Here is a 57,671-nt window from a genome sequence, read left to right on the forward strand (position 1 = left end):
TTGAACATAGTTCAGGAACAAGCGTAAGAAAACGAACACATGTATCAAGAAAAGCAAATATGCGTATCAAATCAATATTACACATGGCAGCACTGGTTGCTATTCAATCAAATAAAGAAATTACAGAATTCTACGATCGTAAAATAAAACAAGGGAAAGCAAAAATGAATGTTATAAACGCTATTCGAAATAAATTAATACATCGTGTATTTGCATGCGTTAGAGATAATAGAAAATATGAATATATTTATACCAATGCACTTGCATAAACCATAGAAATCCACGGCGATTATTCGTTGTGACACAAATTAGAGAACGATAGCGACATATTTCATCGTCTTTGTACTCTATAATCAGTACTGAGTATTTATCTGTACTTCCTTCGTCTAGCACCTAGTACCTAGCAACTCGAAACTCCCTTGCTTCCTCAAAAATTAATTCCTACCTTTGTTCTGTTATTGGTTTATTTCATAATCTGAAATAATTAAAAGGGAATTCGGTGTAAGTCCGAAACAGTTCCCGCTGCTGTAAGCTCATATAACGTTGTATTTGATTTAGCCACTGTCCCGATAGCTATCTGGACGGGAAGGTAAATACAACAGAGTAAGTCAGAAGACCTGCCAGAAACACATATTCGAAGCTTTCGGTGAAAAGGCTAGCGGATAAGTTCTTCATGCAGAACTCTCGTCTGCACTGTTGTATTTATCTCCTTTATACTAACCACAAGCTATCGAATGATTTAACTAAATCATTTGATGCAGGCATTGTACGTACTTATTCGGGGTTTATTCATTTGTCTGATATTGATATTATCAGGCAATCAATATCTCCATGCACAAACTTCAACGGATTCGACATATGAAGCAGATATCATTCATATTAAAGGATACCGATACGAAGATTTTTCTGCAGGCAATAAATCCATTGTTATTGATTCAACTTACTTAAAGCAGAACCCTGGCTCTCTAGCCGACGTACTTTCAAATCAATCTTCTGTCTACATCAAATCATACGGTGTAAGTTCTATAGCAAGCATATCGATCAGAGGTGGCTCTGCATCGCAGACTCAGACTACAATGAATGGTATGATCATGAACAGTCCAACCACCGGACAGGTCGACTATTCTACAATCCCTTCTTTTGTATTTACAAATTTACGCGTGCAGTATGGCTCGCAAGTTTCACTGATGGGCAGCGGAGCGATCGGCGGAAGCATTCATTTATCGAATGACGCAGATTTTGTTAAACGAAAACAACTCAGCATTAGCTACCAGCAAGCCAGCTTTGGTTCTATGCTGCCCATTTTATCTACACGTATAGGAGATTCTATACAGCAATTGTATGCAGCCGTATATTGCAAGCAGACTACAAATGATATTTTTTATTTTGATCAAGGTGAGAAAAAACAACTCAACCACGCCAAACAAAAACAAGCCGGCATGTATCTGGATTATTCCAGACGCATTAAAAATCACACACTGAAATACTGGCTATGGTATCAGCAATTCGATAAACAAATACCTGGCACAATAGGAGTGCCGTTTTCAGATGCACAGCAATACGATAGAAACTGGAAGCAAGGCTTGCAATGGATGTATGCAAAAAGAAGAACGGTCATTCAAAGCAGAGTAGGATATCAATCGGATAAAATGAATTACCAATCCGATACAACAAACATACATTCAATTATAAATAGTCAGCTCATTCAGGCTGAACTGGAATATAGATATCAACTAAATTCGAATGTATTGCTTTTAGCAGGAACACAAGCTATTTTTCAAGAAGCCAGTTCTGATAATTTTTCAGAACCAACGGTGCATCAAAATAAGATCGGATTCTTTCTTTCTTCAAACATTAAATTATTTAATAAGAAACTCATTCTTGTTCCAGCCATCCGTAAAGACTGGGTAAACACATGGATACCGTTTACACCATCACTAGGCATGGATTATCATCTGTGTTCTGCAATGAAGTTTCACGGACTAGTATCCTATAATTACAGAGTTCCTTCCTTGAACGATCTGTACTGGAATCCCGGTGGTAATGCATCTCTTAAACCTGAGAGTGGCTGGGGATATGAAGCAGGAGCGGCATTCGAAAAAAAGATTCATAAGCTTACATTTTTTCAGGATGTTACCATCTATACACGAATCATAAAAGATTGGATCTTATGGACTCCAAGTTATGGCATCTGGACCCCCGATAATATTCAACAGGTATGGTCGAGAGGATTGGAGTCTGAAACACGGTTAACAATACCGGTTACAAATTTCATGATTCAATTCAGAAATTCATTTGCTTATACAAAGTCTACCAATGAATCCGATCTGGCATCTACCGATGATCGAAAAGGAAAGCAATTGATCTATGTTCCGCTATATAAAAACTCCTTTACCACAGCAGTTAATTTTAAGAAAATAAACATAGGTCTTATATACAATTATACGTCATGGAGTTTTATTACTTCTGACAATTCAGATTATATAAATCCCTATCATCTATTTGATACATATGCAACATTCAATTTCAATGTTCCAAAATCTAAATCAACACTATCAATTAATGCCCGCATCAATAACATCTTAAATACTTCTTATGAAGTAGTGGCAAGTCGACCAATGCCGCTACGCAATTATCAATTAACATTATCTTATACATTTAATTAATACTATGAAAAAACTATACACATGTTTGTTATTACTTGTGCAGTCCGTTTATGGATTTGCACAAACTACATCAACCTTCGAAGCACTTCCATTAGATGGAAACGGATACTGGATAGGAGCAGATGGCTCGGGTGGATTTACAAATGGAGATGCATATTTTCAAACTATAAATGAAGGGTGGTGGTCTACAGGTTTTGCGTATTCAAACAAAACCGATGTAACTACTGAAGGATATACAAATCAATACAGTGTCTTTACTGGCAGCGGTGTTGGTCGTTCAGAAAAATTTGCAATCGGAAAGAACGGATCCGTTATTGAATTAAAAAATGCAGCAAAAACAAATGACGTAACCGGTTTTTATGTTACTAATACAACGTATGCGGCACTTGATATGATCAACGGATCTGGTTTCTCTAAAGCATTTGGAGGCCCTACTGGTAATGATCCGGACTACTTCCAATTAGCAATAACTGGCTATAGAAATAATGTAGTAATTAGCGATACTGTAAAAATAAAATTAGCAGATTACACATTTGCTGACAATTCAAAAGACTATATATTAAATACATGGCGCTGGGTAGACTTAAGACCATTGGGTGTGGTTGACAGTTTGATTTTTCTTTTGACTTCATCGGACAATGATCCCGTATACGGAATGAACACACCAAACTATTTTGCAATAGATCACTTCAATGAACCACTATATGATTTAGCAGTGGTGAATGGAGGTACAGAAGCAATTTCTAAAGAGAGTACGTTGTTCAAATCATGGGCTACTACATGTACAGTAACCAGAGGTTATCTGGATATTGCTAATCCAGGTCTTGGCTACGCGAGCTATGGTAAAGATGTAAATGGTACTCTTAAAGCAGGTGTGAATGGATTGGTATCATTAGGAGATAACGGAGTTGCGATTCTTGAATTTGCTAAACCAATTAAAAATGGTGCAGGTCCGGATTTTGCAGTATTTGAAAATGCATTTGATCTTGGTACAAATCAGTTTTTGGAATTGGCTTTTGTTGAAGTCAGTTCAGATGGTGTAAACTATGTTCGTTTCCCATCTATATCGAAAACAGATTCCAAAACACAGCTTGATAACAATGCACAAATGGATGCTTCTCTGATTTACAATTTAGCGGGTAAATATGTTGCGAACTACGGAACACCATTTGATCTTGAGCAATTGAAAAATTACTCTTTACTAGATGTAAATAATATCACACACGTAAAAATAATTGATGTTATCGGAACAATTGATTTAACACTTTCCTCTAAAGATTCATTAGGCAACCCGATCAATGATCCCTATGCTACAGCATTTGCGTCATGTGGTTTTGATTTAGATGCAGTAGGAGTGATCAACCAGAATGATCTTGCTACGTCTATCAGTAAATCAAATTCATCTATTTTAGAAATTTATCCAAATCCATCCGCAAATCAATTTAATATTTCTTTATTAGACGTATCTTTCGTTGGTCAGCAATTATATGTATACGATGTAAATGGTATCCTTGTTGAAAATCAGATCATAACTGAAACAACAATCCTGGATGCTACTGCATGGGAAAATGGAATCTATTATATTCGCGTTGGAAATACCGCAGAAAAAATTATTAAGATCGACTAATGAAAAACCGAATCATTCGGCTGCTTATTATCATAAGCATTTTCTATTCATGTAAACCACCGGCAAAGGAATCAGATCCTTTGCCGGATTTACTGCAATCGGGTATGTTCGTAGTGAATGAAGGCAACTTTCAGTCAGGAAATGGAAGTGTTAGCTTTTATGATTCAACAAATAATCTAGTTACACAGGATATTTTTTTCCTAAAAAATAACAGACCTGCAGGAGACGTTTGTCAACAGTTGGCCTATTTTCAAAATCAATTTTATCTGGTCGTTAATAATTCAGGTAAAATTGAAATATTGAATTCAGATTTTATAAGTACCAAAACAATTTCAGGTCTTACATCCCCAAGATACATGGCCTTTGCTTCAAGTACGAAAGGATATATAACAGATTTGCATGCAAAAGGGGTTTCGATACTCAATACAAGTTCACAGACGATTGAGAAAAAAATACGCATCAATTACTGGACAGAAGAGTTGTTGAACTACAAAGACACATTCTATGTAACAAGTCCGGAGAGCAGGTATTTATATTTAATTGACAGTAAATCAGAATCCCTGAAAGATAGTATTAATATAGGTTACGGAAGTTCATCCATTGCAATTGATAACAATAATTTTTTATGGATCTTATGCAACGGAAATGAAGCTCTTTCCATTTTACCATCTATTGTCTGTCTCAATCCACAAAACAGACAAATCGTTCGCACGATCAAGGCTTCTTCCTATTCAATTTTTGCATCTAAAATTAATTTCAATAAAATAAATAATTGTATGTATTGGATCGAACAGGATATCTACAGAATCAATACGACAACTCCTTCATCTGTAAAAGAAATTATAATTGATGGTTCAGGAAAAACGTTTTATGGATTGGCTGTTCACTCTTCAAATGGTGATCTGATTGTAAGCGATGCTGGTGATTTTTCTCAACGGTCTACCATATACACCTATACAAAAAACGGCCTCGAAAGAAATTCCTTCAAGGCCGGTATAATCAGTGGATATATACTTATTAAATAATACTAGAATACAAATCCAAGACGTAATCCGGCTTTAGGAGTTATGCCGGTATAATCCTGAGCTTCTAAGATCCAGAAAGTCCGGTCATCTTTGTTATAAAATGCAGGTGCTGTATTGTTAGATATTTTTAGTCCGCCTCCAACAAACATATCCATTACAAATGCATTTCTTATCACCCATTGAAAACCAAATACACCGCCGCCATCAAAGGATTCTATGTTGTATTTAAAAGATACGGGGATTACTGTTCCATTTGTACTTTGTGTGTGAATTTCAAAATTATTTTTACAGTAACGGAAATAAGGTGCAGCATATAAGCCACTCATTACGGATTGACCTTTCAGAAAATAAAATTTCAGCATTACTTCAGCAAGGCCACCATAGGCTTTGTCTGTATTATTTGATGTAACATACGTATTGCCGTTGTAATATGTACCATTATAATCTGAATCCTGTGATGCAGCCATCATCCCCCCGGTAAGCTGCAAAGTGGTGCCTTGACTTAAATATCTTTCATAAGATAATGCGAAGGTTGAAACGAAAAAGCTTGTAGGATTAACCTTTAAAGAATTTTTTTTAGCTACGATTGCATCTTCCGTTTGAGCAAATACTGTTCCTGCTGAACTCAAAATAGAAGTGATGATAATAACTCCTTTCAAAAAAATAGACGACTTAAACATAGATGGCTGTTTTATTTTAGTTAGATTGAAATTAAATTAAATTTGCTGTAATTAAAAATACTAAAGATTAACGAATCAAACTATGCTTTTGCCCTATATTTGGATTGTTTTTTTATTCATATTCTTTTTATTGGGATTAATTCGAACTTTTATTTTATCTGAAATAGATGTCGAATTCTTAAATCATAATGGTTTAGTAACATTCCGATTACGTATACAAAATGATGCTATTAAAGGATATTCATTCTATTATCGAACGTATTTTCTTTGTATACAATGAAAACACATAAACTACCGCGATCTTTTTATTTACGAGAAAATGTACAGCTTATCAGTCAGGAATTGCTTGGGAAAGTATTAGTATCTTTTATTGATGGTAAGTTAACCTCCGGTATAATAACTGAAACAGAAGCATATCAGGCACCTGAAGACAAAGCTTCGCATGCATTTGGCAATAAAAAAACACCTCGTACAGAAGTATTTTACATGGAGGGAGCAATAGGTTACGTATATTTGTGTTACGGCATCCACAACTTGTTCAATGTTGTTACCAATAAAAAAGGTATTCCTCACGCAATACTGATACGTTCTCTTGAACCACTTGAAGGCATTGAAACAATGATGCAGCGAAGGAAGAAAAATAAATTGGACAAAACTCTTACAGCTGGCCCCGGAGCATTGTCTCAGGCATTAGGTATAAATAAATTACACAACAAAATTTCCTTATTAGGAGATGATTTGTGGATAGAAGACCGAAACATTCACGTTGATTCAATCCATGCAACAACACGCGTAGGAATAGATTATGCGGAAGAATATAAAGATAAACCCTGGCGTTATTACATAAAGGGAAATAAATGGATCAGCAAAGTCTGATTTATAATATTTCAAGAAGAAAAACTGTAACCAATTACTTAAAAACCATTATTCATTTATACCAATACAAAACATATCTATGAAATTCATTCAAAAAATAATTTGTATTTTTTTAGTCTCATTAAGTATACTGGCCAACGCCCAGGAAGGCAACAGCTGTCCGGAAGATTTATTTCCGTATTACGATAAAGAAAAGAAAGCATGGGGATATGCAGACATGATGGGAATGATGGTAGTAGAACCCATCTTTACAAAAGTATCTCCATACAGCAGCAACAAGGCCATTGTTCAAAAAGGAAGCTTATGCGGCGTTCTCGATTGTAATGGAAACCTGATCATACCTGTTCAATATAAAAAGATCTTAAACTTCAGATACAATAAAGCCTGGGCCATGAAAGACAGTCTCTGGGCACTGATCGATGATAAAGGAAGAAATGTATTGGCTCCGCAGTATTCAGAGATCTATTCCATTCAGGGTACAGAATTGACCTGGGTAAAGAAAGCAGGCTTATGGGGATTATTTGATGAAGAAAATAGTAAATATATCATTATTCCACAGTATACAGTTGCACAGGTAATGTCGCCCAATTGTTCATTGATACAAAAGAATGGCAAGTTAGGTGTAGTCAATCACGTTAACGGCGGCTTTTTGCTAGAACCAAATATCGAACACGTGAAAAAGATTTCTCCACGCGACATTATTTTCGAACAGGATGGTAAATGGGGTATATTCAATAACATAGGTAAAGTAACATTGAATCCGTTATACGATTCAATAGATGTTTTCAAAACAAGTATTCTGATTGTTAAGAATGGCGCTAACTATGGACTTACCGACCTTGCCGGAGGAATTTTATTACCTGCAGAATATCAATCCATCGCACCATATAGTAATGGATATTTCAGAATTAAGAAAAATAACTTGTACGGTTACGCATCAATAAAAGGAAAAGTTTATATAACACCTAAATATCCTCAAGCAAGCGACTTTTCTAATGGTACAGCTATCGTTCAACAAAATAATTTATTCGGAATTATTGATCTGAAAGATTTTTTTGTGATTAAACCAATCTATACATCTTTAAAATTATCCGATACAAAAGAGTATTATGTTGGTTCTGAAAAAGCCAATACTGAAAATTTATTACTACCGGTTACATCGAATATTTTTAATACCTATACATTTGATAAAGTTAGTCTGACTGATTCACTCGAAAGTATTCAGGTAAACCAAAATAACGTTTGGTTTTACTTCAATGGAAAAAATCAAGCTAAAAAATTTGATATCGTTTTTGATGAAACAGGATCGTTTTCAAATGGTATTGCTACTGTAAAAAAAGATGGTAAAGTTGGCATCATCAATAGCGCAGGCGCTTATGTGATGCAGCCCAATTATTCAGCAATTGAAAAGCAACAATTAGGAATTACATCGTTTTACATTGCTACAGAAAATAATAAAAAGGGATTGTTTAATGCAGATGGCAAGCGCATTCTTGCTTCCGATTATCAGGAAATTATTCTTGCCGCTCCAAACCATTTAAAAGTAAAAAAAGATAATGTTTGGTCATTGCTGCGAACCGATGGTACAGTAGTATCTACACAGGTCTATACCTTTATGGATACAGGCAACGCAACGCCGATTCCGGTAACACGTTCAAAAAAATGGTGTTTACTAAATCAGGATGGAGTAGAAACAAAATTGATAAAAGCAGTGTCTATCAAACAGGATCCTACAAATGCAAGGAACTATATTGTTGACACTGGCAAGTCTACCTACATCATAAATAAACTGGGAGAGAAGCAATAAGTAACCCGTTCACTTTATTAAAAAAAATCGTACTTTTGTACAACTTATAATTGTAATACAAAATTCTTATGACAACAGGAGAAATTCACACCGACAAAGGTGTAATGAAAGTAGAATTCTTTGATCAGGACACACCTATAGCAGTAGCAAATTTTGTTAAATTGGCTAAAAGCGGTTTCTACGACGGTTTAAAATTCCACCGTGTAATTCCTGATTTTATGATTCAAGGTGGATGTCCGGATGGCACAGGTGCAGGTGGGCCAGGTTATACAATCAAATGTGAAACTAAAAATCCAAGCCAACACCACGACCGTGGAGTATTATCTATGGCACACAGAGGTAAAGATACGGGCGGTTCTCAATTCTTCATTTGCCATAGCCGTAAGAATACAGGGCATTTAGACGGTGTCCACACAGCCTTTGGTAAAGTAACTGAAGGTATTGAAATCGTTGACCTGATCAAACAAGGCGATAAAATCCAAAAGATTGTTATCAACTAATTTAAAGTAAAATATAACAAACAAAAGCCCTGTTTCTTTAGTTAGAATCAGGGCTTTTGTTTATATAACTTTTGCATAGCCCATGGCTTTAGCAATGGGTATCTTGTTTATTTATGAACCAAGTGTAATCATAGTTCATGGTTATCCCACCCTTATCCCATAGTTAAGCGATATATAAGCCACCGTTATCCCACCTATAATCCGCCTATAATTCATCTTTATTCCGCCTACAGGCATATGCTATAAATAGCCAAATTACTGCTGCTATCATTGCTTCCCACAAAATAACATAAATAACACATTAACAAACACTTAATAATAAATAAAACAATACATTGGCTTGCTGTGGATAATACAGGCTTTACCCCTCAGAGATTTTTTGTAAATTGTTCCTGCTACAAAATTTAACATACCCAATTACATGGCAGCTGAAAAACCTGTATATACCGAAGATAGTATCCGTTCACTCGATTGGAAAGAACATATCCGTTTACGTCCGGGTATGTACATCGGTAAACTGGGCGACGGATCCGCTCAGGATGATGGTATCTATGTTCTTGTAAAAGAGATCATTGACAACTCCATTGATGAGCACATGATGGGGAATGGTAAGCAGATTGACATCGTAATTACAGATAAAAAAGTTGAAGTACGCGATTATGGCCGTGGTATTCCATTGGGTAAAGTAATCGACTGCGTATCAAAGATCAATACAGGTGGTAAATACGACAGCGGCGCTTTCCAGAAATCCGTTGGTTTGAACGGTGTTGGTACAAAAGCAGTGAATGCACTTTCAGCATACTTTAAAGTTCAATCCATCCGCGAAGGCAGAACGAAAATTGCAGAGTTTGAAAAAGGTGAATTAGTTAAAGATTATAAGGAAACATCGACAACCGAAAAAAACGGTACGATGATTACCTTCACGCCGGATAATAGCATATTTAAAAACTTCTATTTCATTCCGGAGTTTTTAGAAGAACAGTTGTGGAACTATGCATTCCTGAATGCAGGCTTAACCATCAACTACAACGGTAAAAAATACTTTTCTGAAAATGGGTTGTTGGATTTATTGAAGCGTAAAGCAGATGTCGAATCCATCCGTTATCCCTTTATACATCTGAAAGGTAATGACATTGAAATGTGTATTACACATGGAGAACAATATGGTGAAGAATATTATTCGTTTGTAAACGGACAATACACAACACAAGGAGGGACGCATTTAGCTGCATTCAGAGAGGCTTTAGTGAAAACAGTAAGAGAATATTATAAAAAAGACTTCGATGCTTCAGACGTGCGTTCATCGATTATAGGAGCCATTGCAATACGCGTACAGGAACCTGTCTTTGAATCTCAAACGAAAACAAAACTTGGATCCCAAAACGTAGCGCACGAAGGTCCTACGGTACGAAACTTTGTAAATGATTTTGTTAAGCGTGAACTGGATAATTACCTGCATCAGAACTCTGTTGCAGCCGATGCATTACTAAAACGTATTCTGCAATCGGAGCGTGAGCGAAAAGACATTGCAGGTATTAAAAAATTAGCAAACGATCGCGCGAAGAAAGCCAATCTGCACAACAAAAAATTACGCGACTGCCGGTTCCATTTAGACGATGAAAAATCGGATAAACGTTATGAGTCAACATTGTTTATTACCGAAGGGGATTCTGCCAGCGGTTCAATTACAAAGTCTCGTAAGGTAGAAACGCAGGCTGTATTTAGTTTGCGTGGTAAACCGTTAAACTGCTACGGACTTACTAAAAAGATTGTTTACGAAAACGAAGAGTTCAATCTTCTTCAGCATGCACTAAATATCGAAGATGGCTTGGAAGGATTGCGTTACAAAAACGTTGTCATTGCTACCGATGCCGATGTAGATGGCATGCACATTCGTTTATTGTTAATGACATTCTTCTTACAGTTCTTCCCGGACTTAGTTCGTAATGGACACTTGTTTATTTTAGATACACCTTTATTCAGAGTGCGAAATAAAAAAGAAACGATCTATTGCTACAGCGAAGACGAAAAACAAAAGGCAATTACTAAATTAGGTTCTAAGCCGGAGATCACCCGATTCAAGGGTTTGGGAGAAATTTCACCAGATGAATTTGGTAATTTCATCGGCGAAGACATCCGTCTGGACCCGATTATACTTACAAAAGAAATTACAATTCCTAAATTGCTTTCTTACTACATGGGTAAAAATACACCTGAGCGTCAGCAATTCATTATTGAAAACCTGAAGTTTGAAAAAGATGTTCCAATAGTTGATGAAGAAAAAGTGCCGGTAGAAGTAGTATAACTCATAAACATAATTCATATTGAAAACACACATAGATAGATACTATGTGTGTTTTTTTTTTATATTTAATCTTTCAATTTTATTACCCCGTCTTTTCATAGTTACACATTGTTGTAACGTTTATTCTTATAAAAGTTATGCAGCAAAACAAAAGTAAAACAGAATATCAGGCACTGCAATTCTCACTGTATACGATCGTTGCATTAATGATCTGTAGTCTTATTTTTAATGAATTAACAGAATCAAACATCATTGAAGTCGATGCAGGATCATATGTGATCAGTGGCATTATCGGATTAATAACCATTTACATTTCAAAATTACAAACCAGACCAAAAGATGAAAATCATCCCTTGGGTTTTTCGGGGTATGTACCCGTATTAAATTTAATACGCAGCTTCATGGTTATTTTAATTTGTATAAAAGCAATTGGTGAGTCTATAGGTAGCATTGTTAGCGGTCCGGAGCCAACCGATCATACAATAATGTTCAGCTACGCAGCAGTCACATTATTCTTTAATGTATGTGCATATATATATGTCAATAGACAAGGTAAAAAGATTGACTCTGCTTTATTGAAGACCGATGCATTGGATTGGAAAACAGATATTGTTTTTAATTTCTCCATCATACTTGCAGTGTGTGTTTCTTACGGACTTCAATTCACTACCTATAAAACCTATGCAGACTATGTCGATCCAGTGTTCTGTATTATTTTTTCAATAGCAATGGCATACTATCCAATTGTCTTATTTTCTGAGAATATTAAGATACTCGCCGTTACTTCTATTGATAAAGAAACGCAAACACAGATCATACAATCCTTTCATGATCGCATAGATGTTATTCAGAAGTATAGTCCTGCCTTCACTGTTATTCACGTTGGTGGTGTATTGTGGGTGAATATTGAGTTGAATGTACGACAAGAAGATGAACCTATAGCCCTGGATTATTTAGCAATTAAAAATACTGGTGAGTCTATTCTAAATGAAATTACTCCAGATAATAAAATTTCATTTTTATTTAATCGAATTGAGAAATAGTTGATATAGATATAAAATTAAAATATCTATATATCAGATACTTATAATACATTTAATATTATTTTGTTATTTTTTTTAATCCCATACAATATTTTTCAATATTGTCCGACTATCCTATAGAAGGAAATAAAACTAAAAAATGCCAAGTAGTCAGGAAGCACACATTGAACAGGTTTTTAAGAACCAACGTGGAGGTCTGTTAGGATTTATTCGCAAGCGTGTATCCAGACTGGAAGATGCAGAAGATATTCTGCAGGATGTCTTCTTTCAATTTGTTTCTGCATACGAAAGTATTGAGTCTATTGATAAAGTGAGCTCTTGGTTATTCTCTGTAGCCCGCAATAAGATCACAGACAAATACAGAAAGAAAAAGCCGGATGCATGGTCTGATTTAGCCTTTCAAGGTAAGTCTGAAGACTCTGAAATGCTTATGCTGGAAGATATTCTTCCGGACTTCAAGAACACACCCGAAGACGTTTATGCGCGTAACGTAATTTGGGAAGCAATTGAAGTAGCAATGGCAGAGATGCCTGCAGAGCAGAGACAGGTAATGCTGTTACACGAATTTGAAGATAAATCCTTCAAAGAGATCAGTGATATAACGGGGGTAAGCGTAAATACATTATTATCCAGAAAACGCTACGCCATTTTATCACTAAGAAAGAAGTTACAAGAACTTTATAATGAATTATAATTAAAACATTTAATCTAAAATAGTATTAAACACATACGCATATGAAAAAGCACAAATTAATCATCATCGCAAAGATAGTTATCGGTGCACCGTTGCTGATATTTGCCTTAGGTTTTATAACGATGTATTTATGGAACTGGCTTGTACCAACGTTGTTTAATGGGCCTGCAATCAATTTATGGCAAACCTTTGGTATTGTTCTATTGTCTAAAATTCTTTTCGGAGGATTTAAAGGAAAAGGTGGATGTTGCTGTGGTGGCGGAAATCCACGTCAGGCATGGAAAGAACACATGAAAGCGAAGTGGGATAATTTATCAACTGAGGAACGTTCAAATTTAAGAAGCAAGTTCTTTAATAAATGTAATTTCAATTCAGACGAATCAAGTGAATCTGCTAAATAAGTAATCGTATGGAATTATTTTCTGTAAATTATCAGTTGAAGATATCCATTAATAACAATGGTGAATTCACCGGTGAATACATTACTCGTACTGAGTCCATGACAAATACAAGTAATTATTTACCAGAAATTTTAACAGACATTTATGAGAAGCATCGTCATGAATGGCTGATGGGAGTGGAGATACGTGAAGTGAACAGATTCTATTCAGCAGAACTTGAATCTGCAACATTCGCAGCTACGGTATAATTAAGTAGGAGCATATTATATGCTCTTACTTTAATGGTATATACAATAATAAATTCAGCTGAAGTAAATTATCTTTCTTGCTTTTATTTCCCCATTGAGAAATATTGTCAATGTAATCTGTAAGCGGATTTAAAAAGCCTGCATCTACACCAATTCCATAACCGTTTTTTAAATAATACGTGCCGCCAATTTTTATCGGCAGCATCAATGAAACATTCGAATAGATTTCACCTGCAGCTCTTGTAGAAAATTGATTTGAATAAGAGTTTTTAAATTCATCTTTTGGGTCATATCTCAACAATGCAATACCAGGACTTACATAAAGACTATAATTTTCTTTTTTGAAAATATTGATTCGTAGTTCATATCCTAAACTAATTAAAGATGTTTTGAAATACGTATTCGGAGTAGTGGTTTGTGTTGAATTAAAAACATAGGAATCATTGTTGCCTCTTACACCGCCTATCATAAGGTGTATATAGCCATTCACTCGTTTCTTCTTATTAAAGACCAAACCAGTATGAAATGTGCCACCCCAGCTTTCGAATGAATTTGTTAAATCTCCTCTGTAAGATGTTCCGCCAAAACCCAATGTGAGATACAGATTTTTTTGAGTTTGTTGGGCAAATAAATGTGTGGGAAAAATAAATACGATAATAATACTTATTAAAAATACATTTCGCATAAGTAATTCATCTTTGAAGTTGAATTAAGAATAAATAAAAAGACCAGTGAAACACTGGTCTTTTTTATTTTATTAAAGTTTAGAGAAATCAAATGTCTCAAGAAAGGCTGTTGTAAATTTCCCGGATCTGAATTGAGGATCATCCATCAATTTGATGTGGAAAGGAATAGTTGTTTTTACACCTTCAATAACGAACTCCTGTAAAGCACGTTTCATACGGTCACAAGCTTCATCACGCGTAGGAGCGTTTACAATAAGCTTAGCAATCATCGAATCATAATTAGGAGGAATTGTATATCCTGTATAACAATGACTATCTACACGCACTCCAAAACCACTAGGCATATGGAAGTTTGTGATCTTACCCGGAGATGGTCTGAAACCATGTGCCGCATCTTCCGCATTGATTCTGCATTCAATTGAGTGACGTAGAGGAAGATAATTTTTCTTCTCTAATTTTTCGCCAGCTGCAACTCTGATCTGCATTTTTACAAGATCAACACCAGTAACTTCTTCTGTAATTGTGTGTTCAACCTGAATACGGGTATTCATTTCCATGAAGTAAAAATCTCCATGCTTGTCTACCAGAAATTCAATTGTACCGGCACCTTCATATTTAATAGACTTAGCACCTTTAACAGCTGCTTCACCCATTTTATTACGTAAACGTTCTGTAATAATAGGAGATGGAGTCTCTTCAACCAACTTTTGGTGACGTCTCTGAATTGAACAATCTCTTTCAGATAAGTGAACTACCGTTCCGAATTTATCACCTAATAACTGAACTTCAATGTGACGCGGTTCTTCAATGAATTTCTCAAGATATAAACCATCGTTACCAAATGAAGCACCAGCTTCCTGTTTCGCATCGTTCCATGCTTTTTCAAATTCGCCATCGTTACGAATAATACGCATACCTCTACCACCACCGCCAGCAGTAGCTTTCAGGATCACAGGGTATTTTACTTTATTCGCTAATTTAATGCCTTCTTCAATATTACTTAATAAACCATCAGAACCCGGTATACATGGTACACCAGCTTTTTTCATGGTATCTTTAGCTGAAGCTTTATCGCCCATGGAGTTAATCATTTCGGCGCTTGCTCCAATAAATTTAATTCCATAATCTGCACACACCTGAGAAAATTTAGCATTTTCAGATAAGAATCCATATCCAGGGTGAATGGCATCTGCATTTGTAATTTCCGCAGCAGCAATAATATTTGGTATGCTCAAGTACGACTGATTAGAAGGAGCAGGTCCTATACAAACCGCTTCATCTGCAAAACGTACGTGTAAACTTTCTTTATCAGCAACAGAATATACAGCAACCGTTTTAATTCCAAGCTCTTTACAAGCGCGGATTACACGTAATGCAATTTCTCCTCTGTTTGCTATTAATATTTTTTTAAACATATATCTTTCCCGTAAAATGAACTACTCAACACTATTAATTACTTAGGTTCAACTAAGAATAATGGTTGATCGTATTCAACTGGAGTAGCATTCTCTACTAATATCTTAACAATTTTACCTGAAATTTCAGATTCAATTTCATTAAACAATTTCATTGCTTCAATTATACAAACAGGCTTACCTGCTTCGATAACATCACCAACATTAACAAATGAAGGAGTCTCCGGATTAGAAGAACGATAGAACGTTCCAATCATTGGTGATTTAATTGTAATTAAATTAGAAGCTTCAACTGCCGGAGTTGCCTTAGCAGGCTCTGCAGCTGGTGTAGCAACCTGTTGTACTTGTTGTGGCAGTGCTTGCTGAACAACTTGTTGTGGTAATACTGGCATTACAATATCCGCAGCTTTAACAGCATTATTCGGATATTTTTTAACATTTATTTTAAATTGTTCTGTTTCAATATTTACTTCTGCTAACCCTGAGCTAGCGATAAAGTCAATCAACTCCTGAATTTCCTTTGGTTTCATCAGTTTCTTAATTTAAATTTTATTAACTGTTTAAAATTTTAACAGTTTCTGTTAACGATGTAATGTATAAATTTTCAGTATTCTTAATTTCAATTCTATTTATTTTACTTGGGATCGTATCCCCATTTCAAATAAACAGAGCCCCAAGTAAAGCCACCGCCAAATGCAGCCAACACAAGGTTGTCACCTTTTTTCAATTGCTTTTCATAATCCCAAAGTACAAGTGGGATAGTAGCACTTGTGGTATTTCCATAACGCTCAATGTTAATCATTACCTTTTCAGGTCCAACATTCATGCGGTCTGCAGTTGCATTAATGATTCTTTTATTTGCCTGGTGAGGAACCAACCATTGCACATTGTCGCCGGTTAATTGATTGCGCTCCATAATTTCAGCAGCAACATCTGACATGTTTTTAACAGCAAATTTAAACACGGTTGCACCTTCCTGATGTGCAAAATGTTCGCTGTTCATTACAGACTCAAGTGTAGCAGGATGACGGCTTCCGCCCCCTTTCATGATTAAATATTGTGCACCTGAACCATCGGTTTTTAATACACTATCAACCACTCCAAAGCCTTCATAATTTGGTTCTAATAATACAGCACCTGCACCGTCACCAAATAGTATACATGTATTGCGGTCTTTGTAATTAACGATAGCAGACATTTTATCTGCACCAACTACAATGACCTTTTTGAACTTACCACTTTCTATGTATTGTGAACCTGTTACCAATCCAAACAAAAAGCCTGAACAAGCTGCATTCATATCATAACTGAATGCATTTTTTAGTCCGCACATATCCGAAACTAAATTTCCTGTAGCAGGAAAAACGTAGTCTGGGGTAGTAGTACAGCAAATTAATAAATCGATTTCGGAAGGGTCGGTATTTGTTTTCGCAAGGAGGTCTTTTACTGCCTTCTCAGCCATGTGAGAAGTACCTAAGCCTTCGCCCTTTAAAATGCGACGTTCTTTTATACCTGTTCTAGAAAGAATCCACTCATCAGATGTTTCGACAAGCTTTTCTAATTCTTGATTTGTTAAAATATAATCCGGTACATAACCTGCAATACCGGTAATACATGCATTTACATTGCCCATCTTCTAGTTGTTGAGATTAGCTGTAAGCGTTTTTAATTTTTTCTGAGATTTTGGCATGTGTTAATTGGTATGCCTGGTGCATCATATTCTTAATTGCTTTAGGAGATGATATACCGTGTCCAATTATTACATTACCATTAACCCCTAGAATAGGACTGCCTCCAACTTCTTCATAATTAAACATATTAAAGAAATTGTCATTAAATCCACGCTTAGAAACTAAATCATAAAACGTTTCACCCATCTTAAGAATGATATTGCCTGTATAACCATCACAAACAATGACATCTGCTTTACTGCAAAATAGATCTCTGCCTTCCATGTTTCCAACGAAGTTTACAGAATCAATTTGTTTGATCAGCTGATGTGCAGCCAATGTTAAAATCGTTCCTTTTTCTTCTTCTTCACCAAGATTCATAAGACCAACTTTCGGACTTTCAATGCCATAAATATACTTAGCATATAAAGAACCGATCACGGCAAATTGAGCAAGCATCTCAGGCTTACAGTCAGCATTGGCACCTACATCCATGATAATAGCAAAACGTCCTGATTCTTGAGGCATAAAGCCAGCAATACCAGGACGAAGAATACCTTCAATTGTTTTGATACTAAACATAGAGCCAACAAGCATAGCACCAGTATTTCCTGCACTACAAAAAGCATCAATTTCTTTTTGCTTCAGTAGTTGAAAACCAATAGATATACTTGAGTTTGGCTTTTGCGAAAATGCCTTTGTAGGATGTTCGGCCATGGTTATAACCTCATCAGCATGAACAATTTGTATTCTGCTTTTGTTACCTTCAAGCTGAGACAAATGTTCACGGATTACCTGCTCCTTACCAATGAGAATAATTTCTGCATCGGAAGGGAGAGAGTCTGAGGCTAAGATGGCACCCTCAATGATAGCCTTGGGAGCAAAATCTCCTCCCATCGCATCTAGTGCTAATCTCATCAGATTATACTGCTACGGCTTTTTCAATAGCCAACTTACCTCTATAGAAGCCACATTCAGGGCATACTATGTGAAGAAGCACGGGTGAATTACAATTAGAGCATTCAACAAATTGAGAAGCAACCGCTTTGTAGTGAGTTCTTCTCTTGTCTCTCCTTGTTTTGGAAATTTTGCGCTTAGGATGAGCCATTTTCTTATTACTAGTTTAACTTACTTTTATCTTTTAAACTCTTCAATGCTAACCATCTAGGATCAATCAGATCTTCGGTAGGAGAGTCATTCTTTTCTTCACCTTCTGTATCAGTTGAATAAATTAATAATGTTTCTTCATCATTATCAACTTCTTCTTCCTGAAAACGAGGATGAAGTTTTTTTATCGGTACTTCTAAATTAATAAACTCATAAACATACTGAGCAATATTAATTTTGATTGTTTCTCTTTTAATCCCTATGATTTCATCTGTTATTTCACCTTCTTCTTCTTCAGAAAACTGAAATATCAAAGGGTATGCAGAATCAATAGAATATTCAAACGGATCTAAACTTCGATCACATATAAGTTCAACATTTCCTTTTATCGAAATATTCATTTTTATATGTAATGGAGTCTTTTCTAAATCCACAATAACATCTAATAACCCCTTCTGGATTATACTATCTTCAAACAGCGTAAAGAAAGATGATTCATCAAGCTTGAAATTATACGTATGAGGTACATGTTCTTTGATATGCACAATTTCAATATCAAATGCTCTTAACTTATTCATCTCAATCACCCATTTAATAGGTTGGGGTGCAAAGTTATAATATTCTTATGACTTAAAAAAGGGTTATTCATTCATATTTCCCCTTAATTACTCATTTATCCTTACTTATTTACTAACAAGCTGTTTTTTACGAGGTCGCAAGCAAGATAAACAGCTGATCTGAATGATTCCTCAGCAACTAAATTCTTTCCTGCAAGATCGTACGCAGTACCATGATCCGGCGATGTGCGGATAAATGGCAACCCACCGGTAAAATTAACCCCTTCATCAAAACAAAGGGCTTTAAACGGCGTTAAGCCCTGATCGTGATACATCGCTAAAACTCCATCAAACTTAGTATAGTGATGCTGCCCAAAGAAACCATCAGCCGGAAAAGGTCCGAATAATAACGTTCCTTTTTCTTTCGCTTCTTTGATAACAGGAGTGATCAAATTTTGCTCTTCCATACCCATCATACCGTTTTCACCTGCATGTGGATTAAGGCCCAAAACTGCAATTTTAGGTTTCGAAATACCAAAATCTTTTTTCAGAGATTGATACAATAAATTGATTTTAGTTAATAATACTTCTCTTGTAAGGGAAGTAGCTATCTGAGCTACAGATATATGAGCGGTAGCTAAAGCAACTTTCATAGTTGGGCTTACCATAACCATCAAATTATCTTTAACTCCGCAACGCTCTGCTAAATATTCTGTATGTCCAGCAAATTTAAATCCTTCCTGCTGAATGTTTTTCTTATCAATAGGAGCTGTAACAATTGCCTGTAGTCCGCCAGCCAAAGCGTCGCTGACAGCTTTTTCAAGAGATAAAAATGCTGCTTTACCAGATTCTTTTGATGGCTGACCAGGTGTAACTTCAAAGTCATCCTCCCAACATACAAGCAGATTGATCTTTTTAGATTGAACTTCCTGAATGGATCTAATGGAATGGAAATTTAATTCATCGTATGCACCTAATATTTTTTTATAACGGGCAAACAATTTATAATTACCATAAATTACTGGAATACAAACTTTTAATATTCTTGGATCGGAAAAAGTTTTAAGAATTAATTCAGGCCCGACGCCATTGAAATCACCTAAAGTAACCCCGATTACAGGTCTGTCAAAAACGTTTACTGGTGTCATATAACCTACTTTATTCAATTCAAAGATAATCAAAAGATGTTAGCAAGCCCGAATAATAACTTAGAATATTCCATTCTTTGAAAATTTATATTGTTTATTTTTTAACAATTTGGTTACCTATTGCACACAAACTAGTATAAATCAATAACTTTAAGTAGTTATTTAACAACTAACCATTTTAAAAATCTTCTTTAACAATTCTTGCTCGTCTTGATTAAAGTAGTAATGTTCCCCAAAAAGCCTCTTTCGCCGGAGGCTTTTTGCATTTGTTTATAGTACAATATTTTTTTCTTTAAACTTTACTCAAGGTTAATACTCTTTGCTTCTTCAATGCATATGAATAGATGAAACTAATTGTAACTTCGCATAAAATATTTACGGCAGAGATACAGATGGAAAAGGTAAAAGCGAAGAAGCATTTAGGACAACATTTTTTAAATGATCAGCAAATCGCTAAAGATATTGTGGATGGCTTAACGCTGTATGGTGATTATAAAGAGGTTTTGGAAATTGGCCCTGGTATGGGTGTATTAACTCAATTTTTATTACAAAATACAAACTATCATACACGAGTAGTCGATATAGATGGCGAATCCATTGAATATTTAAAAAAAGTTTTCCCTCTTAAAGATGCGGATGTTATACATGCTGATTTCTTAAAAGCGAATTTAAGCGAATGGTATCCCGATAAATTTGCCATCATAGGTAATTTCCCATATAACATTTCAACAGAAATTCTATTTAAGGTTCTAGATCACAGAGAGCAAATACCTGAAGTGGTTGGGATGTTTCAAAAGGAAGTAGCAGAACGTTTTGCTGCAAAGCATGGGAATAAAACTTATGGCATTACAAGCGTATTGCTGCAGGCATATTATGATATTGAATACTTATTTACCGTACATGAAAATGTTTTTACACCTCCACCTAAAGTTAAATCGGGAGTAATACGCTTGAAACGTAACAGCCGCGACACATTACCTTGCAACGAAAAAGATTTTTTCAAAGTAGTTAAAGCAGGTTTTGGAATGCGACGTAAGACATTAAGAAATGCGCTCAAAGCAATCAATGTGCACAACATTTCTATGGATTTACCTATCTTTGATAAAAGAGCGGAACAACTTTCTGTTGAAGACTTTTTTATGTTAACCAACATGATGACTGGCAAATAAGATTATGGCATTCGAACTAACAGAAGATTTAATAAACGAGCTTAAAGAATGCTTCAATAGTGACGACCAAAACAGTCGGATACTTGATTTGGTAGCTGAAATACCGGAGCAGGATTTGTCTGTTATTTTATATGAACTGGATACAGACGAGTCTGTGGCCTTGCTCGATATATTAAGCACTGAAAAAAGTGCGTTGGTTATTTCAGAACTTGATACAGATATTCGTTTAAAAATACTAAAGAATTATACGCCTGAAAAAATAGCAGGCTTTATTGAATACATTGATTCGGATGATGCTGTAGATATTATCAATGAGCTCTCCATTAAAACAGGAGAGGAAGTAATTGCCTTTATTAAAAACCCTGAAAAGGCTGATCACATCATTGATCTGTTGCATTATGATGAAGATTGTGCTGGTGGCTTAATGGCAAAAGAATTAATAAAAGCCAACCTAAACTGGACAATCGATCGTTGTATTGAAGAGATCAGAGCGCAATCAAAAAATGTAGATAAAATCTTTTCAATTTACGTAGTAGATGATAACATGCGTTTGCTTGGTATTTTATCATTGAAAAAATTACTTCTTGCTGATGAAAATTCACTCATAGCAGACATCTACGAACCTTCTATTGAAAGCATTGAATCATATAAGAGTGGTACTGAAGTTGCTGAATTGATGCAGAAATACGATTTAGAAACAATACCTGTTGTAAATGTTCAAGGTAAATTATTAGGCCGGATCACAATTGATGACGTAATCGATTTAATTACGGAACAAGCAGATCTTGAACGTCAGATGATGTCGGGTATTTCTAACGATGCAGAAGAGGATGACTCGGTTTGGCTGCTATCAAAAAGTAGATTACCATGGTTAATTGTTGGTATGCTTGGAGGTATTTTAGGTGCCCAATTTATCGGTCTGTTTGAAAATGTGATTCACCAGGTAACCGCAATGGCCTTCTTTATCCCTTTAATCACAGCTACCGGCGGCAATGTTGGTATTCAATCTTCATCTATGATTGTTCAATCTTTGGCCAGAGATTCTAGTTATGTCGGAATGGAATTTGATCGTTTTTTGAAAGGATTTGTTGTATCATTAATTAACGGATTAGCATTAGCCTCCTTAGTGTTTTTATTCAACTTTGTTTTAAAACAAGAAATTAATTTAGCCATTACCGTTTCCATCGCACTCTTTTGTGTGGTTTTAGTATCATCGTTTATGGGTACAATTACACCACTCATTTTGTATAGATTTGGGGTAAATCCTGCCTTGGCTTCAGGTCCGTTTATTACTACTGCCAATGATCTTCTGGGCTTAGGGATTTATTTTTCTGTAGCACATTTACTATATACATTTTAATTTTTTATGCGAATGAGATGCTTAATTGTTGATGATATAGATCCTATTCTTTTTGAGTGGCTGAATAAAGCACAGATTCAATTTGACTATAAACCTGACTGGACAAAAGAACAGTGTATTGAAGCTCTTCCAAACTATGAAGGTTTAATTGTTAGGAGTAAATTTAATGTCGATAAAAAAATTATTGACACCTGCTCAATGCTTAAGTTTATTGGCAGAGCAGGAGCTGGCGTAGACAACATCGATAAAGATTATCTTCACGACAAAGGCATTGTTTTATTTCATGCATCAGAAGGAAATAAAGTTGCAGTAGGAGAACACACCCTTGGATTTATTTTATCTCTTTTGAATAACATTGTTCGGGCAAATACGGAAGTTAAGAACGGTATATGGAAAAGAGAAGAAAACCGTGGGCATGAACTTGCTTCTATGACTGTAGGATTGATTGGCTATGGCAATATGGGAAAAGAAACTGCTAAACGTCTGGCTGCTTTTGGTTGCAAAGTAATTGTGTATGATAAATACAGAAGAAACTATTCATGCAAAAATGCTGAACAAGTAAGTTTAGAAATCTTACAGGAAAAAGCAGATATTATTAGTTTACATATCCCCTTGAGTGACTTTTCAAATGGTTGGATCGATACAGATTTTTTTAATGCGGTTGCAAAACCATTTTGGTTAATAAATACATCCAGAGGAAAAATTGTAAAATTGAAGGATTTAAATAAGGCACTTTTATCAGGAAAAGTTAGAGGGGCAGCCTTGGATGTTCTTGAAAATGAAAAGTTATCCACGCTTTCAGATCAACAGCAAGCTGATTTCCAACTATTAGCTCAAAATCCAAATGTAATTCTTACACCACATATTGCAGGTTGGACTTTTGAGTCTTATACCAAAATAAGTAAGGTTTTGGGAGAGAAAATATATCAATGGTCTATAAACTATTTAAATAAGCCTATAAAACTTAATACTCCATAGGGTTGAAGAATCGTAAAAGTATTCTTATCTTTGTTAAAACGGTACGCACAGGTGCACCGTTTTTTTATTTATATAGATATAAGAACGTACATTAATTATGAGTAGTAAAATTTCATATTATACTCAAGAAGGACTAAAAAAATTAACTGATGAGTTGAGCTACCTTAAAACAAAAGGTCGTTCAAGTATTGCTGCACAAATTGCTGAAGCACGTGATAAAGGTGACTTAAGTGAGAATGCAGAATATGATGCAGCTAAAGATGCTCAAGGTTTATTAGAACTTAAAATTTCGAAATTAGAAGAAATTGTATCTAATGCGCGTGTTATAGACGAAAGTACAATCGACATTTCTAAAGCTTCTATTCTGACAAAAGTTAAAATAAAGAATAAAAAAACTGGTCACATAGTAGAATATCTACTTGTTTCAGAAGAGGAAGCAGATTTAAAAGCTGGTAAAATTTCTTTAAAATCACCTATCGGAAAAGCATTATTAGGCAGAGAAATAGGTGATCTGGTATTAGTTGATGTACCAGCTGGTAAAATTGAATTCGAAATCTTAGATATTGGCAGATAAGCTTATGCCTAGCATCTTTACTAAAATAATCAATAAAGAAATTCCTGCACATATTATTGCAGAGAATGATTCTTTCATTGCATTCTTAGATGTATTTCCTTTGGCCTTAGGCCATGTACTTGTTGTTCCTAAAAAAGAAATTGATTACATTTTTTCAATTGAAGATAATCTTCTTGCGGAAATGACAGTCTTTTCTAAAAAAGTAGCTCTAGCCATTGAACAGGCAATTCCCTGCAAGCGCGTAGGTGTTGCTGTTATAGGTTTAGAAGTACCGCATGCACATATTCATTTAATTCCATTACAAACTGTGCAGGATATTAATTTTACTCGGGAAAAATTAAAACCCGCTGCAGAAGAAATGGAAAAAGTTGCGGCCTCTATAAAAAAGTTTTTATAAAAAAGTCTCCCCGATCGGGGGAGACTTTTTATTTACATGATGAAATGATTGAGCAGGCTTCGACTATTTGTTCGTCTGTGATGATTAGTGGCGGAGCAATACGCATGGAGTTGTCACAAAATAAAAACCAATCTGTAAGCACTCCATTTTTTATCGCTTGATCAATTATTTTTTTGAGTACCGGATACGATTCAAATTCTACAGCCATCATTAAACCGGCATTTCGAATTTCTTTAATACCTGGATGTTTCAGATGTTTTAAAAATAGGTTTGCCTTATGCTCAACGCTTTCAATTAAAGCGTCTTCTTTAATAATATCAATACATGCCAACGCAGCCGCACAGCTAACAGGATGTCCTCCAAAAGTAGTGATATGACCCAACACAGGATTATGACTCAGTGTATCCATTATTTTCTTTGACGAGATAAAGGCACCAATAGGCATACCACCTCCCATACCTTTAGCCGTAAGCAAAATATCAGGCTCTATTCCGTATTTTTCAAATGCCCAAAATGAACCTGTGCGACCAAACCCACATTGAATTTCATCCAGAATCAAAAGTGTTCCCGTATATGTACAGCGCTTTCGCAATGCTTTCATATAGTCCGTATCCGCAACCCTTACACCAGCTTCACCTTGAATGGTTTCAATAATAACTGCTGCTGTCTGCTCCGTAATCTGTACGAGGTCTTCAATTCGATTAAAATGAATATGCTTAATGCCTGGCAGCAATGGCCGAAATGATTGCTTAAAAAATTCATTTCCCATAACACTTAACGCGCCATGCGATGAGCCATGATACGCATTCACACAAGAAATTATCTTTCTTCTGTTCGTATATCTTTTTGCAAGTTTCAGCGCTCCTTCAGTTGCCTCACTGCCTGAGTTGACAAGATATACTGCATCTAATTGCTTAGGAAGCGTGCTTGTTAGTTTGACTGCCAGTTCTACCTGAGGTGTCTGAATAAATTCTCCATACACCATCAAATGCATGTACTTTGCTGCCTGATCTTGAACCGCTTGTACAACTTTGGGATGACAATGCCCGACGTTGCTAACACCTATGCCCGAAATCAGATCAAGGTATTTTGTATTATCCGCACCATACATATATACTCCAGAAGCCTGATTAATTTCAATTAATAAAGGAGTATCACTTGTCTGGGCGTTATGATTTAAAAATAATTGACGATTTGTAAGCATAGTTACGCAAGTTACTAATTGCAATTGTGATTGAACTGCTTAATAGCCATCCAGAGCAATTGAGGGCATATAAAGCCTGAAAAATGCATGTTATGTAACAAATAGTATTTAATAATACATATCAATATTCATATTATTGAATTGTATAACATTGAATGCAATAATTATATAAAACACTAATTTACAATACTATAATACCTTTTAATTAATTCATCATTTTACCTAAATTCATATTAAACTCTATAAAATTGTTAATATTATATATTATCTATATATATTACAATGTAATAAAGTTGTAATATATGAAAATAAAAGTACTAACGAGGGTAGTGCATACAATAGTATTACTCTTACTCTTTTCTGTAAATCTTTTTGGCCAAAACCGTAAGCATCTTGCAGAAGATCTTTGGCAGTCGATCGACTTTATTTCCATCAAAAAAAAGATTCAGTATCAAACAGGACTTTCCAATCTGGAGATTGATCTCTATATGAAATTTCTTGATCAGAAATTTCCTGAAGAAAGATCTGATTTTTTCAGGAAAGTAGAATTGGGAGAAGTTACTGAATTGAATTTACCAGATTATACAAATGCCTTAATTGAAAAATACGTAAATACATATTCCTTTTATGTAACAGTAAAAGATGAATTTGAGGAGCAACAAAATCAAAATGTATACAAGCCACTTTCTTATAATGGACCTTGTGAAAATATAGATTTTGAAAACGGAACAACAAGCGGCTGGCAAGGAGCAATTGCTACAGCGTGTGAAAATGTAAGACCATGTACTATTGTAAATGGATTTAGTACAACCCGGCATCAAATCATGACTACGGCAATGGTAGATCCATATATACCTACACTACCAGTTGTTGCGCCAGGAGGAATCTATTCATTGCGATTAGAAAATTATGTAAATGGAGGAAATGCCGCAATGGCGCGACAAACATTCCTTGTAACAGCAACTAATAATATATTCACCTACCAATATGCTGCAGTCTTAGAAGATCCGGGTGATCACCGGGATTTAGAACGACCTTATTTCAAAGTTCGGATGTATGACAAAAATGGAGCGGAAATTAATTGTGCAACATATACAGCACTTGCCAAACCTCCAATACAGAATTTTACTTATACAAGAGTACCTAATCCAAATTTCAATCCCACTAGTCAACCTGGAGGGGCGAATAATCAATTTTTAGATTTGTATTATCGAAACTGGACAACGATAACAATACCATTGCTGGGTTATATTGGCCAAAATGTAACGGTAGAATTTACTGCATCTGATTGCTCGAGAGGCGGTCACTTAGGTTATGCATACATTGATGCGTCATGTTCATACCTAGACACTCAAATCCCACCAACGATATGCGGCACAGAAGATGTTACTTTATACGGTCCAATAAATTTTGCTAAATATCAATGGAGCGGACCGGGAATCGTCGGTTCAGCAACAACACAAAATATCCAGGCAAACAAATCGGGGGTTTATAAATTAACTCTTACACCTGTAGCAGATAATCCTTGTCCTATAACCGTTCAGACATCTATACCAGAAAGATGTTTACCTGTGCCGATCAGTGCGCGAGCCTGTGAAACAGTAAAAGGGAGTAACACAAAAAATGGAGTAGATCTTAATAGTTACAATACCCCAATCACTGCATATAATTCCTTAGCCCGAGTACTGGAATGGCATTCAGCAATACCCGCTACAGCTGCAAATAAAATTACTAATCCCGTAAATGTTAACATAACAAACGGTAGTAGGTATTATGCCATAATAAAATATACAACAGCTGGAAGCGATACAGCAGAGCTCCAATTTACGATTAACAGTTTGCCTGCATTAGTATTTGCAGATATAAATCCCTTATGCAAAAGCTCTGTTAACACTAATATCAGTGGAGTCAGTCCTGCGGGAGGTGTATTTTCAGGTGCACACATAACTTCAGCCGGAGTTTTTTCACCAAACACTACCGGAACATTTTCGATAACCTATAAATATACTTCTGCAGCCGGATGCATTGATTCAATTAAGAAAACTGTTACGGTTAATCCGCCACCAACAATAGATCTGGCAGCAACACAATTGCTTTGTGCAACAGCTACATCGGTTCATTTAACTGCAACTGCTACAAATCAAACCAAGATTGAATGGAGTGGAGGAGCAGGTACATTTTTAAACAATCAAAATAGTACAACGGATTATACACCTACTCTTGCAGAAAAAAATTCAGGAAGCACTACTCTTAAATTAACCATTACCGGAATTTCGCCTTGTCCTGTTATTTCAGATAATATTGTAATTTCTTTTACTCAACCTCCAACAGTCAATGCAGGTATTGATAAAGATATATGTGTACCGATTAATTCAGTTATTCAATTGCAGGGTAATAGCACAAATGCACAGCAAAATAGTTGGTCAGGTGGAGCAGGCCAAATTTCAAATGTAAATTCATTGAACTCTATATATACTCCTTCATTGGCAGATCTTGCCTCAGGAAGCATTATATTAACCTTAACAACATTAGGAAATACTCCATGTACACAAGTACAGGATCAAATGCAAATCAGATTTCATAATTCGCCTAATGCCATTGCAGGTCCTGATCGTACTGTTTGCACAGGTAAAACTGTATCCTTCACTACAACACCAATAACAGGAACCATTTATGGATGGGAAAGTTTGTATGGTACATACATATCATCTACCGGATCCGCTTCAATATTAGCAGATAAAGACAGTACATTTGTCTTAAAATTAACAAATCAGTATGGCTGTACAGATCTGGATACAGTAAAAATTGATGCTTTCACACCACCAACATTTAATTTGGGTGGGCCATTTTGTTTTAGCAACAGTTTACTTTTAAACTCAAACCCAATTCTGTCAGACCCATTAAATGCAACTCCTACTTGGTATAAAAATGGAAATTTACTAGCTAGTGAAAACAATTTTTCGCTATTAGTTTCACAAGAAGATGTTTACACTATAGCATATACACAAGGCGAATGTGAAGTTTCTTCCGCTGTAACTGTATATAAAAATCCAGTATTAGTTACACCGGATCAATTTACAGATTGTGAACAAAACACCATACAACTAGTAACAAGCAATATACCTTTGGCTACGTATTATTGGCGAAAAAATGGAACGTTGGTTTCAGGCAATACCAATTCGACCACAGCACAAATCAACAATACAATAGACAAATATACTATTGAAGTCATTGATCAACACAATTGTAAAGCAAAAGATAGTGTAGAAATATTCGGTATTCCACGACCGGTCTTGCAATTAACAGATGCATCTATATGCGAAGGTTCTTCATTACATATAGATGGAACACCAGTAAATATAAGCGGACTCTCAAATTATACGATCACATATAAATGGTATTTCAATAACTCAGATATAGGCAAAAACGTGAACAGCCTTGATGTTACCAACGGAGGAAACTATGCATTAGTAGCTTCTGTAAATAATTGTACGGATAGTACTGCAATGAATGTATCAGTCAATCCATTACCAATACTGGATCTTCCTGATGTTAAAAAATTCTGTCCGGAATCAGATCACACAGTGCAACTGAATGCCGGTAGTCACACGAGTTATGTATGGGCACCTTCTGGAGAAACAAGTCAAAAGATAAGTGTCACCAGTGGTGGCTTTTATTCTGTAACGGTATATAATAGTTTCGATTGTTTTACAAAAGGAAAAATCGAAGTAAAAGAAATATGCCCTCCAAGACTTTTTGTTGCTGATGCATTCAGTCCCAATGAAGATGGTACAAACGATCTGTTTAATGTATATGGAGCACATATAGGAACTTATAAACTTTTCATATTTAATCGTTGGGGTGAAATAATTTTTGAAAGCACAAACAAAGATCATTTCTGGGATGGAATATATAAAGGCGAAATCATGCCAATTGGTGTATACCCATGGATCATTACATACGAAGGAGATAGTCAGGAATATTTAGGTCCATATAAATTGGAGGGTAGTGTAACACTTGTTAAATAATGAAGTCCTTACCGACACTTTCAAAGATTTCCAACAAATGTATTTCCAATAAGTCTACTTGCAGAAAAATTGGTCTGTCACTTTTCTATATTCTATGTTTTAACTTTATTGGCTTTGCTCAGGATATTCAATTTTCTCAATTCTATGCAAATGTATTATATCTGAATCCAGCGTTCGCAGGAAGTTCCCATCAAACCAGACTAATCGGCCATCAACGTTTACAGTGGCCGAGATTAGATGCCAAATATATTACTTCCAGTTTTTCAATCGATCATTTTTTTGCAAAAGCCAATAGCGGCATAGGTCTTATGATCTTACGCGATGTACAAGGAAGTAATATTATCAGTTCGACCGAAATAAGTTTACAATATTCATATGAATTAGTATTAAGCTCAAAACTGGCGTTCAGAGCAGGCGCACAAGGTACCTACGCCTCCAGGTATATTAATTACAATTATCTAAAATTTCCCGATCAATATAACGTTAATGGTTTCACCGGTCAATCTACAAAAGAACCTTTTGGATATAATCAGGCAAGTTATTTTGATGTATCCGTTGGAGGAATATTGTATTCAGAACATTTTTGGGCAGGCTTATCCGCATATCACATCAATACACCGAATCAATCATTTTACGGTGACGTAAGCAACTTACCTATGAAAGTAATGTTTGTGGGTGGATACAAATTTAATCTTTCAAAAAATGATAGTCGATCAGCAACTGATAAAAAAGAGATCACACTGACGCCTACATTAAACTATAAGTCTCAAGGAAAATCAGATCAATTGGATCTGGGAATTTATGGAATCTATGAACGAATCATGTTAGGCTTGTGGTATAGAGGGATACCTGTTAAACATTACCACAAAGGATTGCAAAACAACGAATCGATCGTTTGGTTGATTGGTTGGAAATACAAAGGCTTACAGTTGGGGTATAGTTACGACTTTACAATTTCAAAATTAAATTTAGGTAGAACAGGTGGGAGTCACGAAATAAACATCACCTATATTTTTAACAAACCTGCCAAAAAGAAGAGGGTCTTAAAAAAGATTCCTTGTCCCGATTTTAAATAATAAACAAATAAAATAAAAGAAATTCTCCTTTTAGCTTATTACCTTTGATAGAATAGCAATTAAAGGTATCATGGTTAGAATTGTATTAATATTATCCTGTTTATTATTTTCATCGGCTTTCGTGTCAACAGATGGCACACAATTTTCATGGTCAAGCAGCCGAAAACTAACATGGGCTGATTTTAAAGGCAAACCTGATAAACTTAACCCCGCAGCCGCTCTTACTTATTCGGATATTAAAATAGGCGCTTCCTATATTGATGGAAAAGTAGCTGTTCAAGTACAAAACTTCTTTGATACAAAATTATCCTGGTCAAAAAATAAAACCTCGGTGCCATTGCTTGCTCATGAACAAGTACATTTCGATATTACAGAAATCTACACAAGAAAGATTCGTTTAAAATTAAATGTCATTGCTTCTGAAGAAACAATTCGAAACGGGACATTAAATAAAGAGTCTTCGATTTTATTAAAGGAATGGAAATCGTTTCAAAAAAAATACGATGACGAGACAAATCACGGAATACTAGCAGCTAAGCAGAAAGAATGGCAAGAGCAGGTTGCTGCATTATTAAAAACAATTCAATGAAATTAAAACTATCCGATATATTCTATACCATTAAACGATTCAATGAAGGATCATTGTTAACGCTTTTTTTTCTTTTATTTTTACTTACATTCAATTTTAATAGTGCGTATGGCAAAGCACCTCTGGTACTTACCAATAATAAAAAGATTTTAAAAATAGACAGTAGTGTGGCATACGGATGGGATCCCTCTAGTGGGCAAACACATTCATTAAAAACAAAATACTTTACAAACACGGATCCAAAACAAAGTTACTGGTATACATTTAAACTTTCCAATCCCAATAATGAAAGTAAAACATGGTATATGGTTTCTTACAATTTTACAATCAATGAAATTGATTTGTATGAAAATGATCCAGCCAATTCAATTGCAGCAATTCATAGAGATACCATTAATCTTAGTAACCGGCTAATTAATCATAAGCAGCCAATTTTTATTATTAAACTTAAACCCAATGAAACGAAACAGTTTTACTTGCGGCTAAAAAATGAGTCGGCTTTTTATTATGAGTTTGCTGTATATACTCCCGAAAATTTTGCAACATCATTCTTTAATGAATATTTAGCCTTTGGGTTATTCTATGGCTTCATGGCTTTCGTATTGATTTACAATATTTTTTATTATTCGATCTTAAAAGAAAAGGTAATTCTGTTTTATTGTTTATTTATTATAGCACAGATCATGCATATGCTGTATCGCGATGGAACAGGGCTATTCCTGACTCCGGACTTAACAGCACATTCGGAAATATTGAAAAATATCGGACGTTGTGCGGTTAGCATTTTCATGTTACTGTATACCTACAATTATTTTAAAACATCAAATAATCGGATTGTATATACGATCATTAAAGTTATTATTATAGTACGTCTTGTCTATGCAATAGTCATGATTCAGGATAATACACTCAACACATTTCATTTTGAATTATTTACGTTGGTATTTTGCACTGCGTTTTCAATTTATTCGTATAAGAAAAATAACAATCCGGATACGATCTATATGGTTATTGGTTTAAGTCTGTTGACGTTCAGTTATATTATTTATTATCTCTCTGTAGTGGCTATAAGTAGTCTTAGTGGCTTTGGTTTTTTCATTTTATATTATGGAATTGCAGCAGAAAGTATTTTTATGACCTTAGCCCTGGCTGAACGTTTCAAAAGAATCAAACTCGAAAATATTTCGACACTCCAAATGAATGCTGAGCTGGAGCAGATCATTAAAAAAAGAACCTCTCAAATAGAAGAAAAGAATAAATTATTGGAAGTTAAATCTGAAGAACTAAATCTATTTTTATATAGTGCTTCTCACGATTTAAAAGGTCCGTTAAAAACGATTGAAGGCTTATGTAATCTTGGGATAGCAGATGATGAATCAGATCAGAAAAAATTATTTGAATTGATCCGAAAGAAATTATATAATCTTGAATCAAATATTTCAGATTTAAATTCTGTAACTAAAATTCAAAATGAAGATACACCGTTTGTTCTTATTGATTTTACTGAGCTTCACAAACAAATCTCTGAACGTTACTTAGGAGACAATGAAATTCAAAAAGATCAGATATATTTTCAAAATAAACTTTCTGAGCCATTTATTTCAGACGCTTTTTCAATTAAAACCATCTATCAGAATGTCTTTGAAAATGCTTTAAAATATAAGGATGTTTCTCGAAAGTTACTTCTTGAGATCAAGATTGAAGATTATACAGACTATATTAAAATTTCATTTAAAGATAATGGACTTGGTATTCCCGAATCCATTCTTCCCAAAATATTTAATATGTTTTATAGAGGAAATTATGAATCAAAAGATGATACAGGCCTTGGATTGTATATAGTTAAAAAGGCAATCTTAAAAATAGGCGGGACAATTGATGTATCCAGTCAGGAAGGCATTGGTACTGTATTTGAAATAGTCCTGCCTAGAATTTCTATGTAGTTAAAGTTGAATTTCTTCTAAATATACTAGCCGTGAAGTACCTAAGGCTTCAAATTCAATAGTAAGGCAATTTGTTTTACCAGTTTTATTATCACATTGACTTCCGGAAGTCAGGTAATAATAAAATATTTTTTTTCCTCTATTACTGTACGAAACCCTGTTCGCCTTACCAAGCGTCTGAAAGAAGAAAGCGTCTCTTTTTCCAAGCAATTCCTCTTTTCTTTTATTCAAAACTGGTATCAAAGAGGATCGGTATGTTTCACAACCTTTATAATCCTTTTTCCATCTATCGGTTTCAATCCAGTTGATTTTATTGCTGTTACATGCAGAAAAGGCTAAAATGCTGAATAAAGCAAAGAGAATGTAAAAGTTCTTAGTTTTCCACATGAGATAGATTCGAAAGGTATATTTCAGTAAATTTAGTACTCGATTTAAGGTTTTTCCAAAGAAATGGCAAAAGATATTGATAATAATTCATCAGGAGAACAATCAGACAACGAACATATTCATGACGTTGTGCATGTTAACGGTTTATATGAAAACTGGTTTTTAGAATATGCTTCTTATGTTATTCTTGAAAGAGCTGTACCTCATATTAATGATGGACTAAAACCCGTACAGCGTCGAATCCTTCACGCAATGAAGGTAATGGACGATGGTAGGTTTAATAAGATTGCCAATGTGATAGGCTCTACGATGCAGTATCACCCACATGGAGACGCTTCTATCGGTGATGCAATTGTTAATATCGGACAGAAAGATTTATTGATCGAACCACAAGGAAACTGGGGCGATATAAGAACAGGTGATAGCGCCGCCGCGCCTAGATATATTGAAGGACGTTTATCAAAGTTTGCATTAGATGTTGTCTTCAATGAAGATACTACTGAATGGCAGGCATCGTATGATGGTCGCAAAAAAGAACCCATCACATTACCTGTTAAATTTCCTCTTTTACTTGCTCAAGGAGTCGAAGGTATTGCTGTTGGTTTATCTACAAAAGTATTGCCTCATAATTTTTGCGAACTGATTGAAGCATCCATAGCAGTACTTAAAAATAAAAAGTTTGAGATATTCCCTGATTTTGCAACAGGCGGATTTGTTGATGTAAGCAATTATAACGAAGGTCAGAAGGGTAGTAGAGTACGTGTTAGAGCACGAATAGAAGATCTGGATAAGAAGACTCTTGTCATCAAAGAAATTCCCTTTGGCACAACAACAACTTCTTTAATTGAATCTATCGTTAAAGCAAACGATACAGGTAAAATTAAAATTAAAAAGGTAATTGATAATACTGCAAAAGACGTAGAGATTCAGATACAGTTATTGCCTGGAACAGATCCGGGTATTACTATTGATGCCTTGTATGCATTTACTGAATGTGAAAGTTCTATCTCTCCAAATGCTTGCGTAATTGTTGATGACAAACCTCACTTTTTAAGTGTTCATGAAATCTTACGTATTTGTACAAGACAAACAGTTGATCTGTTAAAACAAGAGCTTGAAATAAGAAGAAGTGAGTTAAAAGAAAAAATACTTTTTTCATCCCTTGAAAAAATATTTATTGAAAATAGAATCTATCGCAAAATTGAAGAATGCGAAACATGGGAAGATGTACTTCTTACTATTGACAAGGGATTAAAGCCATACAAAAAAGAGTTTTACAGAGAAATTACTACAGACGATATTGTTCGTTTAACAGAAATTAAAATCAAACGTATCTCTAAATTTGACTCCTTCAAAGCAGATGAATTGATGCGTGGATATGCAAATGAATTGAAACAAGTTGAGCACAACTTAGCGAACATTATTGATTTCTCTATTGCTTATTATACAGATTTACTAAAAAGATATGGTAAAGGCAGAGAGCGTAAAACAGAGATCAAAACATTTGATGTGATCAATGCAACAGTTGTTGCAGCAAACAATCAAAAATTATATATCAACAGAGCTGAAGGATTTATTGGTTTCGGTTTGAAAAAAGATGAATATGTTTGCGACTGTTCTGATATAGATGATGTGATAGTATTTAGAAAAGACGGTATCTGTGTTGTCAAAAAAATCGGAGATAAGGTATTCGTAGGTAAAGACATTCTACATGCAGGCATTTTCAGAAAAGGGGATGAACGTATGGTCTACAATCTTATTTCTTTAGATGGTGCAAGCGGCAACAGTATGGTGAAACGTTTCAACGTACTTGGAGTGACGCGTGAAAAAGAATATCCATTGGTTAAAGCTAATAAAGCATCCAAGGTTCTTTATTTTTCTGCCAATCCGAATGGGGAAGCAGAGACGGTAACAGTTACGTTATCTCCTACAAGTAAAGCTAAAATTAAGGTTTTCGACTTTGACTTCAGTGAAATTGAAATCAAGGGTAGAGATACTCAAGGCAATATTCTAACCAAGCATCCGGTTAAAAAAGTAGCCTTCAAATCTGCAGGTGAATCTACTTTATCCGGAACTGAAATTTATTATGACGATACCGTTGGCAGAATTAATACCGACAAAAAAGGAGTATTAATTGGTTCGTTTTCGGCGGATGAAAAAATATTGGCAATTTATAAAGACGGTAATTATGAAGTAACAGGCTTCGAATTAACAAACAGATACGACGCGGATCAATTACTGTCCATTGAAAAATATAATGCAGACGTGACCATATCTGCACTTTATATGGATGCTCCTTCAAAAACATATTACATTAAACGATTCAAATTGGAGACAACCACTTTGGGCAAACGTTTCAGTTTTATTCCTGAAGGAAAAGGAAATCATGTTTTATATGTTTCAACCGACAATAAGCCTAAAATAAAAATTGATTTTGCTAAAGGTAAATATGTTACCAATCCAACCCTGATCGTTTCAGTGGATGAATTTGCTGAAATAAAAGGATGGAAAACGGTTGGTACCAAACTTGGCACAAATAAAATCAATTCTATATCCCGATTAGAGGCTAAAAACCCAGTTTCTCCTCCAAATAGTACAACTAAACCTAAAAAGGATGATGGTTATGCTGCAGGCTCAACAATAGAATTAAATTTTAATTAAAAGTCTTCTTAATACATAACCTTTCGAAAAGGTAACCGTATAAAATATATGTAACCGACGAGCAAGGTATGAAGAAGATAGAAGATAAAATCACCACGCGATTAAATCAATTAGGCTACGTTCCGCAAACGGCAGCAATTGCATTTGACATCTTTCTTAAAAGCCTGAAACCCGAAGAAACAATCTTATATTTCTTAGAGGGTTCAATACGTAATACGCTGGGCTTCATTGTAACCACAGATCAGCGTGTATATTACGTTGGGATTAATAAGTTCGGTTCACCATTTAGCGAAAGCATACTATATAATGAAATTACAGGTATAAGTGTACGAGAGTCATTGTTACCTTCCACTGAAATCACCGTACATACCACTTCTGTATTTAAGGACATTAAAGTAAAAGGCTGTGATTCACATAGTGCAGCTGAATATAAAGAACTCATCGATTTATTGACAAATAAGCCGAAAGATTAAGACGCATAGATACTACTTTAATGCTTACTTTTTTCTAATTTTATAGAGCTCTATAAAATTACATTTCATTCAACATTAAGTTACGTTGGCGTATTCTTTTTTAAATTCAAGAAAAAATCACTTATTAGTGCTGATTAAGCATGTGGTGATTTTTTTTAGTTTAAACAGAATTAAAATAGTACTAACAACATTTTTCTTCGCTTCTTTCATTTCTTTTTCATTTTCTCAAACCATTACAATCAAAGGGTATATCCTTGATTCTACCACTACAGATACAATACCATTTGTCACCGTATATGTTCAAGGAACCGGTTATGGGACTACATCCGATGATGCTGGTTTTTATGAATTAGAAGTACCAACTTCTACAGATTCCATATGGGTTACCACTATGGGTTATGTAACCAAAGTTATTGCTTTACCAAAAAAGAAGACTGTACTGCAATTAAACATATCCATATCCGAAGATCTATCCATTCCTGAAATTGTTATTGTTCCCCGTGAGAATCCGGCATATCGCATATTAAGAGAAGTGGTAAAACATAAAAACGATAACGACAAAAGAAAGCTCAGCGGCTACGAATACGAAACCTATAATAGAACATCCATTTTTGTAAATAATATAAATCAGGAATTAAGAGAAAAGAAAATCATGCAGCAGGTAGCGGGCGTACTTGATAGCATGAAATCTTTAAAAGATTCAGATGGCAAACCGATGATACCGGTTTTAATGTCTGAAACCGTTTCATCTTATTATTACAGAACCAATCCCAATGCTTCAAAGGAAGTTATAAAAGCTGTAAAGGTTGAAGGTATTGGCATGGACGATGGTAGTCTGTTATCTCAGGTACTTGGCTCCACATTTCAGGAATATAATTTTTATGAAAATTATATGCATATTCTTGATAAAGATTTTATATCACCCATATCCGATAGCTGGCACATCTTTTACGATTATAAACTGGTTGACAGTTTGTATATGGATAGTCTTTGGTGTTATAAAATCAATTTCACTCCAAAGCAACCAAAAGATTTAGCATTTTATGGCACCATGTGGATCACAGATTCAACATTTGCATTAAAGCAAATTGAAGGAGAGATCCACAAAGAAGCGAATCTGAATTTTATTGATAAAATTCAGATCAAGCAAAATTTAATTCCGTTTGAAGGAGGAGCATGGCTGCCTGAAACAACCCATATTTACCTTGACCTTGAAGATATAGGCAAACTACCAAGTATGGTTGCTACATTTTATTCCAATATTCAGGATCCTGTTGTAAATAAACCAAAGGAAAAGACATTCTTTGATCAACGGATAGAAGTATTGGAAGATGCACAAGAAAAATCTCCGGAATTCTGGAGTAAAGTGTATGAAGATACAACACGGAAGACAGATCCTGAAGTCTACAAAATGATTGACACCATCCGGAATTTACCAATCATAAAAAGCTATGTTGAAGTGTTAGACATTGCAATAAACGGATATAAAAATTTAGGAAAAATTGAGGTCGGTTCATACTTATCCTTCTATTCATACAACAACATTGAAGGCCATAAATTTCAACTGGGCATTCGGACAAATACAGATTTCAGTAAAAAAGTAATACTCAAAGGATTTGTTGGATATGGCACCAGAGATGATCGTTTAAAATATGGAGGATCAGCAACATTCATCTTATCAAGAAAGCCATGGACTCAAGCAGGTGCCTATTACAAATACGATATCGATCAAATAGGAGCACCTTCAGAAAAACTTGCAAACAATAATTTATTCCTGGCCTTTACAAGATGGGGAACACTCAGAGGACCTTATTATTCAAGACAGGTAGGAGTCTTCTTTGAAAGAGACCTCACCAAAAACATTATGCCAAAAGTAATTTTCAGGCATATGTGGTTTGATCCGATCTATAACTTTGCTGCATATGAATCAGAACCCACAGCATCTTATACACCAGGTTTGGTAGAACAATTTCAAACAACGGAATTGATATTGCTTCTTAAATTATCTTATGATGAACTCTTTTTACAAAACGGCAACGAGCGTATCAGCCTTGGCGGGAAGAAGTGGCCAATAGCGCATATTCAATATACTGCTGGATTGAAAGGAGTTTTAGGAGGAGATTACAATTATCATAAACTTCAGTTGACCCTGAATCAATCAATTCGTTTTGGAATAGTTGGACGAACCAATTATGAATTTACAATTGGAAAAATATACAAACCTGTTCCATATCCATTGATAGAAAATCACATCGGTAATCAAACCCTTTTTTATACTACAGCGGCCTTTAACTTGATGAACTTCTTTGAATATTCAAGTGATCAATATGCTTCGATCCGCCTAAAACATGATCTGGATGGATTAATAAGCAACCGGATTCCGGTGATGAAACAATTGAAGTGGAGATTTTTCTTAACAACCAATGTATTGTTTGGCAGTATGTCTGAGCAAAATAAAAATTTGCTTGCACCGATTAATTCTGCAGGAGAACCGACTGTTAAAATTTCTTCATTAGACCCAACCAGACCTTATGTTGAAGTTGGCTATGGCATTGATAATATCTTTAAGTGCGCCCGGATCGATTTTATTCATAGGGTGACCTATAGAGATGTTCCGGATATTAGTAAATTTGGTATAAAGATATCTTTCCGTTTTATCATTTAATAAAGATGAAAATATTCAACCTTGTTAGCATTTGTGCATTCGTCTTATTCATTTTATCGTGTTCGAATAAAAAAGAAAATACGAATAAAATGCCTCCGATCAACGAATTAAATTATTCTTCTGAATTGCAGTTGAGTGCTTTAAATGAAGCTATTGAGGCCGATCCGGATAATCACTATTTATACTATAAAAGAGCAGATTATTTTTATGGCATAAACAATTTCAGAATTGCACAAAACGATATCGTTAAAGCCATACGTCTGGATGAGAATATTTCAGGCTATTGGTTATTAAGTGCACAGATCAATAATGAATTAGAAAATACAGATCAATCTCTTTCTGAAGCTCAAAAGGCATTGGAACTGGGAAATACAGAGCCTTTATTGTATGCGTTATTAGCGAATTGTTTATTAGAAAAAAACGACACCATCACAGCCAATCAATATATTTCTAAATTAAATGCCATAGCACCACAAATGGCAGATTTGAATTATATAGAAGCAAAAAAATTCATCGTTCGTAAGGATACTGCTCAGGCCTTTTTAAAATACAAAGCTTGTATTCAAAAAAATCCTCAATACATAGAAGCCTACATTGCTTTAATGTCATTGTATTACAACAAACACATGTATGATTCGATCATGCCCTTGCTTATTAAGGCAAAGCGGATGCGCCCATGTACACCTGAATTGTTTTTATATGAAGGTAAATTTTTTGAATCCATAAATAAAAATAATGTAGCCTTTGCTGCATATAAAGAAGGGTTGTTATGTGATCCCCAGGCGATGGTTTTATACAAACCACTGAGCGATTATTATCAAAAAACAAACAATTATAAAGAAGCCATGAACTACCTCAGCAAATGGATAGAGAAACACCCAACGGATGCAAAAAGTATCATTAAAATGGGGGATTATGCGCTCAAATTGAATGATAACAGAGGTGCAATAACTTATTATAAAAACTCGCTGGCAATTGACACCACAAATGCCTATTTGAAAAAGGAAATTGATCGTATTGAAAAATATATACAGATAGTTACCGATACCAGCAGGTAATTTTTACAGGATGTACTTCTTGTATAGAATTTTATTTTGAAAATCTTCTTAAATTCGCAGGTTACAATATTATTATGATAAAGATTACTTTACCCGACGGTTCAATCCGCGAATATGAGAATGGAATCACTGCTATGGGCGTTGCCCTTAGTATCAGTGAAGGCTTAGCCCGCAATGTATTAGCAGCCAAAGTAAATGGCGAAGTTTGGGATGCTTCACGCACAATAACAACAGATTCAACCGTTCAATTATTGACGTGGAATGATACGGAAGGTAAATCAACATTTTGGCATTCATCTGCTCACTTATTAGCTGAAGCATTAGAAGACTTATATCCGGGTACCAAGTTCGGTATTGGCCCAGCTATTGAAACAGGCTTTTATTATGATGTAGACTTTGGTGATCGTGCTTTTTCTCAGGATGATTTTGAACAGATTGAAAAGAAAATAATCGACCTGGCAAAGCAAAAAAATGTCTATGTCAGAAAAGAAATTTCGAAGAAAGATGCGATCAGTTATTTTACTGATAAGCAGGACCCATATAAACTTGATCTGTTAGAAGGACTTGCAGACGGTTCTATTACCTTCTACAAACAAGGTTCATTTACAGATTTGTGCAGAGGTCCACATATTCCGGATACTGGATTTATCAAGGCTGTAAAGCTTATGAGTGTGGCCGGTGCGTATTGGAGAGGTGATGAAAAAAGCAAGCAGTTAACACGTATCTATGCCGTAACTTTTCCAAAACAACAAGAGTTGAAAGACTACTTGACTGTTTTAGAAGAAGCTAAAAAGCGTGATCACAGAAAACTTGGTAAAGAATTAGAATTGTTTGCATTCTCTGAAAAAGTAGGGATGGGTTTGCCATTGTGGTTACCTAAAGGCGCATTGCTTAGAGAACGCCTTGAGAATTTCTTAAAGAAAGCGCAAGTACGTGCAGGCTACCAGCCGGTGGTGACACCACACATTGGTAACAAGCAATTGTATGTAACTTCAGGACACTTTGATAAGTACGGTAAAGATTCGTTCCAACCGATTTATACACCGCATGAAGGAGAACAGTTCTTACTTAAACCAATGAACTGCCCGCATCACTGCGAGATATATAAAGTTAAACCACGTTCTTATAAAGATCTTCCGATTCGTTTTGCAGAGTTCGGAACCGTTTACCGTTACGAACAAAGCGGCGAACTGCACGGTTTAACAAGGGTTAGAGGCTTTACTCAGGATGATGCACACATTTTCTGTAGACCGGATCAGGTAAAAGAAGAATTCTTAAAAGTAATTGATCTTGTATTGTATGTATTTAAAGTATTAGGCTTTAATGATTATACAGCACAGATCTCATTACGCGATCCTGAGAATAAAGAAAAATACATCGGCGAAGATGAACAATGGCAAAAGGCTGAACAGGCCATCATTGAAGCATCCGCTGAAAAAGGTCTGAGTACGGTTACTGAATTGGGTGAGGCTGCATTCTACGGTCCGAAACTTGATTTCATGGTTAAGGATGCGTTGGGCAGAAAATGGCAACTTGGAACGATCCAGGTTGATTATCAATTACCAAACCGTTTTGAGCTGGAATATACAGGCTCTGATAATCAGAAACACCGTCCGGTTATGCTACACCGTGCACCATTCGGTTCATTAGAGCGCTTCATTGCGGTACTGATTGAGCACGTTGCCGGAAACTTCCCCTTATGGTTGTCTCCGGATCAGATCGCAATCTTGCCGATCTCAGATAAATTTAATGATTATGCACAGGATGTCTATGACAGGCTTTTAGTGAAAGATATCCGTGGTTTTGTTGATAACCGGGATGAAAAAATAGGCAAGAAAATCCGAGATACGGAAGTTAAAAAAGTGCCTTTTATGCTTGTAATAGGTGAAAAAGAGGTTTCTGAAGGCAAAATTGCCATAAGAAAACATGGTGGCGAGGATTTGGGAAGTATGTTGGTGGAAGATTTCATTCAGTACTTTGAATCAGAAATTGCAAAACAATTGGCAGTATAAATAAAAAAAAACGAATACAGATTTTAGTATACGGTAAAAAAGTGCGATATTCGCAACTCGTTTAAAAACAAACAGAATAAAGGAATAAACTTAACGAATGGCATTACGAAATCCCAAGCCTTTCCGGGCACCAATTAAGGACAAGGACGAACACCGAATTAATGATTTTATCAAAGCCGCTAATGTACGTTTAGTAGGAGAAAACATTGAAGCCAATGTATATCCCATTCGCGAAGCGCTTGCCCTTGCAAAGGCCCAGAACTTAGACCTTGTTGAGATTTCACCAAATGCTGATCCGCCTGTTTGTAAAGTTACTGACTATTCAAAGTTCAAATACGAACAAAAAAAGAAGCAGAAAGAACTAAAAGCGAAGCAGCACAAAGTTGTTGTTAAAGAAATTCGTTTCGGCCCGAATACAGACGAGCACGATTACGAATTCAAATTAAAACATGCTTTTGAATTCTTAAAAGATGGCTTTAAAGTAAAAGCGTATGTACACTTTGTTGGGCGTACGATTGTTTACAAAGAACGTGGTGAAATCATGTTGTTAAAGTTTGCGCAAGCACTTGAAGAGTTAGCAAAAGTAGAAGAGATGCCAAGGTTGGAAGGTAAGAGAATGTTCTTAATGCTTACACCAAAGGCTTCACCTAAAAAGTAATTTCTTACAAATTAAACCGATAAATTAAATGCCTAAAGTAAAAACCAAATCAGGAGCTAAGAAAAGGTTTAAACTTACAGGAAGTGGAAAAATCAAAAGAAAGTGTGCTTACCATAGCCACATTCTTACGAAAAAATCTACTAAACGTAAGCGTAACTTAGTACACGCACACCTGGTTAGTGCAGCAGATGAGTCCAACGTTAGGGCTATGCTAAAAATCTAATTAAGTTTAGATTTAAAACTGGTTAACAATGTTAAACCCAGTGTTTGGTTACCAAGAATTTGCATAAGCAAATCACCAACTACTAAAAAACAAAAAAGAAATGCCTAGATCAGTACCATCAGTAGCTTCAAGAGAAAGAAGAAAGAAAATTTTGAAGTTAGCCAAAGGTTACTTTGGTAGAAGAAAAAATGTTTGGACCGTTGCAAAAAATGCGGTTGAACGAGGAAAAGTTTTCGCCTATATTGGCCGTAAACAAAAGAAAAGACACTTCCGTGGTCTTTGGATACAACGTATCAATGCAGGAACTAGACAATATGGTTTGTCTTATTCTCAATTCATTGGTGCTTTGGATAAAGCAAACATCAAGTTAAACAGAAAAGTTTTAGCTGATCTTGCAATGAACGATCCAGAAGCTTTCAAGGCTGTTGTTGACAAAGTAAAAAAATAATTTCACTTCAATGTGAATCAAAAAGTCACGCTTTAGGCGTGACTTTTTTGTTTAATGCAAAATATAAAAGGTACTGATCCTCGAAACTATCGGGATCAGTACCTTTTATATTTTATAGCAAACAACAATTAGATGTTTTATTATTGCTTAACAATTTTACCATTTTGATTCAATCCATTTGAACCTGAAATGTTATAGTAATAAAGACCAGGATTTAATTGTTGAAGAGAAAGAGTCGTATCATTTTCTGATGCAATATTCTTCGAAAGAACCAATGTACCACTTACAGAATAAATATTTATTCGAACATTTCCGTATGATCCTGAAAAGTTAATTCTAATATTTTCATTTGTTGGATTAGGATAAATAGTCACTGGATTTGTCGTGGTAGTCGCTGCAATACCAGTAGTAACTGTTGACACAGCCGTTCTTAATATGATATTATCTCGTGTTAGATCTTCTTCAACATATTCACCAATTGTTTGTGAAACCATATTCGTAATAATTGCAGAGTTATAATCGAAGAAAATACTCGCTTCATTTTTAATCAATTCTCCATCAGATAATGTAGGTTTTGCAGAAATTGAAAATGTAATAAAGCCTTGCGATTTAATACTATCTATTTTTTTAGGAGTTAAGTTGATATTGGCAAAGTGGAATTTAACGACTTCTTTACCTTGAACATGAATTCTTTCAATAGAATAAGGATGACTTGCACTGCCTGCTACGAAAGTTGTAGCATCCAGGTCTGCATCAAGTGTATCAACAACTACAACTGAATAAGCATCATCTGAACCTGTATTTTCAAAGCGAATTTTATATGTAAGCCTCGTACCTGCACTTATGTAATTTTTGCTTGACACGCCTTTGGGAGACACTGCTTTATCATTGGGATCATAACTATCCGATATCTGTATACACGATGTAGAGGTTACTAAATCATTATTTTGAGGTACATTCATTGCAATACCTTTATAAGCTGTTTTTAATGCCGCTTGTGAAGAAACACAACCTTCAAATATTACCCTCGGTATTGTATTGTAATCCGGATGATTTGCTACCTGATCTGCTTCTAATCGAATTACTTTTCCACTAGTTGGCAATTCTACTTTAAAATATTCCATAGACTTCAATGCAAACTTATGATTCGAAATTAATGTATCATTTGCATATACTCTATATCTGGTGCTGTCTGACATGTCACCATTTCCTTCATTCAGAATTGTAAATTTAGCAACTCCATTCGTACAAGCTCCCTTAACAACAACATCGGCATTGTCCCAATCATTAGACACATTGATACAAATATTGCCTGGAGAAATAGATGCTTGAGTACATTGCGTTAAAAAACGAATACTCTCATTACCACAAATAACAGAATCTATGATTGTAATTGTTTTAGTAGCATAAGCCACTATACTTCCAACTGAATAATACAACGTATCTCCATTTTTTCTAGTCCAGGCCGGCACACTGCTTATTGGTTTTACATACTGCGGATAAACAATTTTAACTTGTGCTGGCTGGGAACTAACATTACCTGCATTTTGATAATTTACCGTAGTAACACTATTAAAACAACGTCTTCTTCGATTGCTATTAATATCTATTTTTAAAATAGCACATTGTTTAATTTTTTGAGAAAAATCATTGCAGCAATAATTAGATTTACCTTTAGGTGTAGATACCGTAAAAACCCCTGTAGATGGACATATTTTTTCCAGTAACTCAAGTTCAAGATTTGTAGGAGTGTAAGAGATGCTGTATGAAGTATGTAAGGTGTCAACTTTTAATTCATAAAAACCATTTTCATCTGTGTATGCATAATATGGGCCAGGCAGAGCTGTTACCAAGCCCTGTTTTACAGGTGCATCTCCTGAATTTAATATACAGTTGGCGTTATTATCATTGAAAATATGTCCTGAGATAGTATTGAAAGACCAATCGACATAGCTACCAAGTTGAATGTAATCTATTTCTAATTTGAGCGGTTTTATATCCGTAACAGGTGATTCAAATTCGACATAAAAATCAAAGCCTGAAATTGCCGAAGAATCAACAACCGTCATTGGCGAACTTCGAAAATCTCTCCAGCTGTTATTAAAATTGAAATAGTAGTCTTTATATTCATTTGTGGGGCTTATAGTGAAATAGGATGCTCCATTTAATGTTATGTTTCCTAATGTATCCATTAATTTAATATAGATATTCTTTGGAGTTAATGAGCCGGTAGATTTCAGCCGGATTTTCATATTCATATTTTCCGGCTTACTCATATCTATTGAAGTAGCTGGAGTTAAAAATGGTCGTACCCAAAATCTATTTTGCAAAAAGCCTACATAATCATATGTATGGTTAACAACAACATAACCCGTAGGGGATGGTTCATAATCATCTTGTCCTTGAAAAGTCAATCCATCATATGACTCGCTCTTTATGAACAATGAATCGTTTGGTGATACATTGGAATAATCAACCCAATATCCGGTTCCTGTGTTATTGTGGGATCCGAAATCAATATAATAACCGGTCTTGTTATAAAGAAGCTGTGCATGAGCATGCTGAAACATGCACAAAAATAATATGCCGAATAAAAATTGAATTCTTTTCATAGTTTAGATCTAGTTGAATAAAAATGAATATAGATACTATTATTAATAATTGAAATCTTGAAAAGGGCAATGCTCTAAAAATAGCTAATACTAGTGATACTAAAACAAAAAAAGAGTCTCACATTTTGTAAGACTCTTTTGCATTATGTAGCGAAATCGGGACTCGAACCCGAGACCTCAGGGTTATGAATCCTGTGCTCTAACCAGCTGAGCTACCTCGCCATTTGGGACTGCAAAACTACAAATAATTACCAATATTGCACAACCAATTTCCAGTATTTATTCACTATAAAGATAAATAATTAAGTATCAGAGAATATCATTTATCCCTTAAATGATATTTTTGAATTTGTGGCATTATTTTTCGTTGTAATAGTTTTATATATGTTTTACGGAATCTGAATATCCCGAAAAATAGTATATATCAAATAAAATCAATAAATATGAACCACTATATTAGGAAAATCGGAACAATAATGCTTGGCCTTGTAACATTTATGGCCTGCAGCAATACATCGTATGAAAACACTGACCGCATAAACCCACCAATGGAAACACATACAGACAATACTGCCCAATTAGATACAGCAACCTTTGGTAACGGCTGTTTCTGGTGCACAGAAGCAATTTTTCAGGACATAAAAGGAGTTGTTAAAGTAACCTCCGGATATAGTGGTGGAACAGTCGTTAATCCAACATATAAGCAAATCTGCACGGGGACTACCGGACATGCGGAAGCACTTCAAATCATATTCAATCCTGCAATCGTCTCTTATAGCGAACTTCTGCAGATGTTTTGGTATTCACATGACCCAACTACATTAAATCAGCAAGGAAACGACGTTGGAACTCAATATAGATCGGTGATTTTTTATCATAATTCCGAACAGAAAAAAGAAGCTGAGTTTTACAAAAAGAAACTGGAGGAGGAAAAAGTATTTGATAAACCAATTGTTACTGAAATTACAGCCTTTCAGAAATTTTATCCGGCAGAAGATTATCATCAAAATTATTATAAAGAAAATGGTGCACAGCCGTATTGCATGTATATCATTCGCCCTAAGCTGGAAAAATTCAAAAAAGTTTTTGGTGATAAAATGAAATAATCGTTTCGTATGAATGTATATTTAGTAAATAATTTAACTTTTAAATGATCATGAAAAAAATTATTGTTTTTATTTTTTGTGCAACTCTGGCTCTTATGAGTCAGGCGCAAGTAAATTTTGAAGGTACTGTTAAATGGGGTATAACATTGGGTGGTTCTCAAGCAGCTCCTGCTCAAAAAGAATTAACTCCGCAGCAGAAAGAAGAACTTAATAAAGGTATTGCTGAATTAGAAGCGAAAATGAACGATCCTGAAATGAAGACAATGCTTGACGGCAACCCATCTATGAAGGCAATGTTTGAGCAACAGCTTGCAACGATGAAAGCTATGCAAAGCAATGGTGCTGCTGGTGCCGCAGCCGGTGCAATGCCGAAATCGTATACAGTAAAACTAAAAGATGGTAACTCTTATACACAAGTTGAAGGAGGTGCATTAGCTGCTGCAGGCGATATCCTTTATCTAAAATCTACCGATAAAACATATTACATTAAAAAGGCTGCGAAAACATATTCTGTAGCTCCTAAGTCAAAAGCACCAGCTTCAACTGACAACGCTGCTGTAACTGTAACCGCAACCACCGAAACGGCTAAAATACTAACGTATACTTGTACAAAATATATTGTTACGTTCACTGAAGCAGGAAAAACAAAAACAATGTTTATCTGGGCAACAAAAGATTTAAAAAAATATTCTTCTAGTTCTTTCCATACGGGTGGAGTAGGAAACCAGTCACATGCATCAGCTTCAGCCTTCAGTAAAATTGATGGTGTACCTCTAAAAATTGAAGTTACAGAACAAGGACAAACAGTTGTTCTGCAAGTATTGGAATTAAAAAGTGCGACTTTATCCGCATCAGATTTTGTTCTTCCTACAGGTTTCAAAGAAGTCCCTTTCGGTCAGTAATGACCGAAAGTACATCATTTCTACTGAACGGCATTTATCAATTATTCATTTAATATGAAGTATTTTCTCCTTTTACTTTTTACTATAGTATTCAACATTTCATATTCTCAGACAGTCCCCTTTGAAGGCAATATGACATGGAACATTGTTGTTGATATTCTGGATGTAAATGCAACGGATAAGTATAAAAAGGAAATCTTAAAAGAAGATAATTCAGAAATTGACGAAACAATTCTTGAATTGGAACAACAATTGAATGATCCTGAAATGCAATATCTGCTTCTGGAAAATCCTACAATTAAAAGTACCATGCAAAAAAAATTGCGTGAGTTAAAAGATATAAGAAGTGCTAATCAATATAATTTTGACAATGCCTTTTTTCCAAATAGTCTTCAGATGTATTTAAAAAACAACAATTCATTCACACGAATTGACGGGGGAAGCATTTCTAAACTAACTGGAAATATGCTTTATTTATATAACACAGCAACAACCTATTTTATCAAAGACGCAACAAAAACGTATTCATCCGTAACTGATTCTGCAGTGATCAACTCATCTGATCACTTAGTAAGCTTGACAAGAACAACAGATACATTAATAATTTTAAACTATACGTGTATAAAATATATACTCATTACAGAAGAAAATAATACCATTGAGACAAGCTATTTTTGGGTAACATCAGAATTATCTACAATGAACCATGATGCGTTCAGAGCTTTAGGATTTGCAACAGGGAATTTACATCACGAGGCTTTTAAACAGGTGCATGGCATACCTCTTCGAATTGAATATATTGAGAATGGCTTTAAGTTTAAAATGGAAGTGTCAGATATTACACCAAAACTTTTGTCAGATAGTTATTTTATTTTACCAACTGAATATAAGATGACAAACTTCGGATTTTAAACACCTCCATGAAACCTGCATTATTTAACAACCAAAAGCATTGGCAATTTGATTCATTCAATAAAATAACATCTGTAAGGCATCTAGTCACGGGATCAAATTTGCATATTCAAAGAGGAGATATTGAAGGATTGAATTATGGATTGAATGTACCTGACCAGACAAGTGTTGTACACAATAACCGACTTGAGTTATTAAATCATTTAGATATAGTAGATGGTTTTGTAACATTCCCAATACAAACACATTCTTGTACAGTTGAAATTGTGACAGAAGAAAATAAAAAAGCTACATTCCAAGACGTAGATGCATTGATTACAAATACCCCCAATATATTAATCGGAGTATTATCTGCAGATTGTGTTCCTGTATTATTAGCAGATCCTGTTACTAAAGTTGTTGCTTGTATCCATGCGGGCTGGAGAGGTACTACAGCAGAAATAGTCAAACATACAATTTCCAAAATGCAACTGGAATTTGGTTGCATTTCCAGCAACATCATTGCCGGTATTGGACCTTCAATTTCTGCTGCCAACTATGAAGTAGGTGAAGACGTTGCCATACATTTCAGAAGTGTCAGTAAAGAGAAATTGCCCAATGGCAAATCATGTATTGATCTATGGATAGAAAATAAAATGCAGCTCCTTGAAATGGGTTTAAAAGAAGAAAATATTTCCATCAGTAAGCTATGTACATATTCTGATCCAACTGCATTTTATTCAGCAAGAAGAGATGGTATTACAACAGGCAGAATTGCTTCTGTAATTGCATTAGTGGCTTAACAAGTCATCCCAGCGAACAACAGTACCTTTAGATTTAGACTTTAATAATTCGTAAGAGCTTTGTATTTTTTTACGGAATGCCCAAACGGTATTTTTATTCAAGCTTAATAATTCAGATAATTCCTCAAGTGTCTTCGATTTCCCTGATCGGATCGTATCATAAACAATATAAAATGCCTTATCCATTGGGATTCGAATTCCGTGGAACAATGTTTCAGCAGTTACGCTTTCAACATGTTTACAAGACGTACACTTACGCGTAAAAGGAGAGGTGTGTGTAATGTATTTATCATGACCACATTTTTTACATACAAATCCGTTGCTCCATTTTATATTTTCTAAATAACGCATACAACTTGCATCATCCGGAAATAACTCTTTAAATTTTTCTGTACTTAATTCTTCATCAGACAATCGGGCTTTTACTTCCTCTTGTACTTTTTGTTTCAATTGCCAGTTATCTAAATCCAGCTTAATATTCATTTGATTTAAGTCTTCAACCAATTTTGAAAGATTCGAATTGAAAATGCTTAACTCTTCCGATTTTTCCCGCAGATCTTTTGTACGCGTTGCAACTTTTGATTCTAATTCTTTATTAACACGATCCTGAATTATTTCTTTTTCTTTTAATTCACTGATCAATTCATTTTTCAAAGATTCATTTTCTACTAATTGAGCAATTGCCTGTTGCTGCAATACTTCACGCTGAATACGTTCTATTTTAAAACGATCACTCAATGCAATGGATAAGATCACAACCTCTATCATAAAGCCAAAATTGAAACTATATACTGCAAATAATCCAAAGCCTTCTGGTACTAAATCAAAAATTCTGAACAAGTAGATAATAAAGCTTATGATGATCATTGTATAAGCTAAAATAAAAAAACGGGCAAATTTTTCACCTTGAAAATAAATTTTAAAGGATGCTATATAGATCAATAAGAAAGGTAATAAGAATACAAACTGATATACCCGCTGCGAATCCAATACAAAGCGCTCAATAAAATAAACCAATATATATAACAGATAAGCACCAATTATAACACTCTTAAATGATTTGGCCGTCCTGTTTATTTCCAGAAATGAAAATGAATATATAATAAACGCCGACAACAGAAGTATCGGAGTGAATAATGAAACCAGAATATTTATAAATGGCACATTCGGCCATAAGTATTGGAAACCTAATCCATCTTCAGAAAACGAATTAAATGCACAACACAAGGCATAAATCACATAATATATATAGACACGATCCCTTGTATTAAAAAACAGGAATAAATTGTAAATGGCCATGATCAACAATACCCCATAATACAAGCCAAGTAAAACATATTCGGTTAATGCATACCCGGTGAAATGAATTTCTTCGCGAACAGAAGTAGAGAAACCAGCATAATTGGCAGAATTAATCAATACATAAAATGTTCGAATACTATCCTTAGGCAGATTCGTTTTAAATAAAAAGTTTTTATGCTGATACTCCTTATTTGAAAAAGGGTACGAAAAACCAACTGTTTTTAATGTTTCATAATGCCCGTTTCGATCTTGACGGAAAAATTCAATTTTTGAAATATGTGGATCTGGTAATTCGATTAGCCAATTTTTATGTTCATTCTGATTTTGAAGTTTAAATCTTAGCCAATAGTTTGCATTCAATGTTTCGGTATAAAATTTATCATCTGCAATTTTTAAAAACTTTGAATCATATTTCCCTGATAAAATTTCCTCTGAACTGACTTTATTTGAAGTATCCTTAAATATATATACTTCATTGGTAAACAGAGGAATTTGATTTTTATCATTTAATTCAACTATTTTCTGAGCATGCAAATCTATGTTTATTGCAAATAAAACAAAGATAATAACAAAAAAACGAATGGTGGTACTAAAGCAATAAATCACGTATGATATAGTTATAAATATATTGATAGTCAACAGTAATTAGTGGTAACAAGTTACAAATTTATGAGTCGAAATTCCAACAAAACAAACAATTATTTTACTTATTTACCCTACAAATGGAACACAATAATCAGAAATTCGGTATAATTGTTTAAATGCTAAGAAATATGAAAAAAGTAGGTTTAATTATTACGATTTTACTAAGTTCTATTTTATCAATGGCTCAAACAGGGGTTGGAGATGATTTTGAAAGTGCAACAGCTCCCGGACTTACAACAGGATGGACGGAAAATAAACCTCTATATGCAGTTCAAACAATAGAGACAACCGCTCCTACAAATACTCAGTTATATACAAAATATACTATTACAGCAACCAATTATAGTGGGTTTGCTTATGCATTTTCTTCCATAAATATGGCAGATGCTCCATTTGTTACTGTTAAAATCAAGACAGGCGCTTCATTTACATTACGTATTGATTTAATAGATGCTAACGAACGAAGAACCAATCAAATAAATACGACACAGGTTATCAAAAATGATAATACGAAGTATTATGATTATCTATTTGATTTTACTGGTCGATTTTATCAGCAATACGGAACGAATAACGGCCCTGTAGATGCGACTCAAATCAAACGAGTTGAATTTATTATAACTGCACCTTCTACTGGAACGTTTTTAATGGACAGTGTAATGGTTGGCACACGCGCTAAAACAAATATAACATCCGGAGCAAAAGGTATTAAATTAAATCAATTAGGTTTTTTGAAAGAAGGGCCTAAAAAAGCGGTTGTGAATGGTGGTAATGCTGGTGATTTCTACATTGTAACAGATGATTTATCAGATACCGTTTATACAGGTACTTTGTCTGCAGCAAAAACTTGGAGTTATTCAAGTGAATCTGTTCGTATTGCAGATTTTTCTAATTTTAAAGTTCCCGGTAAATATAGAATGCGGGTACCTGGTGTGCCTTCGCCTTCGTATCCTTTTATAATCTCAGAAACTACTTTAAATGGTATATCTAAGGGAAGTATTAAGGGCTTTTATTATCAAAGGGCTTCTATGGCATTGACCGCACCGTATGCAGGAACCTGGGCAAGAGCTGCAGGGCATCCTGACAATCAGGTATTGATCCATAACTCTGCAGCTTCTCCTGGAAGAGCGACGGGATCTAAAATATCTTCTCCTAGAGGATGGTATGATGCAGGTGATTACAATAAATACATCGTAAACTCCGGTATTAGTACGTATACATTATTAGCTTCTTATGAACATTTCGGAACCTATTATGATACACTAAAACTGAATATTCCGGAAAGCTCAAATTCCATTCCGGATGTATTGGATGAAGCACTGTATAATGTTCGTTGGATGTTAACAATGCAAGACCCTTATGATGGAGGTGTATATCACAAATTAACGAATGCCAATTTTGATGGAGATGTAATGCCAAATGCTGCAACGTTGCCTAGATATGTTGTTCAGAAAGCAACAGGGGCAACCTTAGATTTTGCTGCTGTAATGGCACAGTCTGCGCGTATCTTTGCACAATTTTCTACGCAGTTACCAGGATTATCTGATTCATGTATAGTAGCTGCAAAAAAAGCGTATGATTGGGCAATATTAAATCCATCAATTTTTTATAATCAGGATGTATTAGCTAATCCTGCTATCACTACAGGAGGCTACGGCGATTATAGTTTTGCCGATGAAAAAAGCTGGGCTGCAGCAGAATTGTACACTACAACACGATTGACACAATATTATTCAGACATTAATTTATCATCTGGAGCAGACCTACCAGGATGGCAAAATGTAAATACATTAGGCTTGATAACATTGGCTCATAATAGTGGTAATTTAAGTGCACCGTCCGATTTAAACACCGTAAAAAATAAGATCATCGCACTAGCTGATGGATATAAAAATGAAGCATTAACTACATCTGCTTATGCAGTAGCAATGGGAGCTAATAGCGGGAATTTCGGATGGGGTAGTAATTCAGTTGCAGCAAATCAAGCATTCATTTTGATTCAAGCTTTTAATTACACCAAAGACAGTTCTTATTTAAAAGCTGCAGTATCAAACGTAGATTACCTATTAGGAAGAAATGGTATCAATTATTCGTTTGTAACTGGTTACGGCAGTCTTGCATCTAACAATCCACACCATAGAGTATCTCAGGCAGATGGTATAGCAGCAGCTGTACCGGGCTTATTGGTGGGTGGACCGAATCCAGGTCAGCAGGATAATTGCCCTGGTTATCCATCATCCCAGGCAGCCTTATCTTATGTAGATACAGATTGCAGTTATTCAACAAATGAAATTGCCATTAACTGGAATGCTCCATTGGCTTATATTACCGGTGCAGTACAAAGCATTTATTCAGGCATTGAACCTACAGCAAAAGATAATATCGTAGATATACCAACATCTACCAGATCTGCAGTAATGCAAAATATTACAATAAAATTATATCCAAATCCAACATCATATTTGTTGAATGTTGAGAAACCATTTGACTTGATTGAAGCTCCGGTTGTGTTAGACCTAAATGGTTTAGAATATACTATTTCAGGTGACTGGTCTGGAAATACAATTCAGATTAATACAGCATCTTTACAGGCAGGAATGTACCTAATCCGCCTGCAAGGAGAAAACGGGGCTGCTGTTCAAAAATTTACCGTGACTAAATAAGCGGAATTTCTTATATAAATGAAAAAACCGAACAGATTCCGATAGCTATCGGGATCTGTTCGGTTTTTTCATTTATATAACATAACAAAGAACAGACTTTACTTTGTAGTTAACGAGCAGTACTCTATATTCGAAGATTGTTCATTCTAAATCTATACTTATTATGGCTGGTGGTGCCCCAATAAATTTTTCATCCAATAACTCCGCATCTGATCCAAAAGCGAATTATACTCCAGCAATTGCTTTAATGGCAACGCTGTTCTTTGTAATTGGCTTTGTAACCGTATTGAATGATGTGCTTATTCCCATCATGAAAAATACTTTTCATTTTGAAAAAAATGAAAACTGGAAATTAATGTTGATTCAATTCAGCTTTTTTATGGCTTATGGATTGTTATCCATTCCTTCAGGAAATCTGATCAAAAAAATCGGTTATAAGCAAGGTACCATATATGCTTTATTTATTGTAGCCATAGGATTGCTATTATTTTATCCTGCATCAGAATATAGTTCTTATGGGTTGTTCTTACTCGCATTATTTATTGTCGGCAGCGGATTTGCGCTTCTTCAGGTTGCTATTAATCCGTATTTAATTGCATTAGGAACACCTGAAACCGGCGCAGCGAGATTAAATCTGGGTGGTGCATTAAATTCAACAGCAACATTCATTGGCCCGATATTTGGTTCGTTTTATTTATTAAACGAATGCTTGATGACTGAAGCAGAAACACTCGCTACAACACGTACTTTGTATGTTGCAATCGCTTTATTGATCATAGCAATTGCTGCATTCATGTTCTTTATGAAACTTCCAAAACTTTCCATTGAAAATGAAAAAGACGAAGTTCTCTCTGGTAGTATTTTTCAATTCAATCATCTGATCTATGGCGCATTTGCAATCTTTTTTTATGTTGGAGCAGAAGTTGTAATCGGCAGTTTGCTGGTTGTATACTTAAAATCAGACACAATGGGAAATATTCCGGAAAAGTTTGCAGCGAACCTGGTAGCATATTACTGGGCAGGTGCAATGATCGGTCGTTTTATAGGCAGTAAGATCACACAAAAAATTGCCCCTAATAAAGCCTTAGCTTTTGTTGCAATTGCAGCGTTTGTATTGATCTTCTTAAGCATGACAGACATCATGATTAACAGCAGCATTACAGTACCTGTTATAAACATGGGAGAAGATTGCAAGACCTTAGAGTTTTATTTTAATTTCAAATCACTAACTGTTCCACTTGCAGCAATGTGTTTGATTCTTATCGGCCTATTCAATTCCATTATGTGGCCAAGCATTTTCCCATTAGGCATTGCACGTCTGGGAAAATATACCAGCCGTGGATCCGGATTAATGGTTACAATGGTCGCAGGAGGAGCATTTGTATCTTTACTGCAAGCAATATTGGCTGATCAGATTGGCTATCGCTACAGCTTTGCATTGTGTCTGGTTTGCTATGCGTATATAGCGTTCTTTGCATTAAAAGGCTACAAGCCGAATAAAGTCGCAGACAACGAACAAGGAGAAATTGTTGAAGTGTAATCAACAACCCAATAAATTAAAACAAACATGTATTTACGCTTATTTTATATCAGTTCACTTTTAGGGTTTGTTGTATTACAAAGCAGCTTTAATAACAAACTGAATTTGGATAATTTTCAACAGGTAATAAATCAGACTACTGATTCCTTAGTAAAAGAAAAACTCAAACAGTTTCAGTTAGGAGGAATTGAAAGATCAGTTGATACTTCAAATTATGATATAGAAAAAGTCATTGCATTTGCTAAAACATTTATTGGCACACCTCATGTAATGGGCGGTTCATCAAAACAAGGAATCGATTGCTCTGGTTTAGTACAAGTAGTTCATATGGAATACGGAATTATACTACCACACTCATCACACGAACAGGGCAGGTATGGTACTGTTGTAGCATCTGTTGATTCACTTAAGCGAGGTGATCTGTTATTCTATTACAGTTCATACAACAGCAGTAATTTCATTACCCATGTAGGCATTTATCTGGGTGACGGAACCTTTATTCATGCGTCAGCAAAAAGTGGAGTGATCATCACAAAAACTTCGGACACATACTGGAAATCGAAATATCTTTTTGCTACCCGCTTTAAATCTTAGGTAGCAACCAAACATCTTCCACCTAGCAAGAGCAGTATAAAGGCCGTAATACACCGTATTACCGATCTTAGTTTTATAAATCTATTGTTAAAAATAGACATTATGAGTCAACTCTGATTGAATTCTTTGGCAGAAGGTACAAAGAATCAAAAACTGTTAATTATTTACTATCTTTACTCGTAATCAATTAGATAACACTTAATACTACGTCATTGACCTTTAACGATTTTAATTTTAATTCAGGTTTATTGGATA

Annotated in this window: 49 protein-coding genes, 1 tRNA gene and 1 riboswitch; of the genes, 36 read left to right on the plus strand and 14 right to left on the minus strand. The window is 35.0% G+C overall.

The window, feature by feature from the left end; genetic code table 11:
• The 4 genes from A3EE_RS0108765 to A3EE_RS0108780 form a co-directional block, all read left to right on the plus strand.
• Positions 1-269 (plus strand): transposase (locus A3EE_RS0108765; protein ID WP_026209627.1); only part of this gene is annotated, 269 nt, incomplete at its 5' end.
• A gap of 173 nt (positions 270-442) precedes the next feature.
• Positions 443-639, plus strand: a riboswitch (cobalamin riboswitch).
• Positions 640-755: 116 nt separating this feature from the next.
• On the plus strand, positions 756-2,666 hold the full coding sequence (locus A3EE_RS0108770; RefSeq protein ID WP_018343074.1) for a TonB-dependent receptor plug domain-containing protein: 1,911 nt from the start codon (positions 756-758) through the stop codon (positions 2,664-2,666).
• Positions 2,667-2,670: 4 nt separating this feature from the next.
• Positions 2,671-4,293 (plus strand): DUF4465 domain-containing protein, encoded by a 1,623-nt coding sequence (locus A3EE_RS0108775; RefSeq protein WP_018343075.1) that lies wholly within the window; start codon positions 2,671-2,673, stop codon positions 4,291-4,293.
• Positions 4,293-5,318, plus strand: a complete 1,026-nt coding sequence (locus tag A3EE_RS0108780) for a YncE family protein (protein ID WP_018343076.1) — start codon at positions 4,293-4,295, stop codon at positions 5,316-5,318. Before A3EE_RS0108775 ends, A3EE_RS0108780 begins: the two co-directional genes overlap by 1 nt.
• A gap of 2 nt (positions 5,319-5,320) precedes the next feature.
• Here the strand turns inward: A3EE_RS0108780 and A3EE_RS0108785 are convergent, their stop codons facing one another.
• A complete protein-coding gene (locus A3EE_RS0108785; protein WP_018343077.1) occupies positions 5,321-5,998 on the minus strand; it encodes a DUF3575 domain-containing protein in 678 nt (225 codons plus the stop codon).
• Between the two features lie 276 nt (positions 5,999-6,274).
• Between A3EE_RS0108785 and A3EE_RS0108790 the strand changes: the two genes are divergently transcribed.
• The 8 genes from A3EE_RS0108790 to A3EE_RS0108825 all read left to right on the plus strand — a co-directional run bounded on the left by A3EE_RS0108790 (position 6,275) and on the right by A3EE_RS0108825 (position 13,872).
• On the plus strand, positions 6,275-6,874 hold the full coding sequence (locus tag A3EE_RS0108790) for a DNA-3-methyladenine glycosylase (RefSeq protein WP_018343078.1): 600 nt from the start codon (positions 6,275-6,277) through the stop codon (positions 6,872-6,874).
• A gap of 79 nt (positions 6,875-6,953) precedes the next feature.
• The gene (locus A3EE_RS0108795; RefSeq protein WP_018343079.1) at positions 6,954-8,681 is read left to right on the plus strand and encodes a WG repeat-containing protein; all 1,728 of its coding nucleotides are present in this window, start codon (positions 6,954-6,956) and stop codon (positions 8,679-8,681) included.
• 68 nt (positions 8,682-8,749) lie between these two features.
• Positions 8,750-9,181, plus strand: a complete 432-nt coding sequence (locus A3EE_RS0108800; protein ID WP_018343080.1) for a peptidylprolyl isomerase — start codon at positions 8,750-8,752, stop codon at positions 9,179-9,181.
• Between the two features lie 421 nt (positions 9,182-9,602).
• The gene (locus tag A3EE_RS0108805) at positions 9,603-11,486 is read left to right on the plus strand and encodes a DNA topoisomerase IV subunit B (protein WP_018343081.1); all 1,884 of its coding nucleotides are present in this window, start codon (positions 9,603-9,605) and stop codon (positions 11,484-11,486) included.
• Between the two features lie 137 nt (positions 11,487-11,623).
• The gene (locus tag A3EE_RS0108810; protein ID WP_018343082.1) at positions 11,624-12,529 is read left to right on the plus strand and encodes a cation transporter; all 906 of its coding nucleotides are present in this window, start codon (positions 11,624-11,626) and stop codon (positions 12,527-12,529) included.
• A gap of 139 nt (positions 12,530-12,668) precedes the next feature.
• Positions 12,669-13,223: an RNA polymerase sigma factor gene (locus A3EE_RS0108815; protein WP_018343083.1), complete on the plus strand. Its 555-nt coding sequence runs from the start codon at positions 12,669-12,671 to the stop codon at positions 13,221-13,223.
• Between the two features lie 41 nt (positions 13,224-13,264).
• A complete protein-coding gene (locus A3EE_RS0108820) occupies positions 13,265-13,624 on the plus strand; it encodes a hypothetical protein (protein WP_018343084.1) in 360 nt (119 codons plus the stop codon).
• A gap of 8 nt (positions 13,625-13,632) precedes the next feature.
• Entirely contained in the window at positions 13,633-13,872 is a 240-nt protein-coding gene (locus A3EE_RS0108825; RefSeq protein ID WP_018343085.1) for a hypothetical protein, read from the plus strand.
• 25 nt (positions 13,873-13,897) lie between these two features.
• Here A3EE_RS0108825 and A3EE_RS0108830 read toward each other — a convergent pair whose 3' ends face one another.
• From A3EE_RS0108830 to pdxA, 8 genes are all read right to left on the minus strand, one after another.
• Complete coding sequence (locus A3EE_RS0108830) at positions 13,898-14,557, minus strand: outer membrane beta-barrel protein (protein WP_018343086.1); 660 nt, start codon at positions 14,555-14,557, stop codon at positions 13,898-13,900.
• 72 nt (positions 14,558-14,629) lie between these two features.
• Positions 14,630-15,973 carry an acetyl-CoA carboxylase biotin carboxylase subunit gene (gene accC / locus A3EE_RS0108835; RefSeq protein WP_018343087.1) on the minus strand — a complete coding sequence of 448 codons (1,344 nt, stop codon included), beginning with the start codon at positions 15,971-15,973 and terminating at the stop codon, positions 14,630-14,632.
• Positions 15,974-16,011: 38 nt separating this feature from the next.
• Positions 16,012-16,503 (minus strand): acetyl-CoA carboxylase biotin carboxyl carrier protein, encoded by a 492-nt coding sequence (gene accB / locus A3EE_RS0108840; protein WP_018343088.1) that lies wholly within the window; start codon positions 16,501-16,503, stop codon positions 16,012-16,014.
• Between the two features lie 104 nt (positions 16,504-16,607).
• Positions 16,608-17,606, minus strand: coding sequence for a beta-ketoacyl-ACP synthase III (locus tag A3EE_RS0108845; protein ID WP_018343089.1), 999 nt, complete (start codon positions 17,604-17,606; stop codon positions 16,608-16,610).
• A 16-nt stretch (positions 17,607-17,622) separates the two neighbouring features.
• Complete coding sequence (gene plsX / locus A3EE_RS0108850) at positions 17,623-18,561, minus strand: phosphate acyltransferase PlsX (protein ID WP_018343090.1); 939 nt, start codon at positions 18,559-18,561, stop codon at positions 17,623-17,625.
• Positions 18,562-18,565: 4 nt separating this feature from the next.
• Complete coding sequence (gene rpmF / locus A3EE_RS21635; protein ID WP_083921261.1) at positions 18,566-18,751, minus strand: 50S ribosomal protein L32; 186 nt, start codon at positions 18,749-18,751, stop codon at positions 18,566-18,568.
• 10 nt (positions 18,752-18,761) lie between these two features.
• The gene (locus A3EE_RS0108855) at positions 18,762-19,328 is read right to left on the minus strand and encodes a YceD family protein (RefSeq protein WP_018343091.1); all 567 of its coding nucleotides are present in this window, start codon (positions 19,326-19,328) and stop codon (positions 18,762-18,764) included.
• Between the two features lie 101 nt (positions 19,329-19,429).
• On the minus strand, positions 19,430-20,455 hold the full coding sequence (gene pdxA, locus A3EE_RS0108860) for a 4-hydroxythreonine-4-phosphate dehydrogenase PdxA (protein ID WP_018343092.1): 1,026 nt from the start codon (positions 20,453-20,455) through the stop codon (positions 19,430-19,432).
• Positions 20,456-20,847: 392 nt separating this feature from the next.
• Here pdxA and rsmA point away from each other — a divergent pair, with 392 nt between their 5' ends.
• The 5 genes from rsmA to A3EE_RS0108885 all read left to right on the plus strand — a co-directional run bounded on the left by rsmA (position 20,848) and on the right by A3EE_RS0108885 (position 24,933).
• Entirely contained in the window at positions 20,848-21,624 is a 777-nt protein-coding gene (rsmA, locus tag A3EE_RS0108865; RefSeq protein ID WP_026209685.1) for a 16S rRNA (adenine(1518)-N(6)/adenine(1519)-N(6))-dimethyltransferase RsmA, read from the plus strand.
• A 4-nt stretch (positions 21,625-21,628) separates the two neighbouring features.
• Positions 21,629-22,984, plus strand: coding sequence for a magnesium transporter (gene mgtE, locus A3EE_RS0108870; RefSeq protein WP_018343094.1), 1,356 nt, complete (start codon positions 21,629-21,631; stop codon positions 22,982-22,984).
• A gap of 12 nt (positions 22,985-22,996) precedes the next feature.
• Positions 22,997-23,962, plus strand: coding sequence for a 2-hydroxyacid dehydrogenase (locus A3EE_RS0108875; protein WP_018343095.1), 966 nt, complete (start codon positions 22,997-22,999; stop codon positions 23,960-23,962).
• Between the two features lie 97 nt (positions 23,963-24,059).
• Complete coding sequence (greA, locus tag A3EE_RS0108880; protein ID WP_018343096.1) at positions 24,060-24,536, plus strand: transcription elongation factor GreA; 477 nt, start codon at positions 24,060-24,062, stop codon at positions 24,534-24,536.
• A gap of 4 nt (positions 24,537-24,540) precedes the next feature.
• Positions 24,541-24,933, plus strand: coding sequence for an HIT family protein (locus A3EE_RS0108885; RefSeq protein WP_026209687.1), 393 nt, complete (start codon positions 24,541-24,543; stop codon positions 24,931-24,933).
• Between the two features lie 28 nt (positions 24,934-24,961).
• Here A3EE_RS0108885 and A3EE_RS0108890 read toward each other — a convergent pair whose 3' ends face one another.
• Entirely contained in the window at positions 24,962-26,137 is a 1,176-nt protein-coding gene (locus tag A3EE_RS0108890) for an aspartate aminotransferase family protein (RefSeq protein WP_018343098.1), read from the minus strand.
• 302 nt (positions 26,138-26,439) lie between these two features.
• Between A3EE_RS0108890 and A3EE_RS0108895 the strand changes: the two genes are divergently transcribed.
• From A3EE_RS0108895 to A3EE_RS0108910, 4 genes are all read left to right on the plus strand, one after another.
• The gene (locus tag A3EE_RS0108895) at positions 26,440-30,165 is read left to right on the plus strand and encodes a T9SS type B sorting domain-containing protein (RefSeq protein ID WP_018343099.1); all 3,726 of its coding nucleotides are present in this window, start codon (positions 26,440-26,442) and stop codon (positions 30,163-30,165) included.
• Positions 30,165-31,241 (plus strand): PorP/SprF family type IX secretion system membrane protein, encoded by a 1,077-nt coding sequence (locus tag A3EE_RS0108900; RefSeq protein WP_018343100.1) that lies wholly within the window; start codon positions 30,165-30,167, stop codon positions 31,239-31,241. The genes A3EE_RS0108895 and A3EE_RS0108900 overlap by 1 nt, the downstream gene beginning before the upstream one ends.
• Positions 31,242-31,311: 70 nt before the next feature.
• On the plus strand, positions 31,312-31,830 hold the full coding sequence (locus tag A3EE_RS0108905; protein WP_018343101.1) for a DUF922 domain-containing protein: 519 nt from the start codon (positions 31,312-31,314) through the stop codon (positions 31,828-31,830).
• Positions 31,827-33,773 carry a sensor histidine kinase gene (locus A3EE_RS0108910; protein WP_018343102.1) on the plus strand — a complete coding sequence of 649 codons (1,947 nt, stop codon included), beginning with the start codon at positions 31,827-31,829 and terminating at the stop codon, positions 33,771-33,773. Before A3EE_RS0108905 ends, A3EE_RS0108910 begins: the two co-directional genes overlap by 4 nt.
• Here A3EE_RS0108910 and A3EE_RS0108915 read toward each other — a convergent pair whose 3' ends face one another.
• Positions 33,774-34,160, minus strand: a complete 387-nt coding sequence (locus A3EE_RS0108915) for a hypothetical protein (RefSeq protein ID WP_018343103.1) — start codon at positions 34,158-34,160, stop codon at positions 33,774-33,776. It abuts the gene before it with no gap.
• 63 nt (positions 34,161-34,223) lie between these two features.
• Between A3EE_RS0108915 and A3EE_RS0108920 the strand changes: the two genes are divergently transcribed.
• The 8 genes from A3EE_RS0108920 (at position 34,224) to rplT (ending at position 44,358) form a co-directional block, all read left to right on the plus strand.
• Complete coding sequence (locus tag A3EE_RS0108920) at positions 34,224-36,821, plus strand: DNA gyrase/topoisomerase IV subunit A (protein WP_018343104.1); 2,598 nt, start codon at positions 34,224-34,226, stop codon at positions 36,819-36,821.
• A gap of 68 nt (positions 36,822-36,889) precedes the next feature.
• The gene (locus A3EE_RS0108925; RefSeq protein WP_018343105.1) at positions 36,890-37,294 is read left to right on the plus strand and encodes a PH domain-containing protein; all 405 of its coding nucleotides are present in this window, start codon (positions 36,890-36,892) and stop codon (positions 37,292-37,294) included.
• 142 nt (positions 37,295-37,436) lie between these two features.
• Positions 37,437-39,959 (plus strand): DUF5686 family protein, encoded by a 2,523-nt coding sequence (locus tag A3EE_RS0108930; RefSeq protein WP_245553822.1) that lies wholly within the window; start codon positions 37,437-37,439, stop codon positions 39,957-39,959.
• A 5-nt stretch (positions 39,960-39,964) separates the two neighbouring features.
• Positions 39,965-41,017, plus strand: coding sequence for a tetratricopeptide repeat protein (locus A3EE_RS0108935; protein ID WP_018343107.1), 1,053 nt, complete (start codon positions 39,965-39,967; stop codon positions 41,015-41,017).
• 74 nt (positions 41,018-41,091) lie between these two features.
• On the plus strand, positions 41,092-43,029 hold the full coding sequence (gene thrS, locus A3EE_RS0108940; protein ID WP_018343108.1) for a threonine--tRNA ligase: 1,938 nt from the start codon (positions 41,092-41,094) through the stop codon (positions 43,027-43,029).
• A gap of 97 nt (positions 43,030-43,126) precedes the next feature.
• Positions 43,127-43,687 (plus strand): translation initiation factor IF-3, encoded by a 561-nt coding sequence (gene infC, locus A3EE_RS20315; RefSeq protein WP_018343109.1) that lies wholly within the window; start codon positions 43,127-43,129, stop codon positions 43,685-43,687.
• A gap of 28 nt (positions 43,688-43,715) precedes the next feature.
• A complete protein-coding gene (gene rpmI, locus A3EE_RS0108950) occupies positions 43,716-43,910 on the plus strand; it encodes a 50S ribosomal protein L35 (protein WP_018343110.1) in 195 nt (64 codons plus the stop codon).
• Between the two features lie 100 nt (positions 43,911-44,010).
• Positions 44,011-44,358, plus strand: a complete 348-nt coding sequence (gene rplT / locus A3EE_RS0108955) for a 50S ribosomal protein L20 (RefSeq protein WP_018343111.1) — start codon at positions 44,011-44,013, stop codon at positions 44,356-44,358.
• A 140-nt stretch (positions 44,359-44,498) separates the two neighbouring features.
• Here the strand turns inward: rplT and A3EE_RS0108960 are convergent, their stop codons facing one another.
• Both A3EE_RS0108960 and A3EE_RS0108965 read right to left on the minus strand, forming a co-directional pair.
• Positions 44,499-46,970: a DUF7619 domain-containing protein gene (locus tag A3EE_RS0108960; protein ID WP_018343112.1), complete on the minus strand. Its 2,472-nt coding sequence runs from the start codon at positions 46,968-46,970 to the stop codon at positions 44,499-44,501.
• Between the two features lie 148 nt (positions 46,971-47,118).
• Positions 47,119-47,192 (minus strand) — tRNA-Met (locus A3EE_RS0108965).
• 221 nt (positions 47,193-47,413) lie between these two features.
• On the opposite strand from A3EE_RS0108965, the gene msrA reads away from it, so the two are divergent.
• Genes msrA through pgeF form a run of 4 tightly spaced genes read left to right on the plus strand, consistent with a single transcriptional unit; the run spans position 47,414 to position 50,672 of the window.
• Entirely contained in the window at positions 47,414-48,076 is a 663-nt protein-coding gene (msrA, locus tag A3EE_RS0108970; RefSeq protein WP_033417752.1) for a peptide-methionine (S)-S-oxide reductase MsrA, read from the plus strand.
• Positions 48,077-48,126: 50 nt separating this feature from the next.
• Positions 48,127-48,978 (plus strand): DUF4412 domain-containing protein, encoded by an 852-nt coding sequence (locus A3EE_RS21330; RefSeq protein ID WP_157446952.1) that lies wholly within the window; start codon positions 48,127-48,129, stop codon positions 48,976-48,978.
• A 54-nt stretch (positions 48,979-49,032) separates the two neighbouring features.
• Entirely contained in the window at positions 49,033-49,890 is an 858-nt protein-coding gene (locus tag A3EE_RS0108985) for a DUF4412 domain-containing protein (RefSeq protein ID WP_033417753.1), read from the plus strand.
• A gap of 8 nt (positions 49,891-49,898) precedes the next feature.
• Positions 49,899-50,672: a peptidoglycan editing factor PgeF gene (gene pgeF / locus A3EE_RS0108990; protein ID WP_018343116.1), complete on the plus strand. Its 774-nt coding sequence runs from the start codon at positions 49,899-49,901 to the stop codon at positions 50,670-50,672.
• Here pgeF and A3EE_RS0108995 read toward each other — a convergent pair.
• Positions 50,661-52,580, minus strand: a complete 1,920-nt coding sequence (locus A3EE_RS0108995; protein ID WP_018343117.1) for a 7TM diverse intracellular signaling domain-containing protein — start codon at positions 52,578-52,580, stop codon at positions 50,661-50,663. The two genes, pgeF and A3EE_RS0108995, sit on opposite strands and share 12 nt — an antisense overlap.
• 167 nt (positions 52,581-52,747) lie before the next feature.
• Between A3EE_RS0108995 and A3EE_RS0109000 the strand changes: the two genes are divergently transcribed.
• The 3 genes from A3EE_RS0109000 (at position 52,748) to A3EE_RS0109010 (ending at position 57,416) form a co-directional block, all read left to right on the plus strand.
• Positions 52,748-55,282, plus strand: coding sequence for a glycoside hydrolase family 9 protein (locus A3EE_RS0109000; protein ID WP_051081607.1), 2,535 nt, complete (start codon positions 52,748-52,750; stop codon positions 55,280-55,282).
• Between the two features lie 163 nt (positions 55,283-55,445).
• Positions 55,446-56,822, plus strand: a complete 1,377-nt coding sequence (locus tag A3EE_RS0109005) for a sugar MFS transporter (RefSeq protein WP_018343119.1) — start codon at positions 55,446-55,448, stop codon at positions 56,820-56,822.
• A 27-nt stretch (positions 56,823-56,849) separates the two neighbouring features.
• Positions 56,850-57,416, plus strand: a complete 567-nt coding sequence (locus A3EE_RS0109010; protein ID WP_018343120.1) for a C40 family peptidase — start codon at positions 56,850-56,852, stop codon at positions 57,414-57,416.
• The last annotated feature ends 255 nt before the right edge of the window (positions 57,417-57,671 follow it).

The organism is Cytophaga aurantiaca DSM 3654 (assembly GCF_000379725.1).
Lineage (GTDB): Bacteria > Bacteroidota > Bacteroidia > Cytophagales > Cytophagaceae > Cytophaga > Cytophaga aurantiaca.

What these genes read in the sequence shown, in the direction of transcription:
- A3EE_RS0108890 (WP_018343098.1), bottom strand. Translation starts at nt 26,137, where the DNA reads ATGCTTACAAATCGTCAATTATTTTTAAATCATAACGCCCAGACAAGT.
- A3EE_RS0108845 (WP_018343089.1), bottom strand. Translation starts at nt 17,606, where the DNA reads ATGGGCAATGTAAATGCATGTATTACCGGTATTGCAGGTTATGTACCG.
- mgtE (WP_018343094.1), top strand. Translation starts at nt 21,629, where the DNA reads ATGGCATTCGAACTAACAGAAGATTTAATAAACGAGCTTAAAGAATGC.
- A3EE_RS0109010 (WP_018343120.1), top strand. Translation starts at nt 56,850, where the DNA reads ATGTATTTACGCTTATTTTATATCAGTTCACTTTTAGGGTTTGTTGTA.
- A3EE_RS0108985 (WP_033417753.1), top strand. Translation starts at nt 49,033, where the DNA reads ATGAAGTATTTTCTCCTTTTACTTTTTACTATAGTATTCAACATTTCA.
- A3EE_RS0108805 (WP_018343081.1), top strand. Translation starts at nt 9,603, where the DNA reads ATGGCAGCTGAAAAACCTGTATATACCGAAGATAGTATCCGTTCACTC.
- A3EE_RS0108795 (WP_018343079.1), top strand. Translation starts at nt 6,954, where the DNA reads ATGAAATTCATTCAAAAAATAATTTGTATTTTTTTAGTCTCATTAAGT.
- A3EE_RS0108895 (WP_018343099.1), top strand. Translation starts at nt 26,440, where the DNA reads ATGAAAATAAAAGTACTAACGAGGGTAGTGCATACAATAGTATTACTC.
- plsX (WP_018343090.1), bottom strand. Translation starts at nt 18,561, where the DNA reads ATGAGATTAGCACTAGATGCGATGGGAGGAGATTTTGCTCCCAAGGCT.
- A3EE_RS0108820 (WP_018343084.1), top strand. Translation starts at nt 13,265, where the DNA reads ATGAAAAAGCACAAATTAATCATCATCGCAAAGATAGTTATCGGTGCA.
- accC (WP_018343087.1), bottom strand. Translation starts at nt 15,973, where the DNA reads ATGTTTAAAAAAATATTAATAGCAAACAGAGGAGAAATTGCATTACGT.
- msrA (WP_033417752.1), top strand. Translation starts at nt 47,414, where the DNA reads ATGAACCACTATATTAGGAAAATCGGAACAATAATGCTTGGCCTTGTA.
- A3EE_RS0108935 (WP_018343107.1), top strand. Translation starts at nt 39,965, where the DNA reads ATGAAAATATTCAACCTTGTTAGCATTTGTGCATTCGTCTTATTCATT.
- A3EE_RS0108960 (WP_018343112.1), bottom strand. Translation starts at nt 46,970, where the DNA reads ATGAAAAGAATTCAATTTTTATTCGGCATATTATTTTTGTGCATGTTT.
- A3EE_RS0108830 (WP_018343086.1), bottom strand. Translation starts at nt 14,557, where the DNA reads ATGCGAAATGTATTTTTAATAAGTATTATTATCGTATTTATTTTTCCC.
- A3EE_RS0108785 (WP_018343077.1), bottom strand. Translation starts at nt 5,998, where the DNA reads ATGTTTAAGTCGTCTATTTTTTTGAAAGGAGTTATTATCATCACTTCT.
- rsmA (WP_026209685.1), top strand. Translation starts at nt 20,848, where the DNA reads ATGGAAAAGGTAAAAGCGAAGAAGCATTTAGGACAACATTTTTTAAAT.
- A3EE_RS0108800 (WP_018343080.1), top strand. Translation starts at nt 8,750, where the DNA reads ATGACAACAGGAGAAATTCACACCGACAAAGGTGTAATGAAAGTAGAA.
- A3EE_RS0108925 (WP_018343105.1), top strand. Translation starts at nt 36,890, where the DNA reads ATGAAGAAGATAGAAGATAAAATCACCACGCGATTAAATCAATTAGGC.
- rpmI (WP_018343110.1), top strand. Translation starts at nt 43,716, where the DNA reads ATGCCTAAAGTAAAAACCAAATCAGGAGCTAAGAAAAGGTTTAAACTT.
- A3EE_RS0108885 (WP_026209687.1), top strand. Translation starts at nt 24,541, where the DNA reads ATGCCTAGCATCTTTACTAAAATAATCAATAAAGAAATTCCTGCACAT.
- A3EE_RS0108770 (WP_018343074.1), top strand. Translation starts at nt 756, where the DNA reads ATGCAGGCATTGTACGTACTTATTCGGGGTTTATTCATTTGTCTGATA.
- A3EE_RS0108815 (WP_018343083.1), top strand. Translation starts at nt 12,669, where the DNA reads ATGCCAAGTAGTCAGGAAGCACACATTGAACAGGTTTTTAAGAACCAA.
- A3EE_RS0108915 (WP_018343103.1), bottom strand. Translation starts at nt 34,160, where the DNA reads ATGTGGAAAACTAAGAACTTTTACATTCTCTTTGCTTTATTCAGCATT.
- rpmF (WP_083921261.1), bottom strand. Translation starts at nt 18,751, where the DNA reads ATGGCTCATCCTAAGCGCAAAATTTCCAAAACAAGGAGAGACAAGAGA.
- greA (WP_018343096.1), top strand. Translation starts at nt 24,060, where the DNA reads ATGAGTAGTAAAATTTCATATTATACTCAAGAAGGACTAAAAAAATTA.
- A3EE_RS0108875 (WP_018343095.1), top strand. Translation starts at nt 22,997, where the DNA reads ATGAGATGCTTAATTGTTGATGATATAGATCCTATTCTTTTTGAGTGG.
- A3EE_RS0108900 (WP_018343100.1), top strand. Translation starts at nt 30,165, where the DNA reads ATGAAGTCCTTACCGACACTTTCAAAGATTTCCAACAAATGTATTTCC.
- A3EE_RS0108780 (WP_018343076.1), top strand. Translation starts at nt 4,293, where the DNA reads ATGAAAAACCGAATCATTCGGCTGCTTATTATCATAAGCATTTTCTAT.
- thrS (WP_018343108.1), top strand. Translation starts at nt 41,092, where the DNA reads ATGATAAAGATTACTTTACCCGACGGTTCAATCCGCGAATATGAGAAT.
- A3EE_RS0109005 (WP_018343119.1), top strand. Translation starts at nt 55,446, where the DNA reads ATGGCTGGTGGTGCCCCAATAAATTTTTCATCCAATAACTCCGCATCT.
- pdxA (WP_018343092.1), bottom strand. Translation starts at nt 20,455, where the DNA reads ATGACACCAGTAAACGTTTTTGACAGACCTGTAATCGGGGTTACTTTA.
- A3EE_RS21330 (WP_157446952.1), top strand. Translation starts at nt 48,127, where the DNA reads ATGAAAAAAATTATTGTTTTTATTTTTTGTGCAACTCTGGCTCTTATG.
- A3EE_RS0108775 (WP_018343075.1), top strand. Translation starts at nt 2,671, where the DNA reads ATGAAAAAACTATACACATGTTTGTTATTACTTGTGCAGTCCGTTTAT.
- A3EE_RS0108920 (WP_018343104.1), top strand. Translation starts at nt 34,224, where the DNA reads ATGGCAAAAGATATTGATAATAATTCATCAGGAGAACAATCAGACAAC.
- A3EE_RS0108905 (WP_018343101.1), top strand. Translation starts at nt 31,312, where the DNA reads ATGGTTAGAATTGTATTAATATTATCCTGTTTATTATTTTCATCGGCT.
- A3EE_RS0108910 (WP_018343102.1), top strand. Translation starts at nt 31,827, where the DNA reads ATGAAATTAAAACTATCCGATATATTCTATACCATTAAACGATTCAAT.
- pgeF (WP_018343116.1), top strand. Translation starts at nt 49,899, where the DNA reads ATGAAACCTGCATTATTTAACAACCAAAAGCATTGGCAATTTGATTCA.
- rplT (WP_018343111.1), top strand. Translation starts at nt 44,011, where the DNA reads ATGCCTAGATCAGTACCATCAGTAGCTTCAAGAGAAAGAAGAAAGAAA.
- A3EE_RS0108810 (WP_018343082.1), top strand. Translation starts at nt 11,624, where the DNA reads ATGCAGCAAAACAAAAGTAAAACAGAATATCAGGCACTGCAATTCTCA.
- A3EE_RS0109000 (WP_051081607.1), top strand. Translation starts at nt 52,748, where the DNA reads ATGAAAAAAGTAGGTTTAATTATTACGATTTTACTAAGTTCTATTTTA.
- A3EE_RS0108855 (WP_018343091.1), bottom strand. Translation starts at nt 19,328, where the DNA reads ATGAATAAGTTAAGAGCATTTGATATTGAAATTGTGCATATCAAAGAA.
- accB (WP_018343088.1), bottom strand. Translation starts at nt 16,503, where the DNA reads ATGAAACCAAAGGAAATTCAGGAGTTGATTGACTTTATCGCTAGCTCA.
- A3EE_RS0108825 (WP_018343085.1), top strand. Translation starts at nt 13,633, where the DNA reads ATGGAATTATTTTCTGTAAATTATCAGTTGAAGATATCCATTAATAAC.
- infC (WP_018343109.1), top strand. Translation starts at nt 43,127, where the DNA reads ATGGCATTACGAAATCCCAAGCCTTTCCGGGCACCAATTAAGGACAAG.
- A3EE_RS0108790 (WP_018343078.1), top strand. Translation starts at nt 6,275, where the DNA reads ATGAAAACACATAAACTACCGCGATCTTTTTATTTACGAGAAAATGTA.